A 56,255-nucleotide genomic window follows, 5' to 3' on the forward strand; every position below is an offset into this window, starting at 1 on the left:
TGCTTTTGGCGGGAATCCACACAGTGGGCGTGTGGATCCCGGCCAAAAGCACGCCGGGATGACGAAGGGTGGCGCCGACGAATGCAGGTCGCCGACAGAGGTTGTGGCGCCCCACTTTCGTGGGTCCGCGCGGATTGGGGCACGCCACGAAATGCCCGGCTGCGGGACACGCGTGCGGCCGGTGCGCAAGAATGGCTGCGCCGGTACGCGACTTTTCGGGCGTACCACCGCGCGGGTCGCGGACGCCCTCCGGCAGCGTGAGACCGAACCGCGAGGAGTGACGATGACCCGGAACGAAACCGGTGAATTCCAGGGTGCGGGGGGCCGGATCTTCTGGCAGAGCTGGCTGCCGGATACCGAGCCGCGGGCGCTGGCGGTGATCGTGCACGGGTACGCCGAGCATTCCGGGCGGTACGCGCACGTGGCGCAGCGACTCACCGAGGCCGGGTTCGCGGTGTACGCGCTCGATCACACCGGGCACGGGAAGTCGGCGGGTGCGCGCGCGAACGTGGGATCGCTGGACGGCGCGGCCGACAATGTGGCATCGCTGCTGAAGCTCGCCACGGACAAGCACCCGGGCCTGCCGCGCTTCGTCATCGGGCACAGCATGGGCGGGCTGACCAGTGCGTACCTCGCCACCCGCGGCCCCCTCGATATCGATGGCCTGGTGCTGTCCGGCCCGGCCGTGGTGGTCGACGCGGGCAATGCCGTCGAGCGCGCCGTAGCCCCGCTGCTGTCCCGCCTGCTGCCGAATCTCGGTGTGGTGAAACTGGATTCGAAGCTGGTCAGCCGCGACCCGGAGGTGGTGCGCGCCTACGACCAGGACCCGCTGGTCCATCACGGCGGCGTCCCGGCCCGCACCGCGGTGGAGATGCTGCACGCGGGCGATTTCGTGCTCACGCATCTGGACAAGCTGACCGTCCCGCTGCTGGTGCAGCACGGTAAATCCGACGGCCTGGCCAATCCGAAGGGCGCGGACCTGATCGAGCAGGGCGCGGCGTCCACCGACAAGACCGTCATCCGCTACGACGGCCTCTACCACGAGATCTACAACGAGCCCGAACAGGACAAGGTGCTCACCGACCTGGTGAACTGGCTGGAAGCCCACCTGCCCGCGTGAACTACTTGTAGGTGCTCAGGCAAGCGGATTCGCCGTCCAGCACGCCGGTGCGGAAGGCTTGCAGCCGGACGAATCCGCTGGCCACCACCTTCCCGTCGACATCCGCGGCGGCGATCCCGTCGGCCAGCAGACCCGAGACGGCTTCGTCCAGATCGTCGGCGGAGAGCTGCAAGGTGCTGCCGGGCTGGCTGAGTGTCGTGCTGAACGCCCCCGACAGGCAGGCGGTGCGCAGGCCGGCGGTATCGGCTCCGGTCAGGCCCAGCTTCCGATCCTGTTGCACGGCAAGCATGTAGCGGGAGACGAAGACCACGAAGGCGTTGTAGTCGCCCGCCACCAGCGAGGACAGCAGTTCGGTGTCGTCGTCGCCGCGGGCGCGTTTGGCCAGTGCGGTCACATCGGAGCCGATGGTATTGGTGGCCGGACAGTACGAAACCGGTTGCGTGGTAGTCACATTCGAGCACTTCCTGGTGACGCCGCCGTAGTCGAACTTGGGCGCCTGGGTGACCGGGAACGCCGCGGCCAGTGCTTGCGCGACCTGTTCCAGGGAGCTGCGATCCACGGTCAGCTGGGCGCCCTTCTCACCGAACCCGAAGGTGGTGGGCAGCGTGCCGCGGCGTTGCTCCAGCTCGGCGCGGGTCATGTTCTTGCACTTGGCGGCCCCGTCGGTGTAGCCGATCTCGAAGGCGGTGACGCGTTCGAAACCGGTCCCGTGCTCGTTCTCGGAGGCGCCCGGCTCCTGATCCCGCACGGCCACCGCCGCACCCAGCACGCCGTTCAGCCCATCGGTGGTATTGATGGTGAAGTGGCGCGAATTCCCTTCCGCCACATGCCGAATGAACACGCCCGCGAAACAGTCCGCCTGCTGTTCCTTCACCACGTTCGGCGTGAACAGCCCGTTGATCCGGGCCTGCTCCTGCACCGCATGCCCGTATTCGTGGGCCAGCACGAACACCACCGACATATCGCCGAACTTCTCGGAAAGCTCCGGCAGCAGCACGCCGCGATCCCAGCCGATGCTCTGATCCACCCCGCAGTAGGCGGCATTGATCTCCTGATAGGTGGTTTCGCGGCAGAACTCCACCGCTCGGCCGCGCGGGGCCGTTGCATCCCAGGAGATGAACCGGCTCACCGGGGTGAGTTTCCCGGGAAAGATCTTGGCGTACTCGGTGTTCCAGTACTCCTGGATATCGGCGATCGCGTTCAGCGCCAGTCGATCCACCGTCCCGCCGTCGCCGTTCTCGGCCGTCAGCGTGGCGTCCGGCACCCCGGAGCGCCGGCCGCTGGGACCGGTCGCCGATTCGGATCCGTTGAGCTCGAACGGATTTCCCGCTCCGCTCGGCACGCTCTGGGAGCCGGACTCCGGCACCAGTTCACATCCGGTGAGCGTCACGCCGGCCGTCAGAATGACGACGGCCAGCCCCGCCCGCAGCCGCGACATCCGCATCTCGCCTCCCGAGTACCGCGACGGGACCCCCACCGATCCCGGGTACCCGTGACGGTGAGGCTCAGCTCCCGCGTCTTCGAGTATCCCCCCTTCGATCGCTCAAAGTCGCAGTACCGCAAGCACAGCGCGATGATCCGACTCCGGGATGATCATCGAACGCACCTCGGTGGCGTGGCCGCCCGCCACCAGCACCTTGTCGATGCCGATGTAGGGCCCGCCGTACTGGTCCTGCGGCCAGGTCGGCAGCGCGCCCACCCCGGTGAGTTCGCCGGCGTCGGCGTAGCGGCCGCGCAACAGGTCTCGGAACGGCTTGTGGTCGTAGGTGGCGTTGAAGTCACCGCCCACGATGACCTGACCGGACTGCTGGTCCAGGAGTTCGCGGATGCGCCGCAGTTCGCTACTCCAAGCGTCGAAGTCCAGATTCGGTGGCATCGGGTGGAATTGGAATACCGGCACGGGGCCGCGCTCCGGGTGCATCATGGTGGCGCGCACATTGCTCATCAGAAAACCGTCCAGCTTGCGGCCGTCCTGGAGCGGATAACGGCTGAACACGCCGCCACCGGCGCCGCCGCTCGCGGGCGCGGTGAACGAGTACGGCAATTCACTCTCGAGTCCCGCCGCACGCAGCCGCTCCAGCACCTCGGGGGTGAGCTCCTCGAGGGTGAGCACCTCGATGCGATTGTCCCGCACGGCTTTCACCACGGTGTCGGCATCGGCGTGACCGAACAGCAGATTCGATTGCATGACCGCCACATCCACCCCGGGCGGGGCGCTGCCGTCCGGCCACAGCATGGGGAGCTGCGACCACATGGCGGCGACGCTGAGCAGCAAAGCCGTTGCGGCGCTGCGCCATTGGCGAGCCAGGGCGAACAGCACCAGCGCCACCAGCGCACCGACCATGGCGTAGGAGGCGAACGACGCCGCCAGCGTCAAGATCATCACCGGCCAGCTGAAGTAGTGCAGCACCACCCCCGCGCACCCCGCCGCACAGGCGAGCCACCCCAGCACCGACACCCCGGTCCGCACCGTTCGCCGCCATCGCGGTGGGCCCGGAACCTCCCCGATCCGATCCTCCGCATACACCTGTCCCTGCACCGGCACCATGCCACCTCCCCTTCCGCGGCCACCCTACCGGAGCATGGAAAAGCCGCTGACCTGCGCGACCCGCCGGTAAATGGGCTGCGCTGAGACGGCCGAACATGGCACAGTCGAAAGACGTGAGTGAATATCGCCGCCTGAACCAGGCAAATTGGGATCAGCGCGCGCCGCTGCACGCCGCCTCCGCCGACTACGCGCTGGAGCAATTCGAGCGCGATCCGTCGTTCCTCAGCGCCGTGGTGCGCTTCGATCTGCCGCTGCTCGGCGACATTCGCGGGCGGCGCGCGGTACATCTGCAATGCCATATCGGCACCGACACCCTGTCGCTGGCCCGGCTCGGGGCGACCGTGACCGGACTGGATTTCTCGCACGCCTCGATCGCGGAGGCGCGCAAGCTGGCCGAGCTGACCGGAACCGCCATCGACTATGTGGAAGCCGATGTCTACGACGCCGTCGAGGTGCTCGGCGCCAGCGAATTCGACCTGGTGTACACGGGCGTCGGGGCGCTGTGCTGGCTGCCCGACATCCGGCGCTGGGCCGAGACCGTGGCGGGATTGCTGCGCCCGGGCGGACGGCTGTTCATCACCGAAGGCCATCCGGCCCTGTGGTCGATCGACGAATCCCGCACCGACGGGCTCGTCATCGGATTCCCGTACTTCGAAACCGCCGACCCGATGGTCTGGAACGACGCCGGCACCTACGTCGACACCCCGGGCGCGCTGACCGCGACCACCACCCACGAATGGAACCACGGCCTCGGTGAGATCGTCGGCGCTCTCATCGCCGCCGACCTCACCATCACCGGGCTGGTGGAGCACCGCAGCATCCCCTGGAATGCGCTGCCCGGCCACATGATCGAACGCGACGGCCGCTGGGAACTCGCCGAACACCCCGAACGCCTGCCGCTGTCCTACACCCTGCAAGCCGCCAAACCGATCTAGGCCGACGGCCGTCCGCGCTCCGGCGCGCCGCCGAATCACCATCGGCTCGAGGGAACCGGGAGGCGAGCTTCCGCGTCCGAGTCGATAGGTGATCGAGCGAGGGAGGACGCCGATGGACGCGGACCGGCTGGGGCAGGCCGCGCGGGACAGTCAGCAAGGCGCCGAGCGGGAGCAGTTACGGGTCTCGCACGGGGCCGTCGACGCGGATTACGTTCAGCGCTTGGAGCATTTCGAGGGTTGGTCGCACGAGAGCATCTATGCCGCGGTGCGGGAGATGAACCCGGGCGATATGCATGCGGCGGCCGAGGCGTGGGTGAGCATCGGCAACAGCTTGAGTGGCGTCGCACCGCGGCTGCACATGCAGTTGCAGAGCGTCCTCACCGACGGGTCCGCCGGGCGGATCGCGGAGGCGGCCGACCGGGCGGCACGTGAATTCGTTCAGCGGGTACTGGATGTCGCGGAGATCGCGCACGGGACCGGGCACCGGATGACGGCCGCCGCGTTCGGCGCCGAGGCGGTGCGCAAAACCGTTCCCCCACCACCCGATACCGGCTCGACTACCACCGGATCCTCGCTATCCGACACCAGCACAACGTTTCTCGGACTCTTGCTGGGTACCACCGCTCCGGGCGATGCCCAGCAAGCCGAAGCGCACCGCGAGGAGCAGTACCGGCTCGCGCTCGCCGCACTGGAAGCGAACTACGTGCCCATCTACCCACCGGCGGGTGCGGGAGTACCGGCCTTCGCGGATGTCGAAATGCCCGGTGGTGGTGCGCAATCCACGGGCGTGGGTGTCGATCCCGGCTCACCGCCGACCTACGCCGCGACACCGGGTGGCACTTCGCCGGGCCGCACCCACCCGGGTGCCCTGAACCTGGTCGGTGACGGTGCGGACCCCTCCGGGACTCACACAGCATCCGGGCAGCCGGCAGCCGAATCGAAGGCCGGCCGCGAAGCAGCACCGGCGAACGGATCCACGGATCCCGCAGCTACGACCGGTAGCTCCGACGACGGCACAACTCCCGCGAGTACCCGCGATTTCGAGGCCGCCGAGACCACCCCGGCCGCCGGCCCCGGCACGACCGCATCACCCGGCTCGCCCGGATCTCCCAGTTACCCCGGCACCCAAGGCAACCCGTCGGCACCCGGTATCGGCGCCTCCGCCGCACCCCGAATCTCCGGGGCTCCCGGAGTCAGCTACCCGGGCCGGCCGACCGGAACACCCGCCACCCCGATCCGATCCACGCGGGCCGCACGCAGTCAGTCTCCCGGATCGAGCTATCCGCCTGGCATGTACGCCCCTGGCGCACACTCCGGCACCGCCGCCGACACCAACCACACCGCCCCATCGTGGCTGACCTGGCATCGCGCCGAAGAGCTCCTCGGCACCCCGCCCCCGGCCGTCCCCCCGGTCCTCGGAGCCGAAATCCTCGCCGCCCGAACCGACCTCACCCCCGAGGAGCCCGAAACCCCATGAAATGGGAATTCACCCCCGACGAATTCATCCACCTCTGGAAAGAAACCGGCCAAGACCGCTATCCCCCACCTCTCCGCCTTCGCTCCTCGGCCCAATGGCGCGACGACCACACCCGACTCACAACCACCCTGAACGCCCGCCTCCACCGAGACGACCCCGATCTCACCGCAGCCCTGCGACTTTCAGCCCATCCCGACTCCGCCCTGACCCTCACCGGCCTCCGCCGCCACCCGCTCCGCGCCTACGCCGCCGTCACCAACGACATAGCCGTCACCCTGGTCCAACGCCCGTCCACCCGCACCGACACCGGCGGCAACATCATCATCGAATCCGGCACCCCGCCTCTGATCGTCTCCGTCTTCAGCGCGGTCCTGGGCACCGCCCCGCCCGGCACCGTCCAATCCGCAACAACACCGTCCCCGATCGACCACGATCCGGCAGCACGCGCTGAAACTTTCTCCCCGCCAGCGAATCCCAATATCGCGACGGCCGAGGCCGACCACCACCGCCCGCACCGCATCACGCCCCTCCCACCGCGAGGCCGCGAGATCGCCGACACCAGACCCCCGGACCTGGCCCGCATCCTGCGCCTCGCCCACACCCGCCCCAGCGCACACGGCGACCTCACCGCCCGCCACCATCTCCGCACCGACCACCCGACTCCCCCACGACACCTGCACTGGTTCGACGTCACCGGCGACGGCCGCTACACCGTCCACCACCGCAACGGTCACCTGCACATCACCCCCTGCTCGCCGGACACCTTGCGCCGGTGCATTATCCAGTTACTCAGATGATTGGAGTTTTGCTCCACGAACAGCCCTGCTCGATCAGGAAACTGACTGTAGGCGGCTGAAAGTGGAGCAAAACTCCAATCGGCGACTACTCACCACCGAAGACGCGCTCCACCACCGTCTTCGCGCGGCGGGTGACGCGCATGTAGTGGTCGAGGAATTCGGAGCCGTCGTCGTTCGGCCAGCCGGCGACCTTGGCCACCGCCGAGAGCAGGCGGCCGGGGCCGGGGAGCTGGTCGGCGGATTTGCCGCGAACCAGGACCAGGGCGTTGCGGGCTTTGGTGGCGGTGAGCCAGGCGTCGCGGAGCAGGGCGGCGTCGGTGGGGTCGATGAGGTCGGCGGCCTCGATGGTGTCCAAGGATTCGAGGGTGGAGGTGTTGTGCAGGGCCGGGACCTTGTCGGCGTGCTGAAGTTGCAGGAGTTGCACTGTCCATTCGACGTCGGCCAGGCCGCCGCGGCCGAGTTTCGTGTGGGTGGCCGGGTTGGCGCCGCGCGGGAGGCGTTCGGCGTCCACGCGGGCCTTGATGCGGCGGATTTCGCGGACGCCCTCCGGGGACATGCCGCCTTCGGGGTAGCGGATGGGGTCGACGGTGTGCAGGAAGCGGGTGCCCAGGTCGGCGTTGCCGGCGATGAAGCGGGCGCGGAGCAGGGCTTGCACTTCCCAGGATTGGGCCCATTGGGAGTAGTAGGCGGAGTAGGCGGCCAGGGTGCGGACCAGCGCGCCGTTGCGGCCTTCGGGGCGGAGGCCGGCGTCCACCTGGAGGGGCGGGTCGGTACTGGGGGCGCCGAGCAGGCGCTGCACTTGTTCGGCGACGCTGATCGCCCATTTGACGGCGACGGTCTCGTCTTCGCCGGGGCGGGGGTCGCAGACGAACAGGACGTCCGCGTCGGAGCCGTAGCCGAGTTCCATACCGCCGAGCCGGCCCATGCCGATCACCGCGAAGTCGGCGGGGGCCGGTTTACCGGATTCGACTTCGCCGGCGCGGATTACGGCTTGCAGGGAGGCTTCCAGGGTGGCGATCCAGACCGAGGAGAGGGCTTCGCAGACCTGGGGGACATCGAGCATGCCGAGCACGTCGGCCGAGGCGACGCGGGCCAGTTCGTGGCGGCGCAGCGAGCGGGCGGTGGCAACGGCGCGCTTCGGGTCGTCGTATCGGCCCGCGCCGGAGAGGATTCCGCGTTTCACGTCGCTGGGCTGGGTGGCCAGCAGCAGCGGGCCGTTGGGGCCGTCGGCATACATGCGGATGGTTTCGGGCGCGTTGATGAGCAGGTCGGGCAGGTAGGCGGAGGAGCCCAGCACGATCATCAGGCGTTGCGCGATTGCGCCTTCGTCGCGGAGTTCGCGCAGGAACCAGATCTCGTTGTCCAGGCCCTCGGAGACGCGGCGGTAGGCCAGCAGGCCCGCGTCGGGATTCGGTGTCTCGCCGAGCCATTCGAGCAGGGTGGGCAGCAGCAGGGCTTGGATGCGGCCCTTGCGGCCGACCTCGCCGGTGAGCGCCTTGAGGTGGCCGAGCGCGTTCTCCGGCGCCGCGTAACCGAGCGCCGCCAACTGACGGACGGCGGCTTGCGGGGACAGGCGCAGGGCGTCGGCATCAAGGCGCGCAACCGATTCCAGCAGCGGACGGTAGAAGAGCTTGGCGTGCAAGCGCCGCACCCGCACGGCATTGCGTTTGATCTCGCTGGTGAGCACGCCCACCGCGTCCTGCCGCCCGTCGGGGCGCATATGCGCGGCGCGCGCCAGCCAGCGCATGCCCTCCTCGTCCTCGGGGGCGGGCAGGGTGTGGGTGCGCTTGAGTCTCTGCAACTGCAAACGGTGTTCGAGCAGGCGCAGGAATTCGTAGGAGGCGGTGAGGTTGGCGGCATCGTCGCGGCCGACGTAACCGCCCGCGGCGAGCGCGGTCAACGCCTCCACGGTGCCCTGCACGTGCAGTGATTCATCGGCCTTGCCGTGCACCAATTGCAGCAGCTGGACGGCGAATTCGACATCGCGCAGGCTGCCGTGCCCGAGTTTGAGTTCGCGTTCGCGCAGATCGGCGGGGACCAGGTCCTCGACGCGGCGGCGCATGGCCTGCACGTCGGCGACGAAGTCGGGGCGTTCGGAGGCCGCCCACACCATGGGCATCAAGGCGTCGCGGTACTGCCCGCCCAGGTCGAGATCGCCGACCGCGGGCCGCATTTTGAGCAGTGCCTGGAATTCCCAGGTCCGCGCCCAGCGCTTGTAATAGGCGATATGCGATTCCAGGGTGCGCACCAGCGCGCCCGCTTTACCCTCCGGCCGCAGCGCCGCGTCCACGTCGAAGAAGGCCGAACTGCCCACGCTCATCATTTCGGCGGCGAGCCGGGTGGCGGTGGTGTCGGCGGGTTCGGCGACGAAGATGACATCCACGTCGGAGACGTAATTCAGTTCCCGCGCACCGCATTTGCCCATGGCGATGACGGCCAGCCGCACCGGCACCGGCCGGTCGGCGCAGACCCGGGTGACCGCGACCGACAGCGCGGCGGTCAGGGCGGCGTCGGCGAGATCGGTGAGATGCTGCCCCACCGTCTGGTACGGCAGTACCGGTTCGTTCTCCACGGTGGCCGCCAGGTCGATGGCCGCCAGCAGCATCAGCTGATCGCGATACCGCTTGCGCAGCAACCCAACCGCTTCCGACCCGGCGATGCCCGCGCGGTACAGCATGGGTGCGGCGTTCGGCCCGGTCTCGGGCGTCGCCTGCACGGCGTCGAGCAGGCTGGCGAGCACCTCCGCCCGCGAGGGCAGTTCGCGCCGCAGCAGCAATTGCCACGCCGCCGGATCGGCCACCAGGTGATCACCGAAGGCGCTCGACGAGCCGATCAGAGCCAGCAGCCGCCCGCGGAACGCCACATCGGTGCGCAAGGCGGAATCGACCGCAGCCCAATCGTTTCCGAGCTGCTCGCGCAGGCGAATGAGGGTCAGCAGCGCGAGATCCGCATCGGGCGACCGCGACAGCGCCCACAACAGTGGCACGCTCTCCACGTTGTCCCACGCCAACTCTCGAAGCGAATCGGCTGCCGACGGCTCGAGTAGTCCGAGCCGTCCGACACCGGGGACAGCGGATCGCGTTGTCGGTGGCCGGACCATGCACTCAAATTACATGTCACGAAGTTCGGCGGTCGCGCCGAACCCTCCGATAACCGACAACGTGCCCGAACCGGGCCCGCACCGCGATCAGAGGCTGAGGTATTCCTTCAGCTCGTAAGGGGTCACCTGGTTGCGGTAGCCCGCCCATTCGCGACGCTTGTTGCGCAGGAAGAAGTCGAAGACGTGCTCGCCCAGGGTCTCGGCGACCAGCTCGGACTTCTCCATGTTCTTCAGCGCCTCGTCCAGCGAAGCCGGCAGCTCACGGAAACCCATGGCGCGCCGCTCGGCGGAGGTCAGCGACCACACGTCGTCCTCGGCCTCGGGCGGCAGCGTGTAGCCCTTCTCGATACCGCGCAGACCGGCGGCCAGGATCACCGCGAAGGCCAGGTACGGGTTGCAGGCCGAGTCGGGGCTGCGGACCTCGACGCGACGCGAGGACGACTTGTTCGGGGTGTACATCGGAACCCGAACGAGCGCGGAGCGATTGGAGCGACCCCACGAAGCGGCGGTCGGCGCTTCACCGCCGTGAATCAGCCGCTTGTAGGAGTTGACCCATTGGTTGGTGACGGCGCTGATCTCGTGCGCGTGCTCGAGAATGCCGGCGATGAAGGCGCGCGCGGTGACCGAGAGGTTCAGCGGGTCGTCGGCGTCGGCGAAGGCGTTCTGCTCACCCTCGAACAGCGACATGTGGGTGTGCATGGCCGAACCGGGATGATCGGCGAACGGCTTGGGCATGAAGCTGGCCCGCACGCCCTCGTCGATGGCCACTTCCTTGATCAGGTAGCGGAAGGTCATCACGTTGTCGGCCATGGACAGCGCGTCCGCGTAGCGCAGGTCGATCTCCTGCTGGCCGGGCGCGCCCTCGTGATGCGAGAACTCCACGGAGATGCCCATGGACTCCAGCGCGTCGATGGCGTGCCGGCGGAAGTTCGGCGCCTCGTCGTGCACGGCCTGGTCGAAGAACCCGCCGTTGTCGACCGGGATGGGGTTGCCGGTGGCGTCGAGCCCGGCGCGGATCAGGAAGAACTCGATCTCCGGGTGCACGTAGCAGCTGAACCCGAGGTCCGCCGCCTTGTTCAGCTGCCGGCGCAGCACGTGCCGCGGATCCGCCCAGGACGGCGACCCGTCCGGCATGGCGATATCGCAGAACATGCGCGCGGAGTGCTGATGCCCCTTGGAGGTGGACCACGGCAGCACCTGGAAGGTGGAGGGGTCCGGCCTGGCCACCATGTCCGCCTCGGAGACCCGGGCAAACCCTTCGATGGCCGATCCGTCGAAGCCGATGCCCTCTTCGAAAGCGCCCTCGAGCTCGGCGGGAGCGATCGCCACCGACTTGAGATAGCCCAGCACATCGGTGAACCAGAGCCGCACGAAGCGAATGTCGCGCTCTTCGAGCGTGCGGAGGACGAATTCCTTCTGACGGTCCATGACCTGGACTGTAGGTGCGCGGAGTTAAATCCGTGTTACATGAATGACGCGAACTTCAGCATGTAAGACCCGGGCTGGGTTCTTTCAGGTCCACGAGGTAGGCGATCACCGGATCGTCGACGCAGGCGATGCCCGAGAGCGACACCGTGTGTCGCGTGCCGCGATAGGTGATCAGCGCGGCGCCCAGCTCCTTGGCCAGGTCCACGCCCGCCTGGTACGGCGTGGCGGGGTCCTCGGTGGTGGAGATCACCACGGTCTTGGGCAGATTCTGGATCGAAAGCGCGTGCGGGGTGGAGGTATTGGGTACGGGCCAGTTGGCGCACAGTTCCAGCGGGGCGGCCCCGGTGCCCTTGCCGTCGTCGAGGAAGGGTGCGACGCGGCGGTATTCGGCATCCTGCTTGGCCGCGACCGCCCGGTCGGTGACCGGCGGATCGTCCACGCAGCGCACGGCATTGAACGCATCGGCGGAATTGTCGTAGCTGCCGTCCGGCATCCGGCCGTCGTACTGATCGGCCAGCTCCAGCAGCGTGTCGCCCTGCCCGGCCGCCAATTCCTTCAGGCCCTTGGTCAGCCGCGGCCACATGCGATTCGAGTACAGCGTCTGCTGCACCCCGGTGATGGCGTCCCCGTAATGCAGCCCGCGCGGATCCTTGGTCGGAACCGGCTTGTCCCACAACGGATTCACCAGCGCCCGGAACCGCGCCACCGCCTGCGCCGGATCGGTGCCCAGCGGGCAGTCCGGCTGCTGCGCGCAATCGGCGGCATAGGTGTCGAACACCTTCTGGAAGCTGGCGGCCTGCAAAACCGATTCCTGCACCGGATCCTGCTGCGGGTTCAACGCGCCGTCGAGCACCAGCGCGCGCACGTTCTGCGGGAACTTCTCGGCATAGCTGTAGCCGAGCCGGGTGCCGTAGGAGTACCCGATATAGCTGAGCTTCGGGTCGCCGAGCGCCGCCCGGATCACATCCATGTCCTGCACCACTTCCCGGGTGCCGACATGAGCGAGCAGATCCTTACCGCTGCGCTCCAGGCATTTGTTCGCGTAATCCTTGTTCTCGGTCTCCGAGGCGGCGATCCCGGCCGGCGAATTGTCCTCGGGCGCTTCGGCGCGTTCGGCATCGGTCTCGGCCGGGGTCAAGCAGGCGATGGCGGGCAGCGAGGCCCCGATGCCGCGCGGATCGAAACCGATGCGGTCGAAGCGTTCGGCGAGCTGGGTGTTCTCCCCCAGCCCGACCATGGACAGGCCGGAGACCCCGGGCCCGCCCGGATTGACCAGCAGCGAGCCGATCCGATTGCCGGTGGCCTTGATTCGCGAGATGGCGATCTGCGCGGTCGCGCCGCCCGGATTCGCGTAGTCGACGGGCACGTTCACCCGCGTGCACTGCACGACGGCGGGCGCTTCACCGCCGGTGAACTCGTCACAGCTGCCCCAGTTCGGCTGCTGGCTGTAGAACTTCTCCAATCCCGCCGGAGCCTCGCCCGTCGGGTTCCCGTCCACCACGGTGGAGCACGCGGCGGCCGTCATCGCCAGCACCGTCGCCAGGAGCGCGGTCCGGCCGGTTCGCATCAACGCCATGCAGGAATGTTGGCATGTGAGGAATTCCATCTCGGAACGGGGCGTCTGCGATGGCAGACTGAATTGGTCAGCAAAACCCGGGGACCCGATACGGGCCTCGAGGCCACGACGAAAGGGACGATGATGTCCGTATCCGATGCGGAAACCCCTGCCTACGGCGCTGCTCCGGCCGAGAAGAAGCCCAAGCGCAAGGTTCGCACCCACCACTTGCAGCAGATGAAGGCCGACGGTGAGCGCTGGTCCATGCTCACCGCCTACGACTACTCCACCGCGCGCCTGTTCGAAGAGGCCGGCATCCCGGTGCTGCTGGTCGGCGACTCCGCCGCCAACGTCGTCTACGGCTACGACACCACCGTCCCGATCACCGTCGATGAGCTGATTCCGCTGGTGCGCGGCGTGGTGCGCGGCGCCCCGCACGCCCTGGTGGTGGCGGATCTGCCGTTCGGCACCTACGAATCCTCCCCCGAGCAGGCTCTCGCGACCGCGGTCCGGTTCATGAAGGAGGGCGGCGCGCACGCGGTCAAGCTGGAGGGCGGCGAGCGGGTCGCCGGCACCATCGCCAAGCTGACCGCCGCCGGCATTCCGGTGATGGCGCACATCGGCTTCACCCCGCAGAGCGTCAACACCCTCGGCGGCTTCCGGGTGCAGGGCCGCGGCGACGGGGCCGAGCAGCTGGTCGCCGATGCCATCGCCGTGCAGGAGGCCGGGGCCTTCTCGGTGGTGATGGAGATGGTCCCCGCCGAGCTGGCCGGTCAGGTGACGCGCAAGCTGACCATTCCGACCGTCGGCATCGGCGCCGGCGTCGATTGCGACGCGCAGGTGCTGGTCTGGCAGGACATGGCCGGTTACACCAGCGGCAAGACCGCCAAGTTCGTCAAGCGCTTCGCCGAGGTGGGCGACCAATTGCGTTCCGCCGCCGCCGATTACGCGGACGAGGTGCGGCGCGGGACCTTCCCCGGGGCCGAGCACAGCTTCTGATCCGCGACCCCCTCGCAGAGAGTCGATAGCCGATGGCTATCGACTCTCTTTTTCTTGGCTGTCTTCACAGACCCCGGCCAGGTTTTGATGGCAGACTCGATGTCCAATGAGCCCGATCGACCAAAGGGAACACATGCACAGCCGTTGGATGAGCAGTCGCCGGACCCGGCGCGTGCCACTGTTGGCCGCCGCGGTGGCGGCCGTCGCGCTGACCGCCGCCTGCGGGGGGAATTCCACCGACAACACCGGATCGTCACAGCCGCAGGGCTCTTCGACCACCGCACCGGGCGGCAGCTCGGCCAAGCCGACCACCTCCGGCGGCGCGACCACCAGCGGCAAGGCGAACGGTACCCAGCTGACGGTCTCCGACGAGGCCGCCAAGAGCCTGTGCGATCTGCTCCGCCCGCAGCTCTCGGATTGGCGGGTGCAGGGCCCGACGCTGGGCAAGATCGCGCTCAATGCCACCGCGCACGAGTGGGCGCTGAAGAACGGCGGCATCAATATCCAGATGCTCTCCGACAAGGACGTGCTGGATCGAGTCACCCAGGCGAACTGCTCGGATGTGCGTGATCAGGCGCTCTCGGCCCTCCAGATCTCGAGCCTGGCGCAGGGCGTGGTCGGCTGATGCGAACCCTGTACCCGCCGATCGAACCTCATGAGCAGGGCGTGCTGGAGGTCGGGGACGGTCAGGGCATCTACTGGGAGGTCAGCGGTAATCCCGAGGGCAAACCGGTGGTGTTCCTGCACGGTGGGCCGGGCGGCGGGACCGCGCCGTTCCACCGGCGGTTCTTCGATCCGGCGGCCTATCGCATCGTGCTGTTCGATCAGCGCGGGTGCGGGAAATCGGTGCCGCACATCGCCGACGGCGCGAGCCTGGAGACCAATACCACCTGGCATCTGGTGGCCGATATCGAAAGGCTGCGAACGCATTTGGGCGTCGAAGCCTGGCAGGTGTTCGGCGGTTCCTGGGGTTCGACGCTGGCGCTGGCGTATGCGCAAACCCATCCGGAGCGGGTGACGGAGTTGGTGCTGCGCGGGATTTTCCTGTTGCGGCGCAAGGAAATCGATTGGTATTACAATGGCTCGGCGGGGTTCGTGTACCCCGACGAGTGGGAGAAGTTCCTGGCGCCGGTGCCGGCGAGCGAACGCGGCGGCGACATGATCCAGGTCTATCACCGGCTGCTGCACTCCCCCGATGCGAAGCTCGCCACCGACGCGGCCGTCGCGTGGTCCACCTGGGAGGGCGCCACGAGTTCCCTTTTGCCCCAACCGGATCGGGTCGAGGAATCCGCCGATCCGCGCTTCGCGCTGGCCTTCGCCAAGATCGAGAACCATTACTTCCACAACTTCGGTTTCCTCGACGAGGGGCAGCTGCTGCGCGATATCGAGCGCATCGCGCACATTCCCGGGGTGATCGTGCAGGGCCGCCACGACATGGTGTGCCCGGCCGTGAGCGCCTGGGATCTACACCGGGCCTGGCCGAATTCGGAACTGCACCTGGTGCCCGATGCCGGTCATGCCGCCGCCGAACCCGGCATCACCCACCATCTGGTGGAAGCCACGGACAAGTACAGGAATTAGATGAGCGCCGCAGCCGGTCCCGCCTTGGTCGAAGCCCTCACCTCCGACGTGGACCGGCTGCGTGAAGCCGAACCCGCTGTGCGCCAGGATCTTCCGGATTCGGTGCACAGCATGCGGGTGGCCACCCGGCGGCTGCGCAGCGTATTGAAGTCCTATCGCCGGATCATGCGGCGCAAGGCGATCCGCGAGACCACCGACGAATTGCGATGGCTGGCCGGGCTGCTCGGGGTGGCGCGGGACGCGGAGGTGCGGGCCGAACGCTTCGCCGCGCTGCTCGGCGAGGCGGCCGGCTCCGGCGGAGAGACGACATCGCCGGACGAGAAGTCCACGCCCGAAACCAGTTTCGGCGCGGAGCTGGTGGCCGCGGAACGCCGGACCTATACCGAGGCGCATCACGCGGTGCTGGATGCCTTCGACAGCCGCCGCTATCACCTGATCACCGCGCGGCTGCGCGCCCTGATCACCGATCCCCCGCTGCGCTCGAAGCACGCCGAGCAGCCCGCGCCGGAGGTGTTCGAGGCCGTGCTGCATTCGGACTTCCGGGACCTGCGGCAGCTGGTACACGACGAACCCGCCCCGGACGATCCGAACCACATCGAGCATCTGCACGAAATCCGTAAGGCCGCAAAGCGATTGCGGTATGCCGCGGAGGCGGCCGAGGCCGTGCTGGGCGCGCCCGCCACCGCGCTGGCCCGCAATGCCAAGAAACTCCAGGGCGTGCTGGGCGACCATCGCGATGCGGTCGAAGCCCTGGAAACCCTGCGCACCCACGCCGAGCACGTCGGCGAAACCGGCTATCAGCGCATGTGCGATGCCGAGGAAGCCGCCGCGGCGAAGGCGCTCGAGGAGTACCCGGTCGCCATCGAATTCCTCCGGCATCACCCGCTCTAGCCGGTCAGTTCAGCCGCGCGTGCTCGCCGTTCGGGGCGGGCGTCAGGTGCACCACCGGTTCGTCCTTGTGCGCGGGCAAGAGGAGCGCAGGCGGGCGCAGGCGGAGCTGGAACGACAGCAGCAGCTGGCGATGCAGCAGCAGTACGGCGAGCAGTATCGGATGCCGGCGCACCGGTGAGCTACGCCGGCGCCTCGGCCGGGTAGGCGAAGGTGACCGTGCGGGTCGGCGGATCCGACACCGCCAGGCGGACTTTCACGTGCTGCCCCTCCGGCGGGTTGCCGGTGCATTTGGCCAGTACGGGCGGATCGGCGATGAAGATCTCGGCGGGGCGGGTGCCGTTGGCTTCGCGCACGACCACCGCGTCGAAGTCGGTGTGCAGGCGCGGAGCCAGCACGGTCGCCTCGGTGAGGTCGATGCAGGCGCGTTCGACCTTGCCCGCGGTGGCGTCGGCGCGGCGCATGGACTCGGTCACCGGCGGCAGGCCGTCACGAACCCATTGCGGGATGGGGGTATTCGCGCAGTGCGCGAGGCAGATCTCGGTGGCGTAGCGGTCGGCCAGCCGGCGCAGCGGGGCGGTGACGTGGGCGTACGGTGCGCCGATGCCGCTGTGCTGCACGGTCTCCGGGGGCTGGCCGTTCAGGATGGTGTAGGAGGCGCCGCGCAGCAGGCTGGTGGCTTCGGACATGAGCACCAGCGCGGCGGGGGTATTGGGGTCCAGGCCGGCGAGCATGCGGCCGGCGGAGACCTCGGCGGGCCAGGCCACGCCGACCGCGGCGGCCGTGCGGCGCATGGATTCGATGGCCGAGGCGGCGGGCGGCGGCATGGTGCGCAACAGCCCGAGCTGCTCGGAGCCCTTGCCGTCGAGCATGATTCGCGCCGCGCACATGCCGGTGAGGAGCGATACCTGCTCGTTCCAGTCGTCGGCGGCGGTGCGCGGTTCCAGCACCAGCTGCCAGTGGTCGACGCCGCCGGCGCCGTTCTCGTCGCGGATGACGCTCTGCGAGGGCAGGCGCAGGTTGATCGCGCCGCGCGCCAGGCCGGATTCGATACGCAGCCGGCCGAATTCGGGCAGTGCGGCGATGGACGGATGCAGCCGCCCGGCATCGGCGTCGGCCTGCACGCCCGCGTAGTCGAGTCGCGCCCGGGAACGCACCAGCGCACGGGTCACCGAATATGTTCGCGGCTCGGCCTTCTCGTCCAATTCGATGGTCCACAGGGCCGCCGGGCGGTCCACATCGGGCAGCAGACTCGCCCGGTCCTCGGATAGAACGTGCGGATGCAACGGCACGGTGCCGTCGGGGAAGTAGAAAGTCTCGCCCCGGACCAGGGATTCGCGGGCGAGCGCGCCATCGGTTTTCACGAAGGCGGCGACATCGGCGATCGCGTAATGCAATCTGAAGCCGTCGGGGGTTTTCTCGAGATGCAGCGCCTGATCCAGATCCATGGCGCCGGGCGGGTCGATGGTGACCAGCGGTATGTCACGCCGGTCCAGCCGGGCGGCGGCGAATTCGTCGGTCGCGTCGCGGGCTTCGGAGACCGCCCCGGAGGGATACTCCGGGGCGAGTCCGAATTCGGCTCGGACGGCGCCGAAATCGACCGGCGCCGAAACGATCCGCTGATGTAGTTCCACGAGTGGAAGCTACTCCTACTGCAACGCCAGCATGGTGCCGTTCAGCGTGTCGAACGGACCGTAGACGGTGAAGACGACGCGGCCTTCGGGATACTGCGACGACAGGTACGCCGCGGAATCCAGCGCCTGCCCGAACGACGCGGCCGAGGCGTGCGGCAGACCCGCGATAGCCTGCCCGATGTGGGAGTTCGCCACCCACTGCGTATCCGCGGGGGTGAGGTCGACCTGCACCCCACCCGGCAGCGGGGTCACCGAGAACGCCGAAGCGGAACCGGCACCCAGCACAACGGAAGCAGCAGCGGCGAGGAGCGCACCCGCTGCCAACTTACGAGCAATTCGCATTTAGACGAGACCTGCTTTCCGACGATTGTTGAGCCCTTCGCCCGTTGCAGCCGCAACGGAACTTTCCAACGCGCAACACTTTATGACGCCGATCACGTTCGGGGCTAGTTCCGAGCAGATCGCCAGCTCGACACGCCGTGCCGCGCCGGTACACGCCAGGTGACGCGCCGCCATTGTCATCCAACCCGGCGGTCTGCGCACAGCGGAGCCGAGAGCGGTGTCGGTCACCCCGCCCGAGCAGGCGATAGCTGTATGCGATTCGGTGATGCGCGCTCGCTATCGATCGCGCAGGCCGCCCGGCAGGGCCGCGGACAGGAATTTGAGCAGATAGGCGATGGCGAAAAGCACCAGCACCGCCAGCGGCTGGATCAGCACGGACATGGTGGCGTCCTCATCTTTCGTCGGGCGTTTTCTCGTCGTCGGGCGCGGCGGCGGCGACGGCGTCGCGCACCGCGGGGTTGTCCAGGAAACGCAGCAGCTCCACCGGGAACGGCAGCACCAGGGTCGAATTCTTTTCCGCCGCAACCTGGACCACGGTTTCCAGGAAACGCAGTTGCAGCGCGGCCGGCGCCTGCGCCATGCGCGCGCCCGCCTCGGCGAGCTTCTCCGACGCCTGGAGTTCACCCTCGGCGGAGATGACGCGGGCACGGCGTTCCCGCTCCGCCTCGGCCTGCCGGGACATGGAGCGTTTCATCGAATCCGGTAGCGCCACATCCTTGATCTCGACGCGATCGATGTGCACGCCCCAGCCCAGGGCCGGATTGTCGATCATCAATTCCAGGCCCTTGTTGAGCTCTTCGCGATTGGACAGCAGATCGTCGAGTTCGCTCTTGCCGATGATCGAGCGCAGTGAGGTCTGCGCGACCTGACCGACGGCGAACAGATAATTCTCCACCTCGACGACGGCGCGCACCGGATCGATCACCCGGAAATACACCACCGCGTCCACCCGGACCGTCACATTGTCGCGGGTGATGCCCTCCTGGGCGGGCACCGGCATGGTGACCACCTGCACGGAGACTTTTTCCATGCGGTCCACGCCGGGAATCAGCATGCGCAGTCCGGGTTCGCGCACCGCTCGCACCCGGCCGAGCCGGAATACCAGTCCGCGCTCGTATTGGGCGACCACCCGAATCGAAGCCAGCGCCACTACGCCCGCGGTGACCACGAGGAAGGCCAGCACGGCGAGGAGGGCAAACAGAACGTTCATTTGTTCGCTCCGCGAAATTACCGCTGTGTCAGGGACATCCGTCCCCGATCACCATCCATCATGGCACCGCGGCACCCCCGTGGACAGGGGGCGGACGAGTCGGTCTGTAAGCCGGATCCTGTCCCCGGTCTCGCGACCGGGTGACGGTCATCCATCTGGACACACCGTTGCCGGGTGCCTCGAGCAGTCCACCCGCAGGCTCGGGCGAGCAGCCCTCGAACGCCTGCGCAGCCGCACTCTCGCGAGTCCGGCCTTCGACCTTGCTCCGGGCGGGGTTTACCTAGCCGCGCCGGTCACCCGGCGCGCTGGTGCGCTCTTACCGCACCGTTTCACCCTTACCCACACATGGCGTGTGGGCGGTTTCTTTTCTGTGGCACTGTCCCGCGGGTCGCCCCGGGTTGCCGTTAGCAACCGCCCTGCTCTACGGAGTCCGGACTTTCCTCGGCGACGGGCAGCGGCACAGCCGTACCCGTTCCCATCGCCGCGACCGCCCGACCGACTCGTCCGCGGGCACCAAGGTACCGTAATGCGCCATGGAGCGTGTCGAGGTGGGGTTCTCTTCGGGTAGCGAGCAGTGTGCGGGCTGGCTGTATCTCCCCGATGGACCGGCTCGCCCGCGGCCGTTGGTGGTCATGGGGCACGGGCTGGGGGCGGATCGCGAAATGGGGTTGGATCGGTATGCGCGGCGCTTCGCGAACGCGGGGATGGCGGCGCTGGTATTCGACTACCGGCATTTCGGGGCGAGTACGGGTGAACCGCGGCAGTTGATCAATATCGGGCGGCAGCGCGAGGACTGGCATGCCGCGATCGCGTACGCGCGCACCATCCGGGGTATCGATGCCACCCGAATCGCGCTGTGGGGCAGTTCGTTCGGCGGCGGGCATGTGCTGTCGGTGGCGCCGGACGACCATTACCTCGCCGCGGTGGTGGCGCAGTGCCCGTTCACCAGCGGCTGGTCCTCGGCCATGGCGAAGGGGCCGATCAGCCTGACCAAGACCGGCACCATCGCCTTGACCGACCGGGTTTTCGGCTCGCTCTTCGGCCGTCCCATCCACGCCCGGCTGGCCGGTAAGAAACACTCCGCCGCGTTGATGAGCGCCGCCGACGTGCCCGCCGGATTCGGCCGTCTCGCAGAGGAATCCACGCAGTACCGGCCCAAGGTGCCCGCGCGCATCGGCCTGTCGGCGCTCTTCGACTCCCCCGCGCGCCGGGTCAAGGACATCAAGGCGCCGGTGTTCTACGCCGTCTGCGATCAGGATTCGGTCGCGCCCGCCGGGCCCACGTTGAAGGCCGCCGAGCGCACCAAGCACGCGACCGTACGCCGTTATCCCATCGGGCATTTCGACATCTACTTCGACGACTGGTTCGAGAAGGCCGTCCACGACCAGATCGAGTTTCTCACCGCCACTTTGCGGCCCTGAGGATTACAGGTACGAGGTGTCGTTGACCAAGCGGACCGACGAGCCGCCGTCGGGATAGAACTCGGCGATGGACAGCGACGCCAAGTCCAAGTGCAGGCGATACAGCAGCGACGGCCCGACACCCAGGGCCAGTTGCAGCAGCGTCTTGATCGGCGTGACATGGCTCACCACAAGCACATTCGCGCCCGGGTACAACGCCACCAGATCGCGGCGCACCCCCTCGATCCGCTCCCGCACCTGATCGAAGCTCTCCCCGCCCGGCGCGGGCAGCGACGGATCCCCCAGCCACCGTGAATGCAGCTCCGGATCCTGCTGTTGCGCCTCGGCGAACGTAAGCCCTTCCCACGCACCGAAATCGGTCTCGATCAACCCCTCGAGCACCCGTACCGGCACCCCCAGCGCCCGCCCGGCCGCCTCCGCCGTCTCCTTCGCGCGCCCCAACGGCGAACACACGATCGCCGCGATATCCCCCTTGGCCGCAAGGCTTTCCGCCGCCCGCGCCGCCTGCTCCCGCCCCAGCGCCGTCAACGCCGGATTCCCCCGCCCCGAATACCGCCGCTGCACCGACAATTCCGTCTGCCCGTGCCGCAGCAACAGCAACCTGGTCGGCCGCCCCACCGCCCCGGTCCACCCCGGCGCGGCGGAGGCTGCCACGCCGCCGCCTTCGGAACCGCTGATGCCCTCCGGCGCCGCCGCGGCATCCGGGCCGGCGCCTGCGGCGAGATCGACGACCGGCACCGGTGCCGCGTCGAATACGGCGGTTCGGACCTGGTCCGGGTCCGGCCGTCCGGCGGTGGGTGCGGGCACGGCCGATCCCGTGTGCAGCGCGTCGCGGACTTCGTCGACCAGATGGGCGTCGTCCATGGCTTCGTTCGCCAGTTTGTCGGCGTGCGAATTCTGTTTGCGGGGAATCCATTCGAAGGTGACGCGGTCGAAGCCGGCGACCAGCTGCCGGGCGCGTTCCGCCAGCGGGATCATGGCCGGGTGTTTGACCTGCCAGCGGCCGGACATCTGCTCGACGACGAGTTTGGAGTCCATGCGGGCGGCGACTTCGCGGGCGCCGAGTTCGGCGGCGGCTTCCAGACCGGCGATCAAGCCGCGGTATTCGGCGACATTGTTGGTGGCGACGCCGAGGAATTCCTTGCGTTCGGCCAGCACGGCCAGGCGGCCGCTGTCCCACACCACCGCGCCGTATCCGGCGGGGCCGGGATTGCCGCGCGATCCACCGTCGGCTTCGACGATCACCTTGTCCACCACCGCAGTTCACCCTCCAGGCATGGAAAACGGCCCGCGGTCACGGGCCGTCATCGGCGTTCACCCGCGCAGCGCGGGCGGCTTGCTACAGTCCCGACTGCTTGGTGCGCACCAGGATCGCGCTGCATTCGGGGCAGCGCACGACCACGTCGGGGGCGGTCTGGGTGATGCGCGAGATCTCCCCGCGATCGAGCTCGATGCGGCAGGCTCCGCAGCGGCGCGCCTGCAACAGCGCCGCGCCGACCCCGTACTGGGTGCGCTGCTTGTCGTAGGCGGCGAGCAGGTCGGCCGGGAACAGGCGGGTCAGCGCCTGCCGGTCGGATTCGCAACGCTGCTGTGCCACATCGAGATCGGCGACGGCGGCGTCGCGGCGGCGTTCGGCATCCACCAGATCGGTCTCGGCGCGATCCAGGTTCGCACCCGCGTGATCGTGGTCGGCGGCCGCGGCCTCACGCCGCTCCATCACCTCGATCAGATCGTCTTCCAGGACCTTGCGGCGCCGCTCCAGGCTGCCCAGCTCGTGCTGCAATTCCGAGAGCTGCTTGGCGTTCACCGCACCGGCGCTCAGCAGCCCGCGGTCACGTTCCTCACGCTTGCGGACGGCGTCGATCTCGCCTTCCAGCTTGCGGATATCGCGATCCAGGTCATCGATGAGGATCTCGACCTTGACGGCGGCGTCCTTACGCGTGGTCCGCTCCGCCTCCAGATCCGTCACCTGCTGCTGCTCCGGCAGCACCTTGCGGCGATGCCCGATCCGCGTCAACTCGGCGTCGACAGCGGCGAGGTCGAGCAGCTTGGACTGGATCGATGGTTCGGCATTCAACGCGGAAGGTCTCCTGGACGCTATGGACGGTTCAAGACTCCCACCGTACCCGCCTCCGGGCCCCGCAATACCCAACCCCGGCACAACCAGCGGTTTTACTCGCGAGCATGGCTGTGACGGGCTGATTTTCCGGGGACATCACCGGCCGCGTGTGAGATGGTCGGTGGATGGCTGAACATGTGTACGAGGTCTCGGTCACCTGGTCGGGTGCGACCACCGGCTACCGCGACTACTCCCGCAATCACCTGCTGCACGCCGCGGGACGGCCCAGCCTGGAGGCGAGCGCGGACCCCGTGGTCGGCCGCGGCGATCGCACCCGCTGGAATCCGGAGCAGCTGCTGGTCGCCTCGCTCTCCGACTGCCACATGCTCTGGTATCTCCACCTGTGCGTGGAGGCCGGAGTCGTAGTCACCGAATACCGCGACGATGCCGTGGGCGTCATGGATGAGGAACGCTTCCAGCACGTCACACTGCGGCCGCACGTCACCGTCACCGAACCGCACATGGTGGATGCGGCGCAGCAACTGCACGCCGAAGCACATAAGAAGTGCTTCATCGCGAATTCCGTGAACTTCCCCGTAGCCCACGAGTCAACCGTCACCGCAGCCTGATTGGAGTTTTGCTCCACTTTCACGGCCTGTTCGTCAGTTTTCCGACCGAATCGGGCTCGAAGTGGAGCAAAACTCCGATGCTTCGTCAGCCCTCCCCCGCACCGATCGTCCACGGATCGGTGCGCAGCGCCGACACCCGCGTCTCCACACCCGGCAGCGCGGCGCGCACCACCCCCTCCGCCTGTGCGCACCAGGGGAATTCGGTCGCCCAATGGGCGGCGTCGATCAGTGCGGGGCCGCCGGCGCGCAGGTGCTCGTCGGCGGGGTGGTGGCGCAGGTCGGAGGTGACGTACGCGTCCACGCCGAGGCGGGCGACCTTGCCGAGGTACGAGTCACCCGCGCCGCCGCATACGGCGACCGTGCGAATGATGCGGTCCGGGTCGCCGGCGGCGCGGACGCCCCAGGTGGTGGTGGGCAGCCCCTTGCGGACGCGGGCGGTGAACTCGCGCAACGATTCCGGGGCGGGGAGTTCGCCGACGCGGCCGATGCCCAAGCCGGAGGGCAGCGGCGCTTGTTCGGTGACGTGGTAGGCGGGGACCTCGTAGGGGTGCGCGTCGCGCAGTGCGGCCAGGACGGCGGCCCGGCGTGAGGGCGGGGCGACGACTTCGATGCGGTCCTCCGCCAGCTGCCGCAATTCGCCGATCGCGCCGAGTGCCGGGTTCGCGCCGTCGAGCGGGCGGTACTGCCCGGTGCCCGACACTTGCCACGCGCTGTCCGAGTAGTTCCCGGCCGTCCCGGCGCTGGCGGCGAACAGCGCGGTCAGTACCGCTTCGGTGTGGGTGCGCGGCACCAGCACCACCCAATTGTCCAGCGGCGTCAACGGTTTCGGGTCCAGTGGGCCGGTGACGGTCAGCCCGATGGCCTGTGCCAGCGCATCCGAGACGCCCGGGTCGGCCGAGTCCGCGTTGGTGTGTGCCGTGAACAGCGCGCACCCCGAACGGATCAGCTTGTGCACCAACGCACCCTTGGGCGTGGACGCCGCCACCGTATCCACCCCGCGCAGCAGCAGCGGGTGATGCACCACCAATGCCTGTGCGCCCCAGCCGATCGCTTCGTCGACCACGGCCGATGTGGCGTCGACCGCGAACAGCACCCGGGATACCGCATCATCCGGGTCGCCGGCCACCAGGCCGACCGAATCCCACGACTCGGCCAGTCGCGGCGGGTATGCCGCGTCCAGCGCCGAGATCAGCTCCGCCAACCGCACCGTCACCGAACCTCCTCCACACGTCACCGTCATCATCGGCGCCGCACGCCGAAAATTACGTTCTCACAATCCGATCTCGCGGATCGCCGCGACCAGCCGATCCACCCGCGCGGGTTCCCGCACCGCCAGCCGCAGCTGCCCGGCTTCGGCACCGGGGAAGGTATCTCCCCGTCGCACCGCGATCCCCATGTCCGCGAGCCGCTTCCGCAGCAGTTCCGCATCGGGAACGCGGATCCACAGGAACGGTCCGGCCGCCGGTTCGTGCACCTCGACCCCGAGTTCGCGCAAGCGCGGAATCATCGCATCGCGATGCGCGGCAATGACTTCCGCCTTCCGCTGCGCTTCGGCCACCGCACGCGGCTCCGCCGTGGCGGCGATCGCCTCCAATTGCAGTGTGCTCAAAGGCCAATGCGGCCGGCCGTGATTCAACCGCGCCAGCACCTCCGGCGCGCCGAGCGCATACCCGCACCGCAACCCGGCCAGCGCCCACGTCTTGGTGAGGCTGCGGAAGACCAGCAGATCGGGAAAGTCCTTGCCGGACATTGTCTCCGGCTCCCCCGCCACCGCATCGGTGAACGCTTCGTCCACCACCACGATCCGCCCGGGCCGCCGCAGTGCCAGCAACGCCACCGCCGGATGCAGCACCGAGGTGGGATTGGTCGGATTCCCCACCACCACCAGATCCGCGTCCTCCGGCATCAGTGCTGGGTCGAGCGTGTACGGCGGCTCCAACACCACCCGCGTCACCGGCACCCCACCTTCACGCAAGGCCAGCTCGGGTTCGGTGAACGACGGATGGATCACCGCCGCCAGCTTCGCCCCCAATCGCGGCAACATGGCGAACCCCTCCGCCACCCCCGCCAGCAACAGCACCTCCTCGGCCCGCCGCCCGTGCCGAGCCGCCACCACTTCCCGGACTGCCCGCTCCTCACCCGCATCCGGGTACCGCCCCAAGTCCCCCAGCCGGGCACTCAGCCGCTCCTGCAACCAGTCCGGCGGCGCATCGCCCTGCACGTTCACCGCGAAATCGACCATCCCCGGCCGCGTCTCGACATCCCCGTGATGCCGCAGCTTCTCCCGGTCAACGCCGTGTCCGGCACCGCCGGAACCGTGCCCAGCCGCCTCGGCGACATGCGAATCACCTGGAACCGGTGCCATGCTGACTCGACCGCCGGATGAGGCGGCTTGGGTACCGGCCACGGACCCATCACCGTCGGTCGCAGTCACCGCAGCAACGGACGCAGCTGCCGCGTCGTCGACGACCGCAGGTGCGTCAACGTCCGCGGGTGCGTCAACGTCCGCAGGTGCGTCAATGACCGCGCGTGCGTCGAACGCATACCCAACCGGCACCGCCTCGACTTCCGCGCCCGGACTTGATTCGGCGCTACCGCCTCGTGGTGCGGGTGCGGGGTCCCCCGGTATCCGCCCGGCCGTGTGGGCCGCCGGTTCGGGCGCGGCGGGGTCGGGGTGGTGGGTGTCCTGCGGCACAGCAGTCCACCCTACGTGGCCGGGTTCGGGGCGGACCGGACAGAATGGCTGTCGTGGGCGAGCTGCATGTGACATTCATCTGCACCGGGAACATCTGTCGATCCCCGATGGCGGAGAAGATCTTCGCCGCGCATCTGGAGCGGGCCGGGCTGGCGGATCGGGTGCGGGTGAGCAGTGCCGGGACCGGTGGCTGGCATGTGGGTGACGACGCCGATCCGCGGACTACCCGGGAGTTGCGGGAGCACGGGTATCCGGTCGGGCATGTCGCCGCCGTGGTGGGGGCCGAGCATTTGAGTGCGGATCTGCTGGTCGCGCTGGATGCCGGGCACGAGCGTGAGCTGGGGGAACTGGGGGTGCCGTCGGAGCGTCGGATGCTGCTGCGGGATTTCGATCCGCAAGCGGACAGCATCAGCGTGCCCGACCCGTACTACGGCGACCAGTCGGATTTCGTGTTGGTGCGGGAGCAGATCGAGGCCGCGGTGCCGGGGCTGTTGAACTGGGTGCGGGAGCAGCTCGGCGAATCGCCCGAGAGCGATCGCGCATGAGTGACGCGAAACCCTCGCCGCTGCGCCGAGTCACCTTTCTGTTGCGCCCGAGCTGGATCATTCTGGCGGTGATCGTCGCCGGTTTCGCGTACCTGTGTTTCTCGGTGCTCGCGCCGTGGCAGCTGGGCAAGAACACCAGCACCTCCGAGCGCAATCAGCGCATCTCCGATTCGGTCGATGCCGCGCCCGTCGACGTGACCACCATGCTCGGCCAGTCCGGTAAGGACACCGAATGGCGGCGGGTGACCGCCGACGGCGAATACGTCCCCGACTCCACGGTTCTGGTCCGCCTGCGCCACCTGGATTCGGCCCCCGCCTACACCGCCCTCGCCGCCTTCCGCCTCGACGACGGCCGCACGGTGCTGATCGATCGCGGCCAGATCGCCGCCGTGGACGGCACCCGCCCGCCCCAGATCCCGGCCCCGCCCACCGGCCGCCAGCACCTCGAGGCCCGCGTCCGCGCCTCGGAGGGCATCGTCGAATCCAAGCCCCCGGTCACCGAAGACGGCTACCGCCAGGTCTATTCGATCGACACCGTCCAGGAATCGACTGTCCTCGGCGTCCCGTTGACCCCCATCCCCACCGACGCCCGCGGCGGCTACCTGCAACTCGCCGACAAACAACCCGGCGTCTTCACCCCCGACCCCCTCCCCCAGCTCGACGCCGGCCCCTACCTCTCCTACGGCCTGCAATGGCTGGCCTTCGGCATCATGGCCCCCCTCGGCCTCGCCTACTTCGTCTACGCCGAAATCCGGGCCCGCCGCCGCGAACGCGCCGAATCCGCCCCCGCCGAACCGAATTCCCCCGCGTCCGCGGCCACCGAGTCCCCGGCCCCGGCACCCACGAGCACGCCCGCCACGGAAGCGCCCCTCCCGGCCGATCCCGATTCCCCCGCACCGCAACCCAAGCCGGTCTCCAATGAGGCCCGCCTCGCCGACCGCTACGGCGGCACCCGCCGCTGATCGAGCCGAGGCCGCGGCACCCGCCGCCTACTCGGCCCCGCCGGATCCGAATCGTCGCAAGACATTCCCCCAGCGCACGCGGTCCGGTCCCGGACAACGCACCACGAAGGCGATAGCGGCAGCTGTTCACCCCGGCACGGAGCGGACCGCGGTGATCGGGGCGACCACTGCGGTCGGAGCCACGACGGTCGCACCGCACCGAGACGGTCGGCATTACGTCTGGAAGCTCAGTGGCTAACCTCGCCTGGTGAGAAAAAGGACTGCTGCCGCTGGCGGGATGCTGCTCGGTTTCGCTTTGGATCGGGCGGTCGGGGATCCGCGGCGCGGGCATCCGGTGGCCGGGTTCGGGTCGGCGGCAATGGCGGTCGAGAAGGTCACCTATCGGGATAGCCGGGTGGCCGGTGTTGTCAATGAAGTCGTGCTCGTCGGGGCGGTGACGGGGCTGGGGATCGGGGTGCGGCGCATTGTTGGGCGGTCCGCGGCAGCTGAGATCGGGGTGACGGCGTTGGCTACGTGGACCGTGCTGGGCGGAACGACTTTGGCTCGGACCGGGCGCGAGATGGCGGAGCGGCTGGAGTCGGGGGATATCGAGGGGGCGCGGGAGTTGTTGCCTTCGTTGTGCGGACGCGATCCCTCGGTGCTGGATGCCGATGGGCTGGCGCGGGCGGCGTTGGAGTCGATCGCGGAGAACACTTCGGATGCGACTGTGGCGCCGCTGTTCTGGGGTGCGGTGGCCGGGGTTCCGGGGCTGCTGGGGTATCGCGCGATCAATACGCTCGATGCGATGGTCGGGTATCGCAATGATCGGTACCGCAATTTCGGGTGGGCGGCCGCGCGTACCGATGATGTGGCGAATCTGGCTCCCGCGCGGATTGCCGGGGCGTTCACGACCGTCCTCGCTCCGTTGGCGGGCGGGCGGCCCGCCGATGCGTGGCGGGCGTGGCGGCGCGATGGCGGGAAGCATCCCAGCCCGAATGCCGGTGTCGCCGAAGCCTCGATGGCCGGGGCGCTCGGTGTCACGCTCGGCGGGCTCACACAGTACCGGCACGGCACGGAGATGCGCCCGACCCTCGGCGACGGCCCGATCCCCGAGGTTCGCGATCTGCGCCGCGCCGTAAGGCTTTCGGAGGCGGTGCAGCTCGCTTCGGCGCTGGCCGCGGCGTTGGTGCTGGCGGCGCGCCGCCGGCGCCCGAACTGATCTTGATGCCGGGTCTGATGCGCTCCCCCACCGGCGGAATGTCACAGTTGTCCGATCGGTTTCGTCGGTTCGGTGACAAGCCGGAATGGGCGAGTGGGAACGAACTGTGAGGCGAGGATGAGCGACGAACGGCACGGGGTGCCCGATCAGGCCGAGTTGGCGCGGCAGTTCGAGGAGCATCGGACCTATCTGCGGCGGGTCGCCTACAGCACGCTGGGCAGTCTGAGCGACGCCGACGATGTGGTGCAGGAGGCGTGGCTGCGCTTGCAGCGGTATTACGAGACCAGCCCGGAGGGCGCGGGGATCGAGAACCTGCGGGCATGGCTGACCACGGTGACCGGGCGGCTGGCCCTCGATCATCTGGGGTCGGCGCGGGCGCGGCGCGAACAGTACGTGGGTGAATGGCTGCCGGAACCGGAGATCACCAACTGGGATGATCCGGCAGACCGGGTGACGCAGGACGAGCGGGTCACGACGGCGCTGCTGGTGGTGCTGGAGTCGCTCTCACCCGCCGAGCGGACCGCGTTCGTCCTACAGGACGTGTTCGGCATGTCCGGGCCCGAGGTCGCCGAGGTGGTGGGCCGGACCCCGGCCGCGGTGCGGCAGTTGGCTTCTCGCGCCCGCAAGCATGTGGAGCAGGGCACCCCGCGCTTCCCGGCCAGCCCGGTCGAGCACGAGAAGGTGGTGTCGGCCTTCGCGCTGGCCTGGCGCTCCGGCGACCTGAGCGCGCTGCTCGGCGTATTGGATTCCGAGGTCACCTTCACCGCCGACGGCGGCGGCAAGGTCAATGCCTTCCGCATTCCGCTGCACGGCGCGGACACGGTGGCGGCGACGCTGCTCGGCTTCCTGCGGCACGCCTCGGAGATCGGTGGGGCGTGGGGTCGTTCGGTCATCGTCAACGGCCGCCCCGGCCTGGTGGTGTTCGACGGTCAGCACACCGGCGTGTTCTCGTTCACCATCGACGAGGGCCGGATCACCAATATCGATGTGGTGCGCAATCCGGACAAGCTGCGCAATCTGCCGACCGACGGCGGCCCGGACTGGGCGCTGGGCGAGTCGGCGAGCTGAGTGACCCTCGTCATCCCGGCATGCTTTCAGCCGGGATCCACACGGTGCGGGCGTGTGGATTCCGGCTGAGAGCGCGCCGGAATGACGGGCGGCGGGGTCAGGACGCGGTGCCGTGCAGCAGGCGCAGCCCGTGCGCCGCGGCGACCTCCGGCGAATACAGCTCACCGGAATCGGCGGTGAGCCCTTGCGCCAGACCGTGATCCGCGTCGCAGGCCGCCCGCCACCCCAGATCCGCGATGGCCCGCACATACGGCAGCGTGGCATTGGTGAGCGCCACCGTCGAGGTATGCGGCACCGCCCCCGGCATATTGGCCACGCAGTAGAACAGCGAATCACCCACGCGGAAGGTGGGTTTCGCATGCGTGGTGGGGCGCGAACTCTCGAAACACCCACCCTGATCGATGGCGATGTCCACCAGCACCGACCCCGGCCGCATCCCGGCCACCAAGCTGTCCGGCACCAGTTTCGGCGCGCGCGCACCCGGCACCAGCACCGAGCCGATCACCAGATCCGCTGCCAGCACCGACTTCTCGACCTCGGCGATATTGGAGCCGACGGTGGTGACGCGCCCGCCGAACCGGGTGTCGAGCTCCCGCAAACGCGCGAGATTGGTGTCCAGCACCGTGACTCGCGCCCCCATCCCGATGGCGATGGTCGCGGCATTGCTGCCCGCCATCCCGCCGCCCAGCACCACCACGTCGGCGGGCCGCACCCCGGGCACCCCGCCCAGCAGCACGCCTTCCCCGCCCTGCGGTGACATCAGGTGATACGCGCCGACCTGCGCGCCCAGCTTCCCCGCCACCTCGCTCATGGGCGCGAGTAGCGGCAGCGATCCGTCCGCCCCGCGCACCGTCTCGTAGGCGATGGCGGTGATCCCCGATCGCAGGATCGCCTCGGTGCCCTCCCGCGACGCCGCCAGATGCAGGAAGGTGAACAGCACCTGCCCGGCCCGCATGCGCGGATACTCCACGGCGATCGGCTCTTTCACCTTCAACACCAGCTCCGCCGACCCCCACACCTCATCGGCCCCCACCACCGGCCGCGCCCCGGCCGCGCGATACTCCTCGTCCCCGAACCCGGACCCCAGCCCCGCCCCGGCTTCGATCAGCACTTCATGACCGTGCCGCACCAGCTCCCCGGCTCCCGCCGGCGTCAGCGCGACCCGGAACTCCTGCTCCTTGACCTCCCGCGGCACCCCAATTCTCATACCCGCCATCGTCACCCACCCCGGTGCTTCCGGCGGCGATCGCCACACCCCTCAAACGACGAGGAACCGGTGGAGAGATCCGCGAGCGGAGGTCTCCACCGGTTCCCGGTGATCGTCGTGGCGCGTTCAGGAGGCCGCCAGGACCAGCGGCTCACCGGGGGTGGGGACGCGGAGTACGGCTGCGCGACCGGCGTATTCGAAGTTGCGGGTCAGGTAGTCGAGGGTTTCGGAGAAGTGCGCCCAGCCTTCGGCGTGGACGGGAACGATGAGCGCGTCACCGAGGGCTTCGGAGGCTTTGACGGCGGTGCGGCCGTTCAGGGTCACATCGGTGTCGCCGTAGCGGCCCGGGTTGGCCGCGCCGACATTCAGGATGGCGATATCGATGCGGCCGATGCGGTCGGCGATCTGCTGCACCAGCTCCACCGAGGCATTGTCGCCGGAGATGTAGACGGTCGGCAGGCCGTCGGCGGTCAGCACGAACCCGGTGACCACGCCGGAGATGGCTTCCGCGCCTTCCGGACCGTGCAGGGCGGGGACCCCGGTGACGGTGACGTCGCCGATCACCACCGACTCCCAATTGCGCAGGCCCGCAACGCCTTCCATCCGGGCTTCGGCGTCCGGGGTGGAGAGCACCCGGTCCACGCCGGCCAGGAACGCCCGGCCCGAGGTGTCCAGGTTGTCCGGGTGCTGATCGTGCGAGAGCAGCACCACGTCGACCGGGCCGACCTGTTCGGCCGTGACCGCGGGGCCGGTCAGCTTGTGCAGGGTGAGCACGCCCAGGTCGTAGTCGCCCGGCTCGTCGAACGTGGGATCGGTCAGCCAAGTCAGGTTGCCGTAGCGGAAGCGCACGGTGGGTCCGCCGATGTGCAGGATGTCGATAGTGGCGGGGGCTGCGGTTTCGATCGTGTTCGTCATGAGTAGCAGCTTGCCCCGGGAAGATCGAACGCAACAGTGGCCCGAAGGCCGCGCTTCGATAAAATCGGGCCATGCATGAAGTGGCCGTGCTGGCCTTCGATCGGATCAGCCCCTTCCACCTGTCGGTGCCGAGCCTGGTGTTCGGGCGGATCGGGGCGGGCGCGGGCGACAGTGCGCCGTATCGGGTGCAGGTCTGCGCCGAGCAGGCCGGAACCCTGTCCACGCCAGCGGGTTTCGACATCACCGTGCGGCACGGGCTGGAGGCCGTCGAGCGCGCGGAGACCGTGATCGTGCCCAGCTGGGAACGGCACCGGCCCTTGCCCGACCCGGTCCGCGAATCCCTGCACGTCGCGCACGAGCGCGGCGCCCGGGTGGTCGGCCTGTGCCTGGGTTCCTGGGCGATCGCGGCGAGCGGCCTGGCCGACGGCCGCGAACTCACCACCCATTGGTCGGCCGCAACGGAATTGGCCCGCGCCTTTCCGGAGGTGATCGTGCGCGCCGATTCGCTCTGGACCGATCACGGCGATCTCATCACCTCCGCGGGCGTGGCCGCCGCCCTGGACTGCTGCCTGCACCTGGTGCGCACCGATCACGGCAGCCGCACCGCCACCGAGCTGGCCCGCGATCTGGTGCTGGCCCCGCATCGCAGCGGTTCACAGGCCCAGTACATCCCGTTCGCCGTGCCGGAGGCCCAGGACGACGACCCCATCGAACACGCGATGGTCTGGGCGCGAACGCATCTCGACGAATCCGTCGATCTCGATACCTGGGCTCGCACCGCGCTCATGTCGCGGCGCACCTTCACCCGCCGCTTCCGCGAACGGACCGGTTCCAGCCCGCAGCAATGGTTGCTGGTGCAGCGCGTGGATCGCGCCCGGCTGCTGCTGGAATCCACCGACGACACCATGGAACGGGTGGCCGCCGACGCCGGCCTCGGCACCGCGGTCAACCTCCGCCACCATTTCCATCGCCTGCTCGGCACCACGCCAGCCGCCCACCGCGCCCTGTTCCGCCGCGCGGCCTGAGCGCACGTCCCGGCACGACCCCGCGCCGCGCCGGCCCGTGCGATTCCCGCCAAAGGCACGCGGGAATGACGAGGGTAGGTTCTCGATCATGAGGATTCAGCTGGGCGAGCACGCGCCGCAGATCGACGAGAGCGCGTGGATCGCGCCGAATGCCACCGTTATCGGCCGGGTGCGGCTGGAAGCCGAAGTGAGCATTTGGTATTCGGCGGTGCTGCGCGGCGATATCGAGGACATCAGTGTGGGGGCGCGCTCGAATATCCAGGACGGCTGTGTGCTGCACGCGGATCCGGGCTTCCCGCTGACCGTGGGCAGCGGAGTCTCGGTGGGCCACAATGCGATTCTGCACGGCTGCACCGTCGGTGACGATGTGCTGGTCGGTATGGGCGCGACGGTGCTGAACGGTGCGGTGATCGGCGCGGGCAGCCTGATCGCCGCCAATGCGCTGATTCCGGAGGGCGCGCAGATCCCGCCGGGTTCGCTGGTGGCGGGCGTCCCGGGCAAGGTGCGGCGGGAGCTGGGCGAGGCCGAGCTGGACCGGATCAAGCTGAATGCCGCGGTGTACCTGCACAACACGAGCCTGCACCGCAAGGGTCAAGAGGCGTGACCGAAGGGGGTGCGTGAGATATCCCACACTGAACAAGCGACCATATAAGCCGCTGCTAGCATCGCGTGCAGCGTTCCCGGCGGCCCGGGCAGTGCCGCCGCTCGCCGGGTCCGCTCGGGGCTAGCAGGAGGTTTATCCGGTGTCGTACGAGCACGACGGTATGCACCGACGGCGCATCAGCGTGGCCGATATCGCGGCCCAGCCGGGGGGCATCGAAGCGCTCCAGCGCCGCGTTCACGAACTACGTTCCAATGGAATAGATTTCGCGGCCAATGCCATCGAAAGCGAGATGGCGGCGCTGAACGTCTCCTGACCGGCGCCGGTCGCCCATTGACTGGACAGTAGCTTCGCTCCGGTCCCACTCCGGTAGCAAACTCGATGCGATAATGCGGCTTCATCACCGCAATGTCGCGGGTTGCCAACCGATCGACTGGAGACTCGATGCCCTCGGTGCCCACCATCCTGCAACGCATTCTGGAGAAGCCGCGGGCCGAAGGCGAACAGCTGCTGGAGAGCGCGCTCTCGGCCTTCCTCGACTTCGGGATCAAGCGAACCAGTATGGGGGAGATCGCACGGCGCGCGGGCATCAGCCCGGCCACGCTGTATCGCCGCTTCGAATCCAAGAACGAGCTGGTCGAGGCGGTCGGGGTGCGCGAGGCGCAGCTGTTCGTCGCCGAGATCGACGAGCGGGTGCAGCTGGTGGCCAGCGACGGGGTGTCGCGGGACGAGCAGCTGGTGGAGATCTTCGTCGCCTTCATCACGCTGCTGGCCAATAATCAACTGCTGCAACGGTTGCTGCGTACCGAGCCCGAGACGGTGCTGCCCCGGCTCACCACCGAGGCGGGGCCGGTGATCGCGGTGGGCCGCATCTATCTGGCCGAGAAGCTACGCGCGGTGCAGGCCGCCGGCGAGGGACGCGATTTCGACGCCGATCTGGTGGCGGAAGTGCTGGCCCGGCTGGGTCATTCGCTGGCGCTCACCCCGGAGGGGCTGATCCCCTTGGTCGACGAGCAGGCCGCCCGCGAATTCGCCCGCCGCACCGTGCTTCCTATGATCGGGATTCAGCCGGCCTGAGCCGGCGACCGGCGAACCGTCTCATGATCGGCACATCCACCAAGTGGTAGATGAGGGCCGCCGCCGCCACCGAGGCGACCAGACATAGAGCCGCGAAGCCCGCCCAGCCGAAGAAGCCGAAACGCTTGCCGCCGATCAGGGTTCGGGTGACGATCACCATCACCGGGAACTGGATCAGGTAGAAGGCGTAGGAGATATTGCCCAGCCACACCATGCGCGGGTGCGCGTTCAGGCCCCGGATCCCGCGCAGATCCCGCACCGCCAGGGTGGCCACCACCGCGGTCATGGGCGCGACCAGCAGCGCCGACATCTTGTAGTTCACCGGCACCACGAAGGTCGCGGCGTATGCCAGGCCGAGCGCCAGCAGCGGCGGCGCGAGCCGGGTGCTGCGCCAGCGCTCTTCGAGCACCATGCGCGCGGCCAGCACGCCGAGCAGGAACTCCGGTAGCCGCGAGGCGGGGAAGGTGTAGCTCAGCCAATACGACGGGGAGACCGGGATATTCGGCTGCGCGAACCAGGCCGGGGAGGCGTGCGCCTCGTAGTAGGGCGAGGTGTCGCCCGGGAACAGCCGGGGCGCAAAGGCATTCGCGATGCCCTTCGGTCCGGGCACCCACAGGTAGTAGGCGGTGTGCAGGGCGAGGACGCAGACCAGCAGTGCGCCGACCGCGAGCAGCAGCCGGTCCGCCGAGATCCGCCGCAGCAGCGGCAGCAATAGCGGAAAGCTCAGGTAGAACAGCATTTCCGAGGCCAGCGACCAGGACGGGACGTTCAATCCGCCGAGCGTCGTCCACTTCGGCACCCAGGTGTGCACGAGCAGCAGGTTCGGCGCCCACACCACCGCGCGTGACAGGGGCACGCCGGCAGCCAGAACGAACACTCCGGCCGCGACCAGATGGGTCGGATAGATCTTGAGCACCCGCCGCCGGTAGAACCGCCGCGCCGTCATCCCCGGCTTGTACGACCAGTAGATGATGAACCCCGACAGCACGAAGAAGAACGTCACCCCCGCCGCCCCGAACTGCATGGGCAGCACCTGGTGAATGTGCCGGAACAGCTCCGATTTCTGGAACGGGTACACCGGCAGGAACACCAGGGCGTGCAGCACGAACACCACGAACGCCGCCCACCAGCGGGCCCCCGTCAGCGAGGGCAGGGCGGGCCGATCCCGCGCGGCCGCGGCAGCCTGGACTCCCACCGGTTCCTCGGGGTCCTCACTGGCGGGCCGGGCGAGATCGGGAGCGCCGGTCATCTCAGGTACTTGTCGTGCAATGCGTTCGCCACCACCGCGTCACCCACCGTCGAGGGATGGAAGGGCAGGCCGTCGAGATCGGTGCGCGGATCCAGGACGCCGTTCAACCACGGCTGGCCCGAACACAATCCGTGACCGGTGGTGAGTGCCCGGACATCCAGGAATTCGATGCCCAGCAGCCCGGCCGCCTCGCGTTCGGCGGCATCGATGCGATCGAGGAATTCGGTGAGGGCTTGGCCGCGTGCCTGGATGTAGGGCGCGAGGCCGAGCAGATTGAGGCACAGCGAGGTCTGCCCGGGCGGGAAGAACTCCGGATAGCCGACCAGCACCACGCGCGCGTTCGGCGCGTAGTACTTGATGTAGGTGACCGCATTGCTCATCCGGCTGGCGAACAGCGACCCGGTGACGGCGTTGTAGTCCGGAATGCGGCCCTGCTCGACGGCGTCGCTGTCGCACCCCTGCACCAGGTTGAACACGCAGTCCTGGAGCGAGAAGAGTAGTGGCAGCTCGTTCACCCCCCAGCGGTCGTTGAGCCCGAATTGCAGTGCCACCAAACGGGTTTGCGGTCCGAAAGCGCCCTGATTGTCGGCGATCTGGGCTTCCTTGCCGAGCGTGTAGCCCGGCGGGGTGTCGATGGCCGCGCCCGGACAGGACACGTCCAGCATCTCGGCGGGCTGCGACATGTTGTTCAGCTGCGCGGGCCAGGAGGTGGCCTTGTGGATGCAGCTCTGCTCCCGGCCGAACCAGTCCCAGGCATTGGCGGTGAACGAATCACCCAGGACCACAATGTTTTTGCCTATGGCCGGGTCGGCGGCGGTGGTGCCGCTCAGGCTGACGGCGGCGACGGCCGTGGCGAGTGCGCACAGCCAGCGGACGGGCGTCCGCTTCAGGGGGCTGGTCATGTGCTGTCCTCAGTATCCGGGTCGCGGATCGAACGAGGGCACGTCCAGGGTGGGCGGTGCCTGGGTTTGCGGAGCGACCGTCTGCTGTGGCGCGACGGTCTGCTGCTGTTGCGGCGCAGGGGGATTCGTGTACTGCGGCGCGGGCGCCTGCGTGACTTCGGGTTCCGGCGCGGCGGGCGCGGGCGGGGCCGCCGGCGGCTCCTCGGTGGTCGTGGTGGGCGGCGGCGTGGTGGTGGTGCTCGGCGGGGTGGTGACCGTACTCACCGCCGGCGTGGTGGATGGTGTTCCCCCCGATCCCTTATCGCTCCCGCAGCCGGTGAGCACACCCGCGAGCGATAGCGAGCAGATCACCGATACCAGGAGGCGCTGGGCGAAAACTGTTGCGGCACGAGACTTCATCGGACCCTCGAATCAGAACTGCGGTGTTCGCCGACCCAAGCGAATTTTACAAACGCAGCCCTGCGGTTCATTGTAATTTCACCCAAACCCGCCCGCATCCGGCTTTCTCGGGCGCGGCAAAACAATTCGGACGGTTTGTTCCTTTCCGGCACACTGACGGCATGCAGATCCGCTCCGCCGCCCGCGCCGTCCGAGCCCGGGCCGCCACCTGGTTTCCGCCGCGCCGCGTCGCGAAACTGCTGGGCGTGGCCGCCCTGCTCGGTCTGGTCGTGGTGATCAGCTGCGATCTGTGGATCCGCACCAGCACCTCCGACCGGCAGTACAGCGTCGAATCCGCCCCGAGCTCGGATGTGGCCATCGTGCTGGGCGCGGAGGTCTACAAATCCGGTAAGCCCTCCCCCTACCTGGCCGCCCGCCTCGACCTCGGCCGCCGCCTGCTCGCAGCCGGCAAGGTCAAAGCCATCCTGGTGACCGGCGACAACGGCCGCCACAGCTACGACGAGCCGACCAGCATGCGCGACTACCTGATCCAGCACGGCGTGCCCGCCGAGAAGATCGCCCTGGACTACGCCGGCTTCAGCACCTACGAATCCTGCGCCCGCGCCCACGACATCTTCGGCGTCCGCTCGGCCACCGTCCTCACCCAGGACTTCAGCCTGCCGCGCACCATCGCCCTGTGCCGTTCGGTAGGCATCGACACGGTCGGCGTCGGCGACGACACCCAGCCGCACGAGGGCGTGTACCGCAAGATCTGGTTCCGCGATCAACTGGCCTGCACGAAGGCGGTGTACGCCATCATGTTCAAGCCCGAGCCCACCTTCCTGGGCCGCGAGGAGACCACGGTCCGCGACGCCATGGCCGCGGACCCGCGCTGATCCTCAGCCGCGCGCGGTGACCGCGGAGGTCCCGAAGAGTTCCCCGGCGCTCCCCGCGTCCCCCAGTTCGTCCAGCGCGGCGGTGATCCGGCGCTCCTCCCACTGGAAATGGGATTCGAGAATCGCCGACAGCCCGGCGACCTCCCCGCGCACCGTTGCCAGGTTCTCCGCGCTCACTTCGGCCAGCAGTCCGGTCATCCGCGTCAGAATCTCGGCGACCAACTGATGGTCGGCGCTCAATTCTCCGAGCACCGGCGCGAGCTCCGGAAACCGCTGGGCGAGTACCGGAAACGCCGTCTCGTCCTCATTGGTGTGATGGGCGGTGAGCGCCCGGCAGAACGCCAGGCAATGACCGCGCAGTTCGCGCACGGGCCGCACATGCCCGAGCCGATGCTCGTCGAGTTCGCGCGCGACCCGCTTCAACTCGCCGCGCAGCCAATTGTGGACATCGATCAATTCGCGGCCGAGGGCCTGGGCCCGATTCTGGGCAGCAGACATGTTTCATCCTGATTCGAAGAGGTTGTGGGAGTAACGAATACGCACCGCCAAGGCGCGTGACTCACATCAGCAGGGCGGGTGAAGTGGACCCATGGCTGCCTCCTCGATACGTGGCCTCCATGCCGTCCGCCGTCCACTCGGCGTCGGCACGCGACCCGAATCGATCATAACCACGGTCGCCGGCGTGACCGTTCACCCGCGCTTCATCCGTTGGCCGCCTGCCTGCCAGTACGGCGGCGCAAGATCGAGGCGGAGAGCTGTCAATGATCACAGCGGGGTGGGATCGTGTCCGATGAAGTGCGGGTGAGTCCGCGGCAGTTGCGTTCCGTCGCAGGAGATCTCGATGGAGTGATCGCGCGGGTCGAGAAGGTGGCCGAGGAGCTGGCGGCGACGTCCCGTTCCTATTGGGGCAAATGGGGCGCGGACGATTTCGGTGAGAACTTCGCCGAGGGTGACGGCAGCGGTTACGCGCATCGCGACCCCGCCGTCCAACAGGCCATCACCTCGAAAACCGATCTGCTTCAGTCCTATTCGCGCGGATTGCGCGACGCGGCCGGGGCGCACGAGCGGGCTGAGGCGATCAATACCGGCCAGTTCGAGCAGCACTGATCCCCCGCCGCGGCCATGTCGTGGTTGACCACGCCCGGCGATATCCTGCCCGGCTGGATCATGTGGGCGCTCAACTTCGGGCAGGCGTATCCCGAGGGTGATGAGGACGCACTCTTCGAGCTGGGCGATGCCTGGAACAGTGCGGCCGACGAACTCCAGGCTTTGATTCCGGACCTGCGGCGGGTCACCACCGCGACGCAGGACTGCTACAGCGGAGACGGCGCGCAGGCGATCAAGGCGCAGTTCGACGAGTTGAACGGCGACGGCGACTATTCGATCCAGCGGCTGGTCGAGGCCATGCACGCGATCGGGCACGATACCCGCAAGGCCGCAGCGCAATTGGAGTACACGAAGCTCCAGGAGATCGGTTTCGCGCTGCTGACCGTGTGGATGGTGCGCTCGATGGCGATGGCGGGCGGCTTCACCGCAGCTGCGATACCGGCGGTGCTGGCCGCCGCGCGCGAGAGCCTGGCGGTCTTCGCGCGGGCCGCGGCCGAGGAGATCGCGGCGCTGCTGACCCGCGGCGAATTGAATATCGGGGCCAAGGCGCTGCTGCGGGACATCGTGGTTCCGGCCGGCGAAAAGGTGCTCACCAAGGAGTCGGCCGAGGTGGCGGCGCGGTCGTTCCTGAAGGCCGGTGGGCTGGGCGCGGGCATCGATGCCGTCGTGCAGGGCATCCAGCTGGGCGAAGGGCACCTCGACGACGGATTCGACCTCAAACAGACATTCCAGACCGGAATCGAATGGGGGGCAGGCGGTTTGCTCGGGGCGCCGCTGCACGGCGGGCTGAGCAGGGTCTTCGCCGAACGTGGCATGAGCCCGCTGCGCAACAGCTGGCTCAGCGGCGGGCTCGCCGGTGCGGGAGCCGGTGTGGGCATGTACGCCGGTGGGCTCGGCAACCAGATCTACGACCATTTCGTCAACGGCGCGAAGATCGATTGGGCCTTCCATCCGCAACTGCTCGCCGCCGGTTTCGGACTCGGCGCGATCCACGGGGCCAAACATGGCTTCGAGACGGCGAATCCGCAGAGCGACGGCAGCGCGCCACCGCCATCATCCGCCCGCGCGGGGGTGCCGAGCGAGAAAGCTCAGGTGATCACCGACGAGTCCCGCAAAGAGGGCAAGTCCCTGTACCGCAGGTTGAACCGGGAAGCCCACCCCGACGTGCTCGGCGACCGACCGACCGCGGAACAAGCACTCGGACAGCACATTACCGAGGAAGCCGCCAAGATTCACGAAGCGGCGAACAAGCAGGGCGGGTACAGCGAGCAGCAGATCGAGGAACTGAACAAGCTGCGCGCACAATGGCATGCGGCCCCGCACACCGAAGGCGCAACTGCGGCCGGTAGCACGATGCGAGCGAGCGCGCCGGATGTCGCGAATCCCGCTAACCCGGGCCCGAACTCGAGCGGACGCGGCTCCGAACCGCAAGGCGCACCGCGAGTCACGGGTACCGAAGCGCAAGTCACAGGAGCAGGGAAGAGTTCGGCCGCCGCCCACGGTCAAGCCCCGAACCGCGGCTCCAATATCACCGCCGCACAGCGGGAATCCGCAGCACAATCCACCCGCACCCCCGACACGGCAACCGAGGACGGCACGCTCACCGCCAACCCACCGCGCGAACGATACAAGGAGCCAAGAGAATTCGAGGCCGCCACACCGGAAACCACTGCGCCGAAGCCGACCACACCGGAAAGCGTTGCACCGAAGCCGACCACACCGGAACCCGCTGTACCGGAGCCGACCACACCGGAACCCGCTGTACCGGAGCCGACCACACCGGAACCCGCCACGCCGGAGTCCGCCGCATACGAATCTGATGCGCCGAAGTCCACCGTGACTGCACCGACCACACCGGAGTCTGTCGTGTCCGAATCGGGCGCATCCGAGTCCGCGGTGGCGCGGCGGGTGGAGGCCGAAGCGCAACTCACCGGCCCGCCTGATCACTCCTTCGATCCGATCGGCTCGGAGCTGCTGTACACGCCGGCCACCTCGGCGACGGCGGATGCGCTCGAGGCGGCCGCCGAGCGGATAGCGGCGGTAAAGGCCGAACTGGCGATCAACGAACCGCAGGCCACTCAACGCGCCGAACTCCGGATCAGGGCGGAGGCCGAAGCGCTTGCGGCCCAAGACTTCCTCGACTCCACCGGGGCCCGCACCCTGCGACCGGGCGTCGCCCTGCTCGACAGCGACCCGCCGACCGTGATCGCGGTCTCGCGCAGTACGGCCCCCGATCTCCCGGTCGGCCCCGCACTGCGCGCGCAGTTCGCCGATCAAGGGGTGAGCGTCCGCTATTTCGAAGTGCGCGTGACGGATTCGGGTCTCATCACGACCACCGAGCTTCGCGGCCCCGGGCACGCCCCGATCGCACCTCTCCACGCGCCGGGCACCTCCCACCCGGCGACCGCCGCATCCGCACCCGCGACGATCTCCGACCGTTTGCACACCGACCGGCAGCGGCTCGTCGAGGTACGGGACGCGTTGCGGGCCGCGCGTGACGAGCGGGCGCGGGCGCTGGAGCTCGAACCGGGGACGCTGGATCGGCGGCCGGGTGAGACGGGCGATACGTGGGTCTCGCGAACCGGAGAGGTGGTGCGACGCCTCGAGAATCGACCGGTCGCGGGCGAGGGTGTGCCCGACTTTCACAATCCCATTCCGGCGGCGGAGGTTTCGGGTTACCGGAGTGCCGTCGGCGAACTTCGGCAGGCGCTCGTGGCGTATCGGGAGGCGGTCGCGGCGGTTGAGCGGCTCGAGGCGCGTATCGCGATCGTGGAGTGGCTCGGTGGCGAGCGTACGGCCCTGCATGCCCGGCGCGAGGTGGTGCGCGAACTGCTCGATCAGCTCGCGAGCTCGCTGGGTGTGGAAGCGGCACAGCTACGTCCCGGCGTGGTCGATGCGACCCTGGCCGAACTGCGTGCTACGGCGGCGCCCTTCGAAGCGTCCGGGCGCGAACGCGCACTCGACGAGCTGGAACGGAAGGCCGGCGAAATCCGCCGCCTCACCGCCGATCTCGATACCGTCGATGCCGATCTGGCGGCCGTCGACGCCGGTCACACCGCGCACGCCTATCACGATCAGCTGGTCCAGGAACGTGCGGCGACGACCGCCGAGCGGGAGTTCTGGCGGGCCAAGCGGGATGATCGCGCGGCACGGCTCCAACTCGCGGCCCCCGAAACCGCATTGGCTCCGGCCGATCTCGCGGACACCATCGCGGGCCTGCGCGAGCGCATCGTCGGCACCGTCGCAACGGCGGCGATCGGCGAGGAACCGGCCAGCACCGCCCGCGAGCACATCACGGCGGCCGAACACGCCCGCCGCACCCGCGCCATCGACAACCTGCTCGATGCCGCCGAGCGCTTCAACGAACTGAGCGCCGAGCTGGCCCGGATCGAGCAGCGGCTGCCGGGTGAAAGCGCCCATCCGAGTGCGACTCCCGAGGCGATGCGCGCCGAACTGGATCGGCTGGGCCGCGAGCGCGCCGCACTGTGGGTGGAGAACACTCGCTGGCGAAAGATGCGCGCCGATCTCGCCGCCCGCCTGGAGGTCGACCCGGTCCGCCTCGGTCCGAACGAATTACCCGGCACCGTAACCGAATTGCGGGATCGGCAGGTTCCGGCCGCAGAGCGCGCCGAATACGACCGGCAGCTCGACTACCTGATCGAGGCGGCCGAGCGCAGCAATCTGGTCGAGAACCAGGTCGGCCGCATCCAGGACCGAATGGCCGAATTAGCCGGAGCAGGGCGGGAAGTCATGCGCACGGCCGCGGCGCGGGCAATCACCGAACGGGTCGGAATGGTGGGCGGTGAGCAGCCGCGCATCATCGTGGTCGGGCCCCGGGACGAGATCGGCCGGCCGCGCGCGGACCATGATGCCGCCTTGCGGCAGGCGCTCGGCCTGGATCGGCGGCTGGCCCGGGCCATGACCCAAGCGCAGACCGTCATCGAGTACCGGCGCATTGTCGGCGAGATCGGCGGCGGCTGGCGGATCGAGCCCATCGCCGGCCCGACGCGCCTGATCCCGACCCTCGCCGCCGCGGCGCGCACCCACTTCGATCAGGCCATGTGGCGGGACGGCGCGGGCGGCTGGCATACCGTCGACCCTTCGGTGCTGTATCGAAAGGAACTGCACGGCAAGGAATTCAAAATAGCCAAGTTCGTGTACAAGGATCCGCCCGACGGCATGAGCACGCACGGGGCGAACACCTTGCAGGCCGCCCTGGAGGATCCCTTCCAGCCCGCGCATCCCGGTGAGATCAACAAGCAGTTCCTGACGCCGGTTCCGATGGGCGGGCGCATGGACGCCGATCACCTGCCGACCTACGACGACCCTTTCATGGGCACCGCGGGCGCGTTCTTCCGGCTCGGCGTCGAAATACCGAAATTGACCGGGGTGCGGTTCCTGCACCCCGACGACCCGCACACCTTCAAACTCCATCGCAAGAAGACCGCTTGGGAGAAGAACTATTTCGAGACCAAGCCCGTCCTCCGGCAGCCGATGGTGCGGCCGTACGAGCCGTGGGAACACCACCCCGGCTCGGCCGAGCCGACGCCGAAACGGCAGGCGGCGGTGCGGGAATGGCAGCGGGTCCAGGATTGGGCGGACGAGCAGTACGCGCGGTTCCGGGCCGGCGACGGCGATCTCGCCCTGATTCGCGACAATCTCGCGGCCGAGAGCGCGAGTATCCGGACCGCACTGGCGGACAAGCTGATCGACGCCGCCGCGAAGGAGATCAAGGACCGCTTGCAGCCGGATTTCGGCGATATCATCAAGCAGCTCACCGGTCAGCTGCGTGCCGAAAAGCCGGGCGACGCGCAGGAATTGCTGGAGGACGTGATCTCCGGCGCCCGCGATCGGGTCATCGCGAAACTGGGCGATCCGATGTTCACCGACGCTCAGCTGCGGCAGATCAAGAACCATCTGATGCGCGATCCGCTACTGACCGAGGACCCGCGCACGGGCGATCCGATCCGCCGTCCCCTCGACGCCGTCGCCGATGTGGCCGAAGCGTGGCAGCGCCTCATCGACGGCACCCCGGAGCCGGCGGATGTCCTGCTGCTGCGCGATGCCCTCGCCGAATCCAACTATTTGCGGGACAACCCGAGTGCGACGTGGACCCAAGCCAACCAGCACGCGATCGCGCGGGGCTACGACTGGGACAGCAATCGCGCCGCCCCGGCGGCGTGGCGGGCCCGCATCGATTACGCCCCCGCACCCCCGGCGATCGAATCACCCCTTCCGCCGCGACCGGATCGCAGCGCGGCCGAGCCGGAACCGGACAGCAGCCCGAGGCCGCCCATCGTCGAACCACGAGCGGCCGAAGCGCCACCGCGCGCCGACCCGCCCGACCTGGAACGTGATTCCGGACCGAGTCGCGGCAATCGACCGCAGCCCGCCGAGCCGCCCGGTGCCGGCGGAACCGGTGAACCGCCCGCGACCGTTCCCGCCCCGTCCGGAAACACGTCCGATGCGACCGCGCCCGGTACGGAACCGGAACGCAGTGGCGGTACCGGTTCCGCCGACGGTCGAGGAACCCTGCCCGATCTCAGGCCATCCGGCGGTGACGAGAACGCCGCTCGCACACCATGGTTGTACGGCGTCGGCCCTTGGCACCGGGCTCCGGAGCCGCCTACGGGCCCGATCCCACCGATCGGTCCCGCCAACGGTCCGTCCACGCCACCCGGAGCGGGGAGCAATCAGCCGGACAAAGATGGGGACAACGGGCCTGGCAACAAGGGCCCGGACACGCCGCATCAGCCACCGGACGACGACACCGGCGCACCCGATCAGCCGCCGATCGACGGACCAGGCACACCCGATCAGCCCGATGCGCCGGGCGCTCCGTGGAATCCGGGTGACGAGACACCGGGCGACCCTGGATCACCCGGCCCGAGACCGCCCGCACCGGCGCCGTCCGAGGACGATGCACCCGAATCCGTTCCGCCGGAGCCGGACTCCCCGCAAGCACCGATCCCCGCGGACCCGGTCGACCCGCCCGCTCCCGATACCGATGAACCGCCGGATATTCCGTTCGACCCCGGCCCGGGCGCGCCCCGCAGCGGAGAGAGATCCCCGGGCACGCCGCCACCGTGGCCCTTGGTTCCGGGTCTGCCGGACACCGGGTCGGCCGCCGGCTCGGCCCGAGCGTCCGGCTGGAATTCGGGCTCCGGCGCGGGATCGGACGAGGGCGGCGCGATCCCCTCGGCCTTGGGCCCGGCGGCCGAGCCGGGTGATTCCGAATGAGACTGCGCACCATCCGGGCTCGTCCTCGCGACCCGGCGGCGGCGGGTTCGCGCGGTAGTCTCGGCTCCGAGCCGACCCGCGGGAGTCCATCCGGCTGTCCGCCACCGAGTGCACGAGTCCCCGACCGAAGGCAGCTGATGGCATGAGCCCCACGCCGCATCCGACGCTCGTCGCGTATGCCCGGAACTGGGATATGCACGAGATCCGCCCGATCCAGCGGATCAGCGAGGAGTCGGCCCGGTTCTTCGACGAGAACCAGGTCCGCTACGTGGTGTTCATCGGCGGGGTGGAGAACCCGGCGGTGGTCCTCGAGGTGGATCGGGCCGGGCAGGAGTTGAACGTGTACTTCGCCGATACCGACCGGCACCGGCTGATCGCCTGTCTGGGCTTCCAACGCATCGACGACCGGCTCTTCCTGACCGACAGCACGCAGTGGACGTACCCGAACGCCGCGGCCCGGCGCATCGACGAGGCCGCCGCGGTGGAGCAGTACAGCTTCCGCCCGGACGGTTCGGGTAATCGCATGGTCTGGCGCGCCGACACCGAACAGACGATGGTCGCCGACTTCGAACAGGCCGATGTCACCAACCTGTGGGAGCCCTGGCCGGAGTTCGGGCACTGGGAATCGGTGACCCGCACCGACCGCACCCAGGCGACGATGCCCGCGACGGTGCACGTCGATTGGGAACGCGTCATGGGCGATCTGGAACGTTTCGGCGACAGCTGAATCCGGCCGGCGTCAGCCACCGCGCGCGGCCGCGCGGCGGAAGGCGTCGGGGGTGGTGCCGGTCCAGCGGTGGAAGGAGCGCCGCAGGGCGCGGGGGTCGGTGTAGCCGAGGCGGGCGGCTATCGAGCGGATGGGGAGGGTGGTGTCGCGCAGCAGGTCTCGGGCGTGGCGTTCGCGGGCCGCTTCGATTTCGGCACGCCAGGTGGTGTTCTCCTGCTGAAGGCGGCGTTGCAGGGTGCGGGGGCTGATGGCCAGGCGGCGGGCGACGCGGTCGAGATCCAGTTCGCCGCGGGTCAGGGCGGCCGTGGTGGCGGCGCGGAATTTGTCGAGCCAACTGAGTTCGGGGCGGGCCGAGGCCAGAGTGAGTTCGGCGTAGTGGCGGAGCATGCGGGCCAGGTGCGGGTCGGCGCCGGTGGGCTGGGCGCCGACGTCGAGGAAGGTGATTTCGGAGGCGGGCGCGCCGAACTCTATTCGGGCGGTGCCGAATTCGTCGGTCAGATGGCGGCGGCGGTGACCGGCGTGGTTGGTGAAAGCGACGCGGACGGGGACGATGTCGCGGCGGGTCACCGCGCGGACACGGCGCAGCATCATGGAGAGGACGAATTCCTCGATGGGGGCCAGTATCAGTTCCGGTTCGATGGTCAGCGCATCGCGGATGGTGAGCAGGCCACCGTCTTCGACGACCGTCCAGCCGACGGCGGGATCGGTCACCACGGCGCGTAGCTCCAGGGCGCTGCGCACACCCGCCGCGACCGTTTCGCCGCTGCTGAACAGGTAGTCCCAAAGGTGCAGGCCGCCAAGGCGTTCTGCCTCCGCCGTGGCGATCAGGCCGGAGCCCGGTCCGGCCAGGGCGTCGATCAATTCCCAGATGCGCCAGACCGATTCGGTGGGCACCCGCAGCAGTTCGTCGCCGAGCCGGTCCGGGTCCAGCCGCGAGGCGTGGGTCAGCTCGGCGGGTGTCACACCGACCCGCAGCGCGGTCGCACGGATCACCGCGGCGGTCCGGGCGGGGAGGGTGCCTTCGATCACCGGCGGAGCATAACCGGGCGGAATTGGTTCCGGATGGGCGTTTTGGCGCGTTCTGTCCGCTGCCGGACGCTTCGAGTCCCCTGGCCGGCGGCGGAACCGGCTCTAGATTCAGGAGCGCGAGCGAACCGGTGGCGAGCGCGGAAACGAATCCGCCCGCCCCGGGAATGAATCCGGACGGACTAACCGTTAAAGTCATCTATAACGGTTAGAAGCTCGTATTACCATCCAGCACCCGAGACAGGCAGCCATGACCAGCCCCAAGATCCTCGCCATCTCCGGCAGCCTCCGCGCGGCCTCGCACAACACCGCGCTGCTGCGCGCCGCCCAGAAGCACAATGCCGGCCTCGACATCGAGATCTACGACAACCTGCGCGAGATCCCGCCCTACGACCTGGATCTCGACAATCCGGCCGATCGCCCGGCCGCCGTCACCGACCTGCGCGAGGGGATCGCCGCCGCGGACGGCGTGCTGATCGCCACCCCGGAGTTCAACTACTCGATTCCGGGCGTGCTCAAGAACGCCATCGACTGGGTCTCCACCGACTGGACCAAGACCGAGGGGCTGCCGCTGCATCGCAAGCCGGTGGCGATCGTGGGCGCGGCGCCCACCCAATTCGGTTCCGTGCGCGCGCAATTGGCGCTGCGGCAGGTATTCGTGTGGACCGAGAGCGATGTGGTGGTCAAGCCCGAGGTGATCGCCTTCCGCTCGCACGAGCGCTTCGACGAGGACGGCAATCTCGTCGACGAGACCACCATCGAGCTGCTCACCGGCCTGCTCACCGCCTTGAAAGCCAAGATCGACGCCCGCTAACCGGGAAAAACGCACTCCGCGAAGGGAATTCATCATGACCGAGAACCGCCCGCCCCTGCCGCCCTTCACCGCCGAAACCGCCGCCGCCAAGGTGCTGGCGGCCGAGAACGCCTGGAACACCCGCGATCCGCAGCGCGTCGCCCTGGCCTACACGCCGGACTCCTGGTGGCGCAATCGCGATACGTTCCTGGTGGGACGGGAGGCCATCGTCGAATTCCTCACCGCCAAATGGGAGAAGGAGCAGGAGTACGCGCTGCGCAAGAACCTCTGGTCCTTCACCGACAACCGGATCGCGGTGCGCTTCACCTACGAATGGCACGACAGAGACGGCCAGTGGTGGCGCAGTCACGGCAACGAGCTGTGGGAATTCGACGAGCACGGGCTGATGGCCCGGCGTGAGGCCAGCATCAACGATCTGAAGATCGACGCCGAGCAGCGCACCATCTTCGGACCCCGCGAAAGCCGTTGAGATGACCGGGCATTACGCGCAGATCGCGTTCACCGACGCGGTCCGCGCCCACCAGGCGGCGCACGGCAGCCTGCACGGTTATCAGCGGATGGCGGCGGTTGCGGAGGTCGCCGACCGGCTCACCCAGAACGAGGCGTGGTTCATCGAGGAGCGGGACAGTTTCTACCTGGCCACGGTGAGTGAGACGGGCTGGCCGTACATCCAGCATCGGGGCGGGCCACGCGGGTTCCTGAACGTGATCGATTCGCGCACCTTGGGTTTCGCCGACTTCCGGGGCAACAAGCAGTACATCAGCCGGGGCAATCTCGATCACGACGACCGGGTCGCGCTGTTCCTGATGGATTACGCCGCCAAGACCCGGCTGAAGATCTTCGGCCGGGCCCGGGTGGTGGAGGCCGACGCCGACCCGGAACTGCTTGCCTCGCTGGCGGTTCCGGGCTACGCCGGGAAACCCGAGCGCGCCGTGCTGATCACCGTCGAAGCCTTCGACTGGAATTGCAGTCAGCACATTCCGGAGCTCTACCCGCGCGAGGAGGTGCTGGAAACCGTCCAGACCCTGCGCGACCGCATTACCGAACTCGAACGCGAGAACGCCGAACTCCGGCGCACCGCCGCGCTCGGCTGACCCTCCATTCTCCGAATCTCTTGTGCTAGTTGGGAGCTGATGTCGATGCGACCCGAACGTATCGCCTGGGCGGGGCTCGCGGCCATGACCGTGTCCTTCGGCCTGAACTTCACCATGGGCGTATTCTTCGCCCCGACCGCCGCCGCGTACGGGGTGAGCGCGACGGCGCTGGCGGTGGCGGCCGCGCTGGGCACCACCGTCACCGGCATCGCCCAGTATCCGATCGGCCGGCTGCTGGACAGCATCGGCGCGAAATCCGTACTGGTGGGCGGGCTCACGCTGATCTCGGCCAGCTATCTGGTCTTGTCGGCGGTCACCGAGACCTGGGAGTTCGTGACCGCGTACATGGTGCTGGGCGGGCTGGGCTTCGCCGCGTCCTCCACCCTGACCGTGACCACCTTGATAGGCCGGGTGCGGGGCACCAACGCCGGACCTGATCTGGCGCGTGCCGCGCTGGGCATCAACCTGGGCCAGCTCATCACCCCGTGGGCGGCGACCGCGCTCTTCGATCCGATCGGCGTGCGCGCCACCTACGCCCTGCTGGGCGCGATCGGCCTGGCCGTCACCGCCTACCTGTGGCTGCGCCTGCCCACCTGCCCCGGCACCGGGCGACCGGCGGGCGGTGCCGAATCGCTGCGCGGGCGCGGAAAGATCCTGACCGCCTTCGGATTACACGCCGCAACGCTCTATGTCGTGATCCTCATGCTCCCCAAGCATGCGAGCGAGATCGGCTGGAACGTGACGAGCGCCGGGCGGCTGGTGGCCCTGGCGGCCCTGTCCGCCGGGCTCACTTCGGCGGCCATGGTCCGGCTGTTGCGCACATACTCCCCCGAAACCCTGTTGCGCGCACTGTATGTGGTGCGGATCGCGGCCTTGCTGCTGGCCGTCTTCGTGCCCGGCCCCGGCGTCCTTGTTCCGGTCGCCGTGTTGTTCGGCGCGGCATCCTTCCCGATCGTTCCGCTCACCATGGCCGTCATGTCCCGCGGACTGGACTCCGCCCGCATGGGCCGCACCCTCGCACCGGCCTGGATTGTCCACCAGCTCTCGGCCGCCGCCGGTTTGGCGGTGGCCAGCCTCATCCACCTCCTGACGGACAGCTACCGCGGCTATTTCGCACTCGGCCTGTTGTTCAGCGTGGCGTGCGTGGCACTGCTGACCCCGGTTCGCACACCGCGTCCGGAACCCGCTCCCGCGCTATAAGGGCGCACCGCCACGAATCGCCCGGACGATGTGCGAGGTCGCCAGCTTCCGGGCCGCGCCGCCGGTCTCGCCGGTGTAGCGGGTGATCAATTCGGGGGCGCTCAGATCCTCGGTGCCGGTGAACCCGAACCGGCTCAGCAGTTCCGCCATCTCGGTGGGGCTCAGCGAGGTCAGCCAGGGTTCGCCGACGGCCGCGATGCGGGCGGCCCGCGCTGCCAGGGCAGCCTGTTCCGCGGCGGTCCGCGCCGGGCACAGGTAGTCGATGACCACCTGGACCGGGGCGTCCTGTCCGGCGAGGTAGCCGAGCGTGCTCTCCAGGGATTCCCGGGTCAGGTACATGATCACGCCCAGCCATACGAACACCGCCGGTTCCGATCGGGCGAACCCCGCCGCGGCCAGGCCGTCGGCCAGGGTCCGGCTCTCGAAGTCGACCGGGACGAAGGTCAGGGTGCCGGGCACGGCGATCCCGGTCTCGGCCAGCCGCTCCCGCTTCCAGCCTTGGGTATCGGGGTGATCGACTTCGAAAACCCGCAGCCCCGCATGCGGATTGCGGTACCCGAAGGTGTCCAGCCCCGCGCCCAGGATCACCACCTGCCGTGCTCCCGCCGCGTACGCCGCCGCGACGGTCTCCTCGGCGAAACGGGAACGGGCGGCCAGGAACCAGCGGCGCTTGCGCTGGAAGTCGGCGTCCGCCACCGTCTCCAGCGTCGCGGTGTCCCGGTCCGCCGATTCCGTCACATCCAGCCCCAGAATGCGCAGGGCGAGCGGGTCTGTGAATATTCTTGGCTCGTCGGGGGCGACCTGGTGGTAGGCGCGGGCATGGGCGGTGGCCAGTGCGGTGCGGCTGGGCTCTCCGGTGCGCATACCAGCGAACGTAACACCGAAGGCGGGGGGATCGACCATGGGTTCGGCCACAGCGGCGCGACCGAAAGCGCTGTTGTTCGATGTGCAGGGCACGGCGACCGACTTTCACTCCACGATTCGCCGGGCAGCGGAAAAGGCTGCCGGGCAACGGCATCCGGACCACGACTGGTCGGCGTTCGTGAATGCCTGGCGCGCCGCCTATTTCACCGAAACGAGTAAGCCCCGCCCGGACGGCGGCTGGATAAGCGTCGCCGCGGTGTACCGGAATACTCTCGATGAAATACTCGAAACCCGAGGCATAGAATTGGATTCGGCGGGGCGGGACGAACTCGCCCGCGCCTGGGCGCGTCTGGATCCCTGGCCCGATACGGTTCCGGGCCTGCGCCGGATGCGCGCCCACTTCACCCTCGCCACCCTCTCCAATGCCGATGTGAGCGCGGTCGTCGAGATCAGCAGGCACGGGGATCTGCCCTGGCACGCCGTTTTCGCGGCCGAGATGACCGGCGCGTTCAAACCCGACCCCCGCACCTACGGCCTCGCCGCCCGCTACCTGGGCCTGGCACCCGCCGACATCATGATGGTGGCCAGCCACAAGTACGACATTCGCGCCGCGGCGGCGCTGGGATTCCGCACCGCCTTCATCGCGCGCCCACTGGAATACGGCGACGAAACCCTGGCCGATACCGAGTTCTCCGGCGAATTCGATATCGATGCCACCGATTTCCTGGATCTGGCCGACCAACTCGGCTGCTGACCGATCTCGGGGGCGCTAGTCTTGTTGCGCGATATTTCGCCGGGTTCACCGTCGAATCCGGTTGCACGACACTAGATGTCGGCGCCCCATGCTCGATGCCCGCACCGCACCTGGAGAATTCATGCGTACCCGGAAAATCATCGCGGCCCTGAGCGCCATCGCGGCCACCCTGACCGGGGCGGTGCTCGCCACCGGCGCCCCGGCGCAGGCCGAAACCGGTTGCCCGCAGCTGTATGTCGTCGCCATTCCCGGCACCTGGGAGAACAACGGGGCCGCGGCGGGACCCAGCATGCTGTCGTTCGTCACCGACGGGCTGCCGTCGAGCGTGCGCACCGATTACGTGTCGTACCCGGCCACCGTCTTCCCCTGGGAGGGACAGGTTTACGGGCGATCCAAGTCGGTGGCGGTCGCGTCGGCGCGCGGCATGATCGCCGCCATGACGCTGCGGTGCGCCGGCACCCGGGTGGCGTTGCTCGGGTACAGCCAAGGCGCCGACGCGGCGGGCGATCTCGCGGCCGAACTCGGCACCGGCACCGGCGTGGTCGCGCCGGATCGCGTTGCGGCCGTGGGTCTCATCTCCGATCCGCGGCGGGCGCCGAACGACACGCTCGTCGGGCCGGCGGTCGCGGGGGCCGGTGCGGGCGGCGGGCGGCCCGGCGGATTCGGGCTGATCACCGATCGGGTGCGCACCATCTGCGCCATCGGCGACCTCTACTGCTCCACCGTGCCCGAGGATTTCGTCACGCGCTTCGCGGGACTGCTGGCACAGATTTCGGCGGCTTCGCTCACCGATATCGCCACCTATCAGCAGCAGATGGACGCCATCATGAAGGATGTGATGGCCGGCGGCGGCGTGTCGGTACTGGGGCAGCAGTTCAGTGCCGAGGCCAACGCGCACCGGCAGGCGACTATCGAACAGTTCTACAACTCGCAGGTGCACACCGCCTACGCCGGTTACGACGTCGGCGGCGAATCGGCCACCACCTGGCTGCACAACTGGCTGCGCGGCATGGCCTGAAACCGCGTGCGCGGCAGGTGTTCCGAGGCCGGAACACCTGCCGGGACCGGCTAGGCGGAGACTTCGGAGCGGTCACCGCTCCACAGCGTGTGGTACTTGCCCTCGGCATCGATGCGCTCGTAGGTGTGCGCGCCGAAGAAGTCGCGCTGGCCCTGGGTGAGCGCGGCCGGCAGCCGCTCCGCCCGCAGCGCGTCGTAGTACGACAGCGAGGAAGCGAAGGCGGGCACCGGGATGCCGAGCAGGGTGGCGGTGGCGACCACGCGCCGCCAGGAATCGATCGCGGTCTCGATGGCCTCGCGGAAGTACGGGGCCAGGATCAGCGACGGCAGCTGCGGGTTCTGCTCGTAGGCGTCCTTGATCCGGTTCAGGAACCGGGCACGAATGATGCAGCCGCCACGCCAGATGGTCGCCATGTCACCGGGATTCAGATCCCAGTTGTACTCGACCGAGCCCGCGGCGATCTGGTCGAAGCCCTGCGCGTACGCGACGATCTTCGAGGCGTACAGCGCCTGGCGGATGTCCTCGGTGAATTGCGCGACATCGGTGGGCTTTTCGGCCAGCTGACCGGAGGCCAGCCCGACCGCGGCCTTGCGCTGGGCACGCGAACCCGACAGCGCGCGAGCGAACACGGCCTCGGCGATACCGGTCACGGGGATACCGAGATCGAGCGCGGACTTGACCGTCCAGCGGCCGGTGCCCTTCTGCTCGGCGGCATCGACGATGACATCGACCAGTGGCTTGCCGGTCTTGGCATCGACCTGGTTGAGCACCTCGGCGGTGATCTCCACCAGGTAGGACTCCAGATCACCGGAGTTCCAGTCGGTGAACACGTCCGCGATCTGCTTGGCGTCGAAGCCCAGCGCATCGCGGAACAAGTGGTAGGCCTCGCCGATCAACTGCATATCGGCGTACTCGATGCCGTTGTGCACCATTTTCACGAAGTGGCCCGAACCGTCCGGCCCGATGTGGGTGCAGCACGGGGTCCCGTCGACCTGCGCCGCAATGCTTTCCAGCATGGGGCCCAGCGATTCGTAGGACTCCTTCGGCCCGCCCGGCATGATGGCCGGACCGTTGAGAGCGCCCTCCTCACCGCCGGAGATGCCCGCGCCCACGAAGTTCAGTCCCCGCTCGGCCATGGCGGCCTCGCGGCGGATGGTGTCGGTGTAGAGCGCGTTGCCGCCGTCGATGATGATGTCGCCGGGCTCCATGGCGTCGGCGAGCTCTTCGATCACCGCGTCGGTGGCGTCGCCCGCCTTCACCATGATCAGCACCCGGCGCGGCTTCTCCAGCGCGGCGACGAACTCCTCGATGGTCTCGGTGCGCACGAAATCGCCGTCGCCGCCGTGCTCGGCGAGCAGCGCGTCGGTCTTGCCGATGCTGCGATTGTGCAGGGCCACGGTGTAGCCGTGCCGGGCGAAGTTCCGGGCGATATTGGAACCCATGACCGCCAGGCCGGTAACGCCGATCTGGGCGCGCGCTTCAGAGGTCGCCATGAAACAGCCTCACTCCGTTCGATGTAGTTGCGGGGCCGCCAGCGGCGGCGGCATCCCGGATTCCCTCCACGACGCCTGCACCTTTTCTACCCGGTCACCGGTAGTGGACGGAAACGGTGCGGGGGTATGCGGGACTACTCGGCGATCAGCATGCCGAAGGCGCCGGAGCGGACCAGCTCGACGACGGCGGCGATATCGGGGGCCAGATGCCGGTCCGGGCCGGGGCCGGCCACCCGCGAGCGGACCAGGTCACGGGCGGCGGCGGTGACCGCGGCGGGCTCCAGCGGGGCGCGCAGGTCCAGGGCGCGGGCGGCGGTGAGCAGTTCGACGGCCAGCACGGTGGTGAGCCCGTCCACGGCACGGCGCAGTTTGCGCGCCGCCGCCCAGCCCATCGAGACATGGTCTTCCTGCATGGCGCTGGAGGGAATCGAGTCCACCGAGGCCGGGACCGCCAGCCGCTTGAGCTCCGAGACGGTGCCCGCCTGGGTGTACTGGGCGATCATGTACCCGGAATCCACGCCCGGGTCGTCGGCCAGGAACGGCGGCAGGCCGTGCGAGCGATGCACATCCAGCATCCGATCGGTCCGCCGTTCGGCGATGCTCGCCACATCCGCCACCGCGATAGCGAGAAAGTCGAGCACGTAACCCACCGGCGCACCATGGAAATTGCCGTTCGACTCCACCCGCCCGTCCTCCAGCACCACCGGATTGTCGATCGCCGCAGCCAATTCGCGCTCCGCCACCAACTCCGCATGGGCGAGGGTGTCCCGCGCCGCCCCGTGCACCTGCGGCGCACATCGCAGCGAATACGCATCCTGCACCCGCGGACAGTCGTCCCCGCGATGGCTGGCCACGATCCCGGACCCCGCCAGCGCCGTCCGCATATGCGAAGCCGACCGCGCCTGCCCCGGATGCGGCCGCAGCGCTTGCAGATCCGCCGAGAACACCCGATCGGTCCCCAGCAGCGCCTCCACACTCATGGCGGCGGTGAGGTCCGCGACATCGAGCAGCGTGTGCAGATCGTCGATGGCGAGCAGCAGCATGGCGAGCATGCCGTCGGTGCCGTTGGTCAGCGCGAGCCCTTCCTTCTCCGCGAGCACCAGCGGCCGCAGGCCCGCGTCGGCGAGCGCCTCGGCGGCCGGGCGGGTGTAGAAGGGCTGCCACCCCGCGGCAGCATCGGTCAACACCTCGCCTTCTCCCATCAGCGCGAGCGCGACCGCCGCCAAGGGAGCGAGATCTCCTGAGCAGCCGAGGGATCCGTACTCGTGCACCACCGGCACGATCCCGTTGTCGAGCAGTCCGGCCAGCGCCTGCGCCGTCTCCACCCGCACCCCGGTATGCCCGCTCATCAACGTCCGCAGCCGCAGCAGCATCATGGCCCGCACCACCTCCGGCTCGACGGCGATCCCCGCCCCGGCCGCATGCGATCGAATCAGCGAGCGCTGCAAGTCGATCCGCCGATCCGCCGGAATATGCC

General features: G+C 68.7%; 51 protein-coding genes and 1 other RNA gene (1 of these 52 running past the window's edge). 28 read left to right on the plus strand and 24 right to left on the minus strand.

Annotated features, from left to right (window positions below):
* The first annotated feature begins 283 nt into the window (after positions 1–283).
* Entirely contained in the window at positions 284–1,120 is an 837-nt protein-coding gene (locus NI1_RS19680) for an alpha/beta hydrolase (RefSeq protein ID WP_067823776.1), read from the plus strand.
* Position 1,121: 1 nt separating this feature from the next.
* On the opposite strand, the gene NI1_RS19685 is transcribed toward NI1_RS19680, so the two are convergent.
* Positions 1,122–2,564, minus strand: coding sequence for a neutral zinc metallopeptidase (locus NI1_RS19685; RefSeq protein ID WP_369690148.1), 1,443 nt, complete (start codon positions 2,562–2,564; stop codon positions 1,122–1,124).
* A 99-nt stretch (positions 2,565–2,663) separates the two neighbouring features.
* Positions 2,664–3,668, minus strand: a complete 1,005-nt coding sequence (locus NI1_RS19690; protein WP_157535215.1) for an endonuclease/exonuclease/phosphatase family protein — start codon at positions 3,666–3,668, stop codon at positions 2,664–2,666.
* 95 nt (positions 3,669–3,763) lie between these two features.
* On the opposite strand from NI1_RS19690, the gene NI1_RS19695 reads away from it, so the two are divergent.
* The 3 genes from NI1_RS19695 to NI1_RS19705 all read left to right on the plus strand — a co-directional run bounded on the left by NI1_RS19695 (position 3,764) and on the right by NI1_RS19705 (position 6,877).
* On the plus strand, positions 3,764–4,603 hold the full coding sequence (locus NI1_RS19695) for a class I SAM-dependent methyltransferase (protein ID WP_218026788.1): 840 nt from the start codon (positions 3,764–3,766) through the stop codon (positions 4,601–4,603).
* 112 nt (positions 4,604–4,715) lie between these two features.
* On the plus strand, positions 4,716–6,080 hold the full coding sequence (locus NI1_RS19700) for a PPE domain-containing protein (RefSeq protein ID WP_067822860.1): 1,365 nt from the start codon (positions 4,716–4,718) through the stop codon (positions 6,078–6,080).
* Entirely contained in the window at positions 6,077–6,877 is an 801-nt protein-coding gene (locus NI1_RS19705) for an ESX secretion-associated protein EspG (protein ID WP_067822863.1), read from the plus strand. The genes NI1_RS19700 and NI1_RS19705 overlap by 4 nt, the downstream gene beginning before the upstream one ends.
* 85 nt (positions 6,878–6,962) lie before the next feature.
* Here the strand turns inward: NI1_RS19705 and NI1_RS19710 are convergent, their stop codons facing one another.
* The 3 genes from NI1_RS19710 to NI1_RS19720 form a co-directional block, all read right to left on the minus strand.
* Positions 6,963–9,977 (minus strand): bifunctional [glutamine synthetase] adenylyltransferase/[glutamine synthetase]-adenylyl-L-tyrosine phosphorylase, encoded by a 3,015-nt coding sequence (locus NI1_RS19710; protein ID WP_067822866.1) that lies wholly within the window; start codon positions 9,975–9,977, stop codon positions 6,963–6,965.
* Positions 9,978–10,064: 87 nt separating this feature from the next.
* Positions 10,065–11,405 carry a glutamine synthetase family protein gene (locus tag NI1_RS19715; protein ID WP_067822868.1) on the minus strand — a complete coding sequence of 447 codons (1,341 nt, stop codon included), beginning with the start codon at positions 11,403–11,405 and terminating at the stop codon, positions 10,065–10,067.
* A 55-nt stretch (positions 11,406–11,460) separates the two neighbouring features.
* Entirely contained in the window at positions 11,461–12,981 is a 1,521-nt protein-coding gene (locus tag NI1_RS19720) for an alpha/beta hydrolase (RefSeq protein ID WP_067822871.1), read from the minus strand.
* Between the two features lie 123 nt (positions 12,982–13,104).
* Here NI1_RS19720 and panB point away from each other — a divergent pair, with 123 nt between their 5' ends.
* The 4 genes from panB (at position 13,105) to NI1_RS19740 (ending at position 16,431) form a co-directional block, all read left to right on the plus strand.
* Positions 13,105–13,959 (plus strand): 3-methyl-2-oxobutanoate hydroxymethyltransferase, encoded by an 855-nt coding sequence (gene panB / locus NI1_RS19725; RefSeq protein WP_067823785.1) that lies wholly within the window; start codon positions 13,105–13,107, stop codon positions 13,957–13,959.
* Positions 13,960–14,107: 148 nt separating this feature from the next.
* On the plus strand, positions 14,108–14,584 hold the full coding sequence (locus tag NI1_RS39415; protein WP_245663312.1) for a hypothetical protein: 477 nt from the start codon (positions 14,108–14,110) through the stop codon (positions 14,582–14,584).
* The gene (pip, locus tag NI1_RS19735; protein WP_067822877.1) at positions 14,584–15,540 is read left to right on the plus strand and encodes a prolyl aminopeptidase; all 957 of its coding nucleotides are present in this window, start codon (positions 14,584–14,586) and stop codon (positions 15,538–15,540) included. The genes NI1_RS39415 and pip overlap by 1 nt, the downstream gene beginning before the upstream one ends.
* Positions 15,541–16,431, plus strand: coding sequence for a CHAD domain-containing protein (locus NI1_RS19740; protein ID WP_067822880.1), 891 nt, complete (start codon positions 15,541–15,543; stop codon positions 16,429–16,431). It begins immediately after the preceding gene.
* Positions 16,432–16,435: 4 nt separating this feature from the next.
* Here NI1_RS19740 and NI1_RS38020 read toward each other — a convergent pair whose 3' ends face one another.
* The 5 genes from NI1_RS38020 to rnpB form a co-directional block, all read right to left on the minus strand.
* Complete coding sequence (locus NI1_RS38020) at positions 16,436–16,603, minus strand: hypothetical protein (RefSeq protein ID WP_157535216.1); 168 nt, start codon at positions 16,601–16,603, stop codon at positions 16,436–16,438.
* A 7-nt stretch (positions 16,604–16,610) separates the two neighbouring features.
* Positions 16,611–18,062 carry an RNB domain-containing ribonuclease gene (locus NI1_RS19745; RefSeq protein ID WP_067822883.1) on the minus strand — a complete coding sequence of 484 codons (1,452 nt, stop codon included), beginning with the start codon at positions 18,060–18,062 and terminating at the stop codon, positions 16,611–16,613.
* A gap of 15 nt (positions 18,063–18,077) precedes the next feature.
* Positions 18,078–18,404 (minus strand): hypothetical protein, encoded by a 327-nt coding sequence (locus NI1_RS19750; RefSeq protein WP_067822886.1) that lies wholly within the window; start codon positions 18,402–18,404, stop codon positions 18,078–18,080.
* A 391-nt stretch (positions 18,405–18,795) separates the two neighbouring features.
* Complete coding sequence (locus NI1_RS19755; RefSeq protein WP_067822889.1) at positions 18,796–19,614, minus strand: slipin family protein; 819 nt, start codon at positions 19,612–19,614, stop codon at positions 18,796–18,798.
* Positions 19,615–19,705: 91 nt separating this feature from the next.
* Positions 19,706–20,117: RNase P RNA component class A (rnpB, locus tag NI1_RS19760), an RNA gene on the minus strand.
* Between the two features lie 30 nt (positions 20,118–20,147).
* Between rnpB and NI1_RS19765 the strand changes: the two genes are divergently transcribed.
* Positions 20,148–21,035 carry an alpha/beta hydrolase gene (locus NI1_RS19765; RefSeq protein ID WP_067822892.1) on the plus strand — a complete coding sequence of 296 codons (888 nt, stop codon included), beginning with the start codon at positions 20,148–20,150 and terminating at the stop codon, positions 21,033–21,035.
* Positions 21,036–21,038: 3 nt separating this feature from the next.
* Here the strand turns inward: NI1_RS19765 and NI1_RS19770 are convergent, their stop codons facing one another.
* Positions 21,039–22,289 (minus strand): bifunctional RNase H/acid phosphatase, encoded by a 1,251-nt coding sequence (locus NI1_RS19770; protein WP_067823787.1) that lies wholly within the window; start codon positions 22,287–22,289, stop codon positions 21,039–21,041.
* Between the two features lie 85 nt (positions 22,290–22,374).
* Positions 22,375–23,112, minus strand: a complete 738-nt coding sequence (locus NI1_RS19775; RefSeq protein ID WP_067822895.1) for a zinc ribbon domain-containing protein — start codon at positions 23,110–23,112, stop codon at positions 22,375–22,377.
* A 167-nt stretch (positions 23,113–23,279) separates the two neighbouring features.
* Between NI1_RS19775 and NI1_RS19780 the strand changes: the two genes are divergently transcribed.
* Complete coding sequence (locus NI1_RS19780; RefSeq protein ID WP_067822899.1) at positions 23,280–23,723, plus strand: OsmC family protein; 444 nt, start codon at positions 23,280–23,282, stop codon at positions 23,721–23,723.
* Positions 23,724–23,808: 85 nt separating this feature from the next.
* On the opposite strand, the gene NI1_RS19785 is transcribed toward NI1_RS19780, so the two are convergent.
* Both NI1_RS19785 and cobC read right to left on the minus strand, forming a co-directional pair.
* On the minus strand, positions 23,809–24,963 hold the full coding sequence (locus tag NI1_RS19785) for a Nif3-like dinuclear metal center hexameric protein (protein WP_067823791.1): 1,155 nt from the start codon (positions 24,961–24,963) through the stop codon (positions 23,809–23,811).
* 30 nt (positions 24,964–24,993) lie between these two features.
* Positions 24,994–26,088 carry an Rv2231c family histidinol phosphate aminotransferase CobC gene (gene cobC / locus NI1_RS19790; RefSeq protein ID WP_084523445.1) on the minus strand — a complete coding sequence of 365 codons (1,095 nt, stop codon included), beginning with the start codon at positions 26,086–26,088 and terminating at the stop codon, positions 24,994–24,996.
* Between the two features lie 374 nt (positions 26,089–26,462).
* Between cobC and NI1_RS19795 the strand changes: the two genes are divergently transcribed.
* The 4 genes from NI1_RS19795 to sigJ all read left to right on the plus strand — a co-directional run bounded on the left by NI1_RS19795 (position 26,463) and on the right by sigJ (position 30,191).
* The gene (locus NI1_RS19795; protein WP_067822901.1) at positions 26,463–26,963 is read left to right on the plus strand and encodes a low molecular weight protein-tyrosine-phosphatase; all 501 of its coding nucleotides are present in this window, start codon (positions 26,463–26,465) and stop codon (positions 26,961–26,963) included.
* Positions 26,964–26,983: 20 nt separating this feature from the next.
* The gene (locus NI1_RS19800; protein WP_067823797.1) at positions 26,984–27,925 is read left to right on the plus strand and encodes an SURF1 family cytochrome oxidase biogenesis protein; all 942 of its coding nucleotides are present in this window, start codon (positions 26,984–26,986) and stop codon (positions 27,923–27,925) included.
* 247 nt (positions 27,926–28,172) lie between these two features.
* A complete protein-coding gene (locus NI1_RS19805; RefSeq protein ID WP_084523447.1) occupies positions 28,173–29,123 on the plus strand; it encodes a cobalamin biosynthesis protein in 951 nt (316 codons plus the stop codon).
* Between the two features lie 117 nt (positions 29,124–29,240).
* Positions 29,241–30,191 carry an RNA polymerase sigma factor SigJ gene (gene sigJ / locus NI1_RS19810; protein ID WP_067822907.1) on the plus strand — a complete coding sequence of 317 codons (951 nt, stop codon included), beginning with the start codon at positions 29,241–29,243 and terminating at the stop codon, positions 30,189–30,191.
* 97 nt (positions 30,192–30,288) lie between these two features.
* Here sigJ and ald read toward each other — a convergent pair whose 3' ends face one another.
* Both ald and NI1_RS19820 read right to left on the minus strand, forming a co-directional pair.
* Positions 30,289–31,398: an alanine dehydrogenase gene (ald, locus tag NI1_RS19815; protein WP_067823799.1), complete on the minus strand. Its 1,110-nt coding sequence runs from the start codon at positions 31,396–31,398 to the stop codon at positions 30,289–30,291.
* Between the two features lie 126 nt (positions 31,399–31,524).
* Complete coding sequence (locus tag NI1_RS19820) at positions 31,525–32,313, minus strand: MBL fold metallo-hydrolase (RefSeq protein WP_067822910.1); 789 nt, start codon at positions 32,311–32,313, stop codon at positions 31,525–31,527.
* Positions 32,314–32,384: 71 nt separating this feature from the next.
* On the opposite strand from NI1_RS19820, the gene NI1_RS19825 reads away from it, so the two are divergent.
* The 4 genes from NI1_RS19825 (at position 32,385) to NI1_RS19835 (ending at position 35,016) form a co-directional block, all read left to right on the plus strand.
* Positions 32,385–33,338 (plus strand): GlxA family transcriptional regulator, encoded by a 954-nt coding sequence (locus NI1_RS19825; RefSeq protein WP_067822913.1) that lies wholly within the window; start codon positions 32,385–32,387, stop codon positions 33,336–33,338.
* Between the two features lie 88 nt (positions 33,339–33,426).
* Complete coding sequence (locus NI1_RS19830) at positions 33,427–33,942, plus strand: gamma carbonic anhydrase family protein (protein ID WP_067822916.1); 516 nt, start codon at positions 33,427–33,429, stop codon at positions 33,940–33,942.
* Between the two features lie 139 nt (positions 33,943–34,081).
* Positions 34,082–34,255: a hypothetical protein gene (locus tag NI1_RS38525; protein ID WP_169815600.1), complete on the plus strand. Its 174-nt coding sequence runs from the start codon at positions 34,082–34,084 to the stop codon at positions 34,253–34,255.
* A 128-nt stretch (positions 34,256–34,383) separates the two neighbouring features.
* Positions 34,384–35,016 carry a TetR/AcrR family transcriptional regulator gene (locus NI1_RS19835; RefSeq protein ID WP_067822919.1) on the plus strand — a complete coding sequence of 211 codons (633 nt, stop codon included), beginning with the start codon at positions 34,384–34,386 and terminating at the stop codon, positions 35,014–35,016.
* Here the strand turns inward: NI1_RS19835 and NI1_RS19840 are convergent.
* The 3 genes from NI1_RS19840 to NI1_RS38685 are packed head-to-tail and all read right to left on the minus strand — an operon-like array spanning position 34,991 to position 37,431.
* Positions 34,991–36,265 carry an acyltransferase family protein gene (locus tag NI1_RS19840; protein ID WP_084523448.1) on the minus strand — a complete coding sequence of 425 codons (1,275 nt, stop codon included), beginning with the start codon at positions 36,263–36,265 and terminating at the stop codon, positions 34,991–34,993. The two genes, NI1_RS19835 and NI1_RS19840, sit on opposite strands and share 26 nt — an antisense overlap.
* A complete protein-coding gene (locus NI1_RS19845; protein WP_067822922.1) occupies positions 36,262–37,167 on the minus strand; it encodes an SGNH/GDSL hydrolase family protein in 906 nt (301 codons plus the stop codon). The genes NI1_RS19840 and NI1_RS19845 overlap by 4 nt, the downstream gene beginning before the upstream one ends.
* A gap of 9 nt (positions 37,168–37,176) precedes the next feature.
* Positions 37,177–37,431, minus strand: a complete 255-nt coding sequence (locus NI1_RS38685) for a hypothetical protein (protein WP_174564513.1) — start codon at positions 37,429–37,431, stop codon at positions 37,177–37,179.
* 296 nt (positions 37,432–37,727) lie between these two features.
* Between NI1_RS38685 and NI1_RS19855 the strand changes: the two genes are divergently transcribed.
* Positions 37,728–38,441, plus strand: coding sequence for a SanA/YdcF family protein (locus NI1_RS19855; protein WP_084523449.1), 714 nt, complete (start codon positions 37,728–37,730; stop codon positions 38,439–38,441).
* Positions 38,442–38,444: 3 nt separating this feature from the next.
* Here NI1_RS19855 and NI1_RS19860 read toward each other — a convergent pair whose 3' ends face one another.
* Complete coding sequence (locus NI1_RS19860) at positions 38,445–38,939, minus strand: hemerythrin domain-containing protein (protein WP_067822926.1); 495 nt, start codon at positions 38,937–38,939, stop codon at positions 38,445–38,447.
* Positions 38,940–39,224: 285 nt separating this feature from the next.
* Between NI1_RS19860 and NI1_RS19865 the strand changes: the two genes are divergently transcribed.
* From NI1_RS19865 to NI1_RS19875, 3 genes are all read left to right on the plus strand, one after another.
* Positions 39,225–39,548, plus strand: a complete 324-nt coding sequence (locus NI1_RS19865) for a hypothetical protein (RefSeq protein WP_157535217.1) — start codon at positions 39,225–39,227, stop codon at positions 39,546–39,548.
* A gap of 15 nt (positions 39,549–39,563) precedes the next feature.
* Positions 39,564–45,788: a WXG100 family type VII secretion target gene (locus tag NI1_RS19870; RefSeq protein ID WP_067822933.1), complete on the plus strand. Its 6,225-nt coding sequence runs from the start codon at positions 39,564–39,566 to the stop codon at positions 45,786–45,788.
* A gap of 142 nt (positions 45,789–45,930) precedes the next feature.
* Positions 45,931–46,515 (plus strand): hypothetical protein, encoded by a 585-nt coding sequence (locus NI1_RS19875; protein ID WP_067822936.1) that lies wholly within the window; start codon positions 45,931–45,933, stop codon positions 46,513–46,515.
* Positions 46,516–46,527: 12 nt separating this feature from the next.
* Here the strand turns inward: NI1_RS19875 and NI1_RS19880 are convergent, their stop codons facing one another.
* Complete coding sequence (locus NI1_RS19880; protein ID WP_084523450.1) at positions 46,528–47,544, minus strand: AraC family transcriptional regulator; 1,017 nt, start codon at positions 47,542–47,544, stop codon at positions 46,528–46,530.
* Between the two features lie 247 nt (positions 47,545–47,791).
* On the opposite strand from NI1_RS19880, the gene NI1_RS19885 reads away from it, so the two are divergent.
* The 4 genes from NI1_RS19885 to NI1_RS19900 are packed head-to-tail and all read left to right on the plus strand — an operon-like array spanning position 47,792 to position 50,649.
* The gene (locus NI1_RS19885; protein WP_067822942.1) at positions 47,792–48,355 is read left to right on the plus strand and encodes an NADPH-dependent FMN reductase; all 564 of its coding nucleotides are present in this window, start codon (positions 47,792–47,794) and stop codon (positions 48,353–48,355) included.
* 34 nt (positions 48,356–48,389) lie between these two features.
* Positions 48,390–48,824, plus strand: coding sequence for a nuclear transport factor 2 family protein (locus NI1_RS19890; RefSeq protein ID WP_067822945.1), 435 nt, complete (start codon positions 48,390–48,392; stop codon positions 48,822–48,824).
* Position 48,825: 1 nt separating this feature from the next.
* Entirely contained in the window at positions 48,826–49,449 is a 624-nt protein-coding gene (locus NI1_RS19895; RefSeq protein WP_067822947.1) for a pyridoxamine 5'-phosphate oxidase family protein, read from the plus strand.
* Positions 49,450–49,494: 45 nt separating this feature from the next.
* Complete coding sequence (locus NI1_RS19900) at positions 49,495–50,649, plus strand: MFS transporter (RefSeq protein WP_169815601.1); 1,155 nt, start codon at positions 49,495–49,497, stop codon at positions 50,647–50,649.
* On the opposite strand, the gene NI1_RS19905 is transcribed toward NI1_RS19900, so the two are convergent.
* The gene (locus NI1_RS19905) at positions 50,644–51,513 is read right to left on the minus strand and encodes a class I SAM-dependent methyltransferase (protein ID WP_067823809.1); all 870 of its coding nucleotides are present in this window, start codon (positions 51,511–51,513) and stop codon (positions 50,644–50,646) included. The two genes, NI1_RS19900 and NI1_RS19905, sit on opposite strands and share 6 nt — an antisense overlap.
* A 37-nt stretch (positions 51,514–51,550) precedes the next feature.
* Between NI1_RS19905 and NI1_RS19910 the strand changes: the two genes are divergently transcribed.
* Together NI1_RS19910 and NI1_RS19915 are read left to right on the plus strand one after the other, a co-directional pair.
* Positions 51,551–52,267, plus strand: coding sequence for a haloacid dehalogenase type II (locus tag NI1_RS19910; RefSeq protein WP_067822953.1), 717 nt, complete (start codon positions 51,551–51,553; stop codon positions 52,265–52,267).
* A gap of 121 nt (positions 52,268–52,388) precedes the next feature.
* A complete protein-coding gene (locus tag NI1_RS19915) occupies positions 52,389–53,285 on the plus strand; it encodes a cutinase family protein (RefSeq protein ID WP_157535218.1) in 897 nt (298 codons plus the stop codon).
* Positions 53,286–53,335: 50 nt separating this feature from the next.
* On the opposite strand, the gene gnd is transcribed toward NI1_RS19915, so the two are convergent.
* Both gnd and hutH read right to left on the minus strand, forming a co-directional pair.
* The gene (gnd, locus tag NI1_RS19920) at positions 53,336–54,778 is read right to left on the minus strand and encodes an NADP-dependent phosphogluconate dehydrogenase (RefSeq protein WP_067822959.1); all 1,443 of its coding nucleotides are present in this window, start codon (positions 54,776–54,778) and stop codon (positions 53,336–53,338) included.
* A gap of 134 nt (positions 54,779–54,912) precedes the next feature.
* Positions 54,913–56,255: the 3' portion of a histidine ammonia-lyase gene (gene hutH / locus NI1_RS19925; protein WP_067822961.1), read on the minus strand. Its footprint extends 211 nt past the window's final position; 1,343 of the gene's 1,554 nt are visible here — the last part of the coding sequence; its start codon lies beyond the right edge, outside the window — the gene reads right to left on this strand; it ends in the stop codon at positions 54,913–54,915.

Origin of the sequence: Nocardia inohanensis NBRC 100128 (assembly GCF_001612945.1) — a bacterium.
Lineage (GTDB): Bacteria > Actinomycetota > Actinomycetes > Mycobacteriales > Mycobacteriaceae > Nocardia > Nocardia inohanensis.

Bases quoted from the DNA above. Each gene is read 5' to 3' on its own strand.
- NI1_RS19910 (WP_067822953.1), top strand. From the start codon at position 51,551: ATGGGTTCGGCCACAGCGGCGCGACCGAAAGCGCTGTTGTTCGATGTG.
- NI1_RS19780 (WP_067822899.1), top strand. From the start codon at position 23,280: ATGGCTGAACATGTGTACGAGGTCTCGGTCACCTGGTCGGGTGCGACC.
- ald (WP_067823799.1), bottom strand. From the start codon at position 31,398: ATGAGAATTGGGGTGCCGCGGGAGGTCAAGGAGCAGGAGTTCCGGGTC.
- NI1_RS19845 (WP_067822922.1), bottom strand. From the start codon at position 37,167: ATGACCAGCCCCCTGAAGCGGACGCCCGTCCGCTGGCTGTGCGCACTC.
- NI1_RS19835 (WP_067822919.1), top strand. From the start codon at position 34,384: ATGCCCTCGGTGCCCACCATCCTGCAACGCATTCTGGAGAAGCCGCGG.
- NI1_RS19860 (WP_067822926.1), bottom strand. From the start codon at position 38,939: ATGTCTGCTGCCCAGAATCGGGCCCAGGCCCTCGGCCGCGAATTGATC.
- NI1_RS19905 (WP_067823809.1), bottom strand. From the start codon at position 51,513: ATGCGCACCGGAGAGCCCAGCCGCACCGCACTGGCCACCGCCCATGCC.
- NI1_RS19710 (WP_067822866.1), bottom strand. From the start codon at position 9,977: ATGGTCCGGCCACCGACAACGCGATCCGCTGTCCCCGGTGTCGGACGG.
- NI1_RS19720 (WP_067822871.1), bottom strand. From the start codon at position 12,981: ATGGCGTTGATGCGAACCGGCCGGACCGCGCTCCTGGCGACGGTGCTG.
- NI1_RS19795 (WP_067822901.1), top strand. From the start codon at position 26,463: ATGGCTGTCGTGGGCGAGCTGCATGTGACATTCATCTGCACCGGGAAC.
- sigJ (WP_067822907.1), top strand. From the start codon at position 29,241: ATGAGCGACGAACGGCACGGGGTGCCCGATCAGGCCGAGTTGGCGCGG.
- NI1_RS19895 (WP_067822947.1), top strand. From the start codon at position 48,826: ATGACCGGGCATTACGCGCAGATCGCGTTCACCGACGCGGTCCGCGCC.
- NI1_RS19755 (WP_067822889.1), bottom strand. From the start codon at position 19,614: ATGAACGTTCTGTTTGCCCTCCTCGCCGTGCTGGCCTTCCTCGTGGTC.
- NI1_RS19840 (WP_084523448.1), bottom strand. From the start codon at position 36,265: ATGACCGGCGCTCCCGATCTCGCCCGGCCCGCCAGTGAGGACCCCGAG.
- NI1_RS19740 (WP_067822880.1), top strand. From the start codon at position 15,541: ATGAGCGCCGCAGCCGGTCCCGCCTTGGTCGAAGCCCTCACCTCCGAC.
- NI1_RS19875 (WP_067822936.1), top strand. From the start codon at position 45,931: ATGAGCCCCACGCCGCATCCGACGCTCGTCGCGTATGCCCGGAACTGG.
- NI1_RS19825 (WP_067822913.1), top strand. From the start codon at position 32,385: ATGCATGAAGTGGCCGTGCTGGCCTTCGATCGGATCAGCCCCTTCCAC.
- NI1_RS19855 (WP_084523449.1), top strand. From the start codon at position 37,728: ATGCAGATCCGCTCCGCCGCCCGCGCCGTCCGAGCCCGGGCCGCCACC.
- NI1_RS19680 (WP_067823776.1), top strand. From the start codon at position 284: ATGACCCGGAACGAAACCGGTGAATTCCAGGGTGCGGGGGGCCGGATC.
- NI1_RS19765 (WP_067822892.1), top strand. From the start codon at position 20,148: ATGGAGCGTGTCGAGGTGGGGTTCTCTTCGGGTAGCGAGCAGTGTGCG.
- NI1_RS19705 (WP_067822863.1), top strand. From the start codon at position 6,077: ATGAAATGGGAATTCACCCCCGACGAATTCATCCACCTCTGGAAAGAA.
- NI1_RS19900 (WP_169815601.1), top strand. From the start codon at position 49,495: ATGCGACCCGAACGTATCGCCTGGGCGGGGCTCGCGGCCATGACCGTG.
- NI1_RS19890 (WP_067822945.1), top strand. From the start codon at position 48,390: ATGACCGAGAACCGCCCGCCCCTGCCGCCCTTCACCGCCGAAACCGCC.
- cobC (WP_084523445.1), bottom strand. From the start codon at position 26,088: ATGGCACCGGTTCCAGGTGATTCGCATGTCGCCGAGGCGGCTGGGCAC.
- NI1_RS19700 (WP_067822860.1), top strand. From the start codon at position 4,716: ATGGACGCGGACCGGCTGGGGCAGGCCGCGCGGGACAGTCAGCAAGGC.
- NI1_RS19715 (WP_067822868.1), bottom strand. From the start codon at position 11,405: ATGGACCGTCAGAAGGAATTCGTCCTCCGCACGCTCGAAGAGCGCGAC.
- NI1_RS19820 (WP_067822910.1), bottom strand. From the start codon at position 32,313: ATGACGAACACGATCGAAACCGCAGCCCCCGCCACTATCGACATCCTG.
- NI1_RS19885 (WP_067822942.1), top strand. From the start codon at position 47,792: ATGACCAGCCCCAAGATCCTCGCCATCTCCGGCAGCCTCCGCGCGGCC.
- NI1_RS19695 (WP_218026788.1), top strand. From the start codon at position 3,764: ATGGCACAGTCGAAAGACGTGAGTGAATATCGCCGCCTGAACCAGGCA.
- NI1_RS39415 (WP_245663312.1), top strand. From the start codon at position 14,108: ATGAGCAGTCGCCGGACCCGGCGCGTGCCACTGTTGGCCGCCGCGGTG.
- NI1_RS19685 (WP_369690148.1), bottom strand. From the start codon at position 2,564: ATGCGGATGTCGCGGCTGCGGGCGGGGCTGGCCGTCGTCATTCTGACG.
- NI1_RS19785 (WP_067823791.1), bottom strand. From the start codon at position 24,963: ATGACGGTGACGTGTGGAGGAGGTTCGGTGACGGTGCGGTTGGCGGAG.
- NI1_RS19915 (WP_157535218.1), top strand. From the start codon at position 52,389: ATGCGTACCCGGAAAATCATCGCGGCCCTGAGCGCCATCGCGGCCACC.
- gnd (WP_067822959.1), bottom strand. From the start codon at position 54,778: ATGGCGACCTCTGAAGCGCGCGCCCAGATCGGCGTTACCGGCCTGGCG.
- NI1_RS19690 (WP_157535215.1), bottom strand. From the start codon at position 3,668: ATGGTGCCGGTGCAGGGACAGGTGTATGCGGAGGATCGGATCGGGGAG.
- pip (WP_067822877.1), top strand. From the start codon at position 14,584: ATGCGAACCCTGTACCCGCCGATCGAACCTCATGAGCAGGGCGTGCTG.
- NI1_RS19750 (WP_067822886.1), bottom strand. From the start codon at position 18,404: ATGCGAATTGCTCGTAAGTTGGCAGCGGGTGCGCTCCTCGCCGCTGCT.
- panB (WP_067823785.1), top strand. From the start codon at position 13,105: ATGTCCGTATCCGATGCGGAAACCCCTGCCTACGGCGCTGCTCCGGCC.
- NI1_RS19870 (WP_067822933.1), top strand. From the start codon at position 39,564: ATGTCGTGGTTGACCACGCCCGGCGATATCCTGCCCGGCTGGATCATG.
- NI1_RS19830 (WP_067822916.1), top strand. From the start codon at position 33,427: ATGAGGATTCAGCTGGGCGAGCACGCGCCGCAGATCGACGAGAGCGCG.